The organism is Frigoribacterium sp. ACAM 257 (assembly GCF_007954365.1).
In the GTDB taxonomy this organism is placed as follows: domain Bacteria; phylum Actinomycetota; class Actinomycetes; order Actinomycetales; family Microbacteriaceae; genus Frigoribacterium.
In genome coordinates, this window is record NZ_VOLO01000006.1 from 56,268 (window position 1) to 113,798 (window position 57,531).

Annotated in this window: 49 protein-coding genes and 1 pseudogene; 29 read left to right on the forward strand and 21 right to left on the reverse strand. The window is 71.1% G+C overall.

Annotation, left to right across the window (positions count from 1 at the left end; genetic code table 11):
- The first annotated feature begins 267 nt into the window (after positions 1-267).
- Entirely contained in the window at positions 268-846 is a 579-nt protein-coding gene (locus tag ES689_RS14200; RefSeq protein ID WP_146906011.1) for a hypothetical protein, read from the forward strand.
- 44 nt (positions 847-890) lie between these two features.
- Here the strand turns inward: ES689_RS14200 and ES689_RS14205 are convergent.
- Positions 891-2,010 (reverse strand): annotated as a pseudogene (locus ES689_RS14205) (IS30 family transposase).
- 131 nt (positions 2,011-2,141) lie between these two features.
- Positions 2,142-3,140 (reverse strand): hypothetical protein, encoded by a 999-nt coding sequence (locus ES689_RS14210; RefSeq protein ID WP_191330505.1) that lies wholly within the window; start codon positions 3,138-3,140, stop codon positions 2,142-2,144.
- A 674-nt stretch (positions 3,141-3,814) separates the two neighbouring features.
- On the opposite strand from ES689_RS14210, the gene ES689_RS14215 reads away from it, so the two are divergent.
- From ES689_RS14215 to ES689_RS14225, 3 genes are all read left to right on the forward strand, one after another.
- Positions 3,815-4,342, forward strand: coding sequence for a hypothetical protein (locus ES689_RS14215; protein ID WP_146906015.1), 528 nt, complete (start codon positions 3,815-3,817; stop codon positions 4,340-4,342).
- A gap of 90 nt (positions 4,343-4,432) precedes the next feature.
- On the forward strand, positions 4,433-4,645 hold the full coding sequence (locus ES689_RS14220; protein WP_146906017.1) for a hypothetical protein: 213 nt from the start codon (positions 4,433-4,435) through the stop codon (positions 4,643-4,645).
- A 293-nt stretch (positions 4,646-4,938) separates the two neighbouring features.
- Positions 4,939-5,175: a hypothetical protein gene (locus tag ES689_RS14225; protein ID WP_146906019.1), complete on the forward strand. Its 237-nt coding sequence runs from the start codon at positions 4,939-4,941 to the stop codon at positions 5,173-5,175.
- Positions 5,176-5,200: 25 nt separating this feature from the next.
- Here ES689_RS14225 and ES689_RS14230 read toward each other — a convergent pair whose 3' ends face one another.
- From ES689_RS14230 to ES689_RS14245, 4 genes are all read right to left on the reverse strand, one after another.
- The gene (locus ES689_RS14230) at positions 5,201-5,668 is read right to left on the reverse strand and encodes a hypothetical protein (protein ID WP_146906021.1); all 468 of its coding nucleotides are present in this window, start codon (positions 5,666-5,668) and stop codon (positions 5,201-5,203) included.
- Positions 5,665-6,822 (reverse strand): hypothetical protein, encoded by a 1,158-nt coding sequence (locus ES689_RS14235; RefSeq protein WP_146906023.1) that lies wholly within the window; start codon positions 6,820-6,822, stop codon positions 5,665-5,667. Before ES689_RS14235 ends, ES689_RS14230 begins: the two co-directional genes overlap by 4 nt.
- Before the next feature lie 101 nt (positions 6,823-6,923).
- Complete coding sequence (locus ES689_RS14240; protein ID WP_146906025.1) at positions 6,924-7,496, reverse strand: recombinase family protein; 573 nt, start codon at positions 7,494-7,496, stop codon at positions 6,924-6,926.
- A 154-nt stretch (positions 7,497-7,650) separates the two neighbouring features.
- On the reverse strand, positions 7,651-8,808 hold the full coding sequence (locus tag ES689_RS14245) for an ROK family transcriptional regulator (RefSeq protein ID WP_146906027.1): 1,158 nt from the start codon (positions 8,806-8,808) through the stop codon (positions 7,651-7,653).
- A gap of 98 nt (positions 8,809-8,906) precedes the next feature.
- On the opposite strand from ES689_RS14245, the gene ES689_RS14250 reads away from it, so the two are divergent.
- From ES689_RS14250 to ES689_RS14270, 5 genes are all read left to right on the forward strand, one after another.
- A complete protein-coding gene (locus ES689_RS14250) occupies positions 8,907-11,132 on the forward strand; it encodes an alpha-galactosidase (protein WP_146906029.1) in 2,226 nt (741 codons plus the stop codon).
- 262 nt (positions 11,133-11,394) lie between these two features.
- The gene (locus ES689_RS14255) at positions 11,395-12,786 is read left to right on the forward strand and encodes an ABC transporter substrate-binding protein (protein WP_146906031.1); all 1,392 of its coding nucleotides are present in this window, start codon (positions 11,395-11,397) and stop codon (positions 12,784-12,786) included.
- Positions 12,786-13,739, forward strand: a complete 954-nt coding sequence (locus tag ES689_RS14260) for a carbohydrate ABC transporter permease (RefSeq protein WP_146906033.1) — start codon at positions 12,786-12,788, stop codon at positions 13,737-13,739. Before ES689_RS14255 ends, ES689_RS14260 begins: the two co-directional genes overlap by 1 nt.
- Complete coding sequence (locus ES689_RS14265; RefSeq protein WP_146906035.1) at positions 13,739-14,677, forward strand: carbohydrate ABC transporter permease; 939 nt, start codon at positions 13,739-13,741, stop codon at positions 14,675-14,677. Before ES689_RS14260 ends, ES689_RS14265 begins: the two co-directional genes overlap by 1 nt.
- Before the next feature lie 32 nt (positions 14,678-14,709).
- Positions 14,710-16,404 carry an alpha-glucosidase gene (locus ES689_RS14270; RefSeq protein WP_146906037.1) on the forward strand — a complete coding sequence of 565 codons (1,695 nt, stop codon included), beginning with the start codon at positions 14,710-14,712 and terminating at the stop codon, positions 16,402-16,404.
- Between the two features lie 286 nt (positions 16,405-16,690).
- Here ES689_RS14270 and ES689_RS14275 read toward each other — a convergent pair whose 3' ends face one another.
- The 3 genes from ES689_RS14275 to ES689_RS14285 form a co-directional block, all read right to left on the reverse strand.
- Positions 16,691-17,674 (reverse strand): magnesium and cobalt transport protein CorA, encoded by a 984-nt coding sequence (locus tag ES689_RS14275; protein ID WP_146906039.1) that lies wholly within the window; start codon positions 17,672-17,674, stop codon positions 16,691-16,693.
- 214 nt (positions 17,675-17,888) lie between these two features.
- The gene (locus ES689_RS14280) at positions 17,889-19,565 is read right to left on the reverse strand and encodes a signal peptidase I (protein ID WP_146906041.1); all 1,677 of its coding nucleotides are present in this window, start codon (positions 19,563-19,565) and stop codon (positions 17,889-17,891) included.
- A 314-nt stretch (positions 19,566-19,879) separates the two neighbouring features.
- Entirely contained in the window at positions 19,880-20,497 is a 618-nt protein-coding gene (locus ES689_RS14285; protein ID WP_146906043.1) for a hypothetical protein, read from the reverse strand.
- Positions 20,498-20,838: 341 nt separating this feature from the next.
- Here ES689_RS14285 and ES689_RS14290 point away from each other — a divergent pair, with 341 nt between their 5' ends.
- On the forward strand, positions 20,839-21,363 hold the full coding sequence (locus ES689_RS14290; protein WP_146906045.1) for a MarR family winged helix-turn-helix transcriptional regulator: 525 nt from the start codon (positions 20,839-20,841) through the stop codon (positions 21,361-21,363).
- Positions 21,364-21,422: 59 nt separating this feature from the next.
- The gene (locus ES689_RS14295) at positions 21,423-21,929 is read left to right on the forward strand and encodes a DinB family protein (RefSeq protein ID WP_146906047.1); all 507 of its coding nucleotides are present in this window, start codon (positions 21,423-21,425) and stop codon (positions 21,927-21,929) included.
- Positions 21,930-22,074: 145 nt separating this feature from the next.
- Here ES689_RS14295 and ES689_RS14300 read toward each other — a convergent pair whose 3' ends face one another.
- From ES689_RS14300 to ES689_RS14320, 5 genes are all read right to left on the reverse strand, one after another.
- Entirely contained in the window at positions 22,075-22,800 is a 726-nt protein-coding gene (locus ES689_RS14300; RefSeq protein ID WP_146906049.1) for a hypothetical protein, read from the reverse strand.
- Complete coding sequence (locus tag ES689_RS14305; protein WP_146906051.1) at positions 22,797-23,786, reverse strand: hypothetical protein; 990 nt, start codon at positions 23,784-23,786, stop codon at positions 22,797-22,799. Before ES689_RS14305 ends, ES689_RS14300 begins: the two co-directional genes overlap by 4 nt.
- Before the next feature lie 269 nt (positions 23,787-24,055).
- Positions 24,056-26,233 (reverse strand): DEAD/DEAH box helicase, encoded by a 2,178-nt coding sequence (locus ES689_RS14310; RefSeq protein WP_146906053.1) that lies wholly within the window; start codon positions 26,231-26,233, stop codon positions 24,056-24,058.
- A gap of 354 nt (positions 26,234-26,587) precedes the next feature.
- A complete protein-coding gene (locus ES689_RS14315; RefSeq protein WP_146906055.1) occupies positions 26,588-29,791 on the reverse strand; it encodes an efflux RND transporter permease subunit in 3,204 nt (1,067 codons plus the stop codon).
- Positions 29,792-29,964: 173 nt separating this feature from the next.
- Positions 29,965-31,500, reverse strand: a complete 1,536-nt coding sequence (locus ES689_RS14320; protein WP_146906057.1) for a PLP-dependent aminotransferase family protein — start codon at positions 31,498-31,500, stop codon at positions 29,965-29,967.
- Positions 31,501-31,611: 111 nt separating this feature from the next.
- Between ES689_RS14320 and ES689_RS14325 the strand changes: the two genes are divergently transcribed.
- The 5 genes from ES689_RS14325 to ES689_RS14345 all read left to right on the forward strand — a co-directional run bounded on the left by ES689_RS14325 (position 31,612) and on the right by ES689_RS14345 (position 36,786).
- Complete coding sequence (locus ES689_RS14325) at positions 31,612-32,304, forward strand: YitT family protein (RefSeq protein ID WP_146906059.1); 693 nt, start codon at positions 31,612-31,614, stop codon at positions 32,302-32,304.
- Between the two features lie 100 nt (positions 32,305-32,404).
- Complete coding sequence (locus ES689_RS14330) at positions 32,405-34,690, forward strand: APC family permease (RefSeq protein WP_223269629.1); 2,286 nt, start codon at positions 32,405-32,407, stop codon at positions 34,688-34,690.
- A gap of 243 nt (positions 34,691-34,933) precedes the next feature.
- Entirely contained in the window at positions 34,934-36,082 is a 1,149-nt protein-coding gene (locus ES689_RS14335; RefSeq protein ID WP_146906063.1) for an LCP family protein, read from the forward strand.
- A gap of 117 nt (positions 36,083-36,199) precedes the next feature.
- Complete coding sequence (locus ES689_RS14340) at positions 36,200-36,421, forward strand: DUF3073 domain-containing protein (RefSeq protein WP_146906065.1); 222 nt, start codon at positions 36,200-36,202, stop codon at positions 36,419-36,421.
- Positions 36,422-36,429: 8 nt separating this feature from the next.
- Positions 36,430-36,786, forward strand: a complete 357-nt coding sequence (locus ES689_RS14345) for a VOC family protein (RefSeq protein WP_146906067.1) — start codon at positions 36,430-36,432, stop codon at positions 36,784-36,786.
- Between the two features lie 156 nt (positions 36,787-36,942).
- On the opposite strand, the gene ES689_RS14350 is transcribed toward ES689_RS14345, so the two are convergent.
- A complete protein-coding gene (locus tag ES689_RS14350) occupies positions 36,943-37,128 on the reverse strand; it encodes a hypothetical protein (RefSeq protein WP_146906070.1) in 186 nt (61 codons plus the stop codon).
- 326 nt (positions 37,129-37,454) lie between these two features.
- Entirely contained in the window at positions 37,455-38,579 is a 1,125-nt protein-coding gene (gene purM, locus ES689_RS14355; protein ID WP_146906072.1) for a phosphoribosylformylglycinamidine cyclo-ligase, read from the reverse strand.
- 71 nt (positions 38,580-38,650) lie between these two features.
- Here purM and purF point away from each other — a divergent pair, with 71 nt between their 5' ends.
- The 3 genes from purF to ES689_RS14370 all read left to right on the forward strand — a co-directional run bounded on the left by purF (position 38,651) and on the right by ES689_RS14370 (position 42,647).
- Positions 38,651-40,111: an amidophosphoribosyltransferase gene (gene purF / locus ES689_RS14360; RefSeq protein WP_146906074.1), complete on the forward strand. Its 1,461-nt coding sequence runs from the start codon at positions 38,651-38,653 to the stop codon at positions 40,109-40,111.
- Between the two features lie 80 nt (positions 40,112-40,191).
- Positions 40,192-41,091, forward strand: a complete 900-nt coding sequence (locus tag ES689_RS14365) for an ABC transporter ATP-binding protein (RefSeq protein WP_146906076.1) — start codon at positions 40,192-40,194, stop codon at positions 41,089-41,091.
- On the forward strand, positions 41,073-42,647 hold the full coding sequence (locus ES689_RS14370; protein WP_223269627.1) for a transporter: 1,575 nt from the start codon (positions 41,073-41,075) through the stop codon (positions 42,645-42,647). Before ES689_RS14365 ends, ES689_RS14370 begins: the two co-directional genes overlap by 19 nt.
- A gap of 116 nt (positions 42,648-42,763) precedes the next feature.
- Here the strand turns inward: ES689_RS14370 and ES689_RS14375 are convergent, their stop codons facing one another.
- Together ES689_RS14375 and ES689_RS14380 are read right to left on the reverse strand one after the other, a co-directional pair.
- Positions 42,764-43,210 carry a hypothetical protein gene (locus tag ES689_RS14375; protein ID WP_146906078.1) on the reverse strand — a complete coding sequence of 149 codons (447 nt, stop codon included), beginning with the start codon at positions 43,208-43,210 and terminating at the stop codon, positions 42,764-42,766.
- Positions 43,211-43,511: 301 nt separating this feature from the next.
- The gene (locus tag ES689_RS14380; protein WP_146906080.1) at positions 43,512-43,892 is read right to left on the reverse strand and encodes a sterol carrier family protein; all 381 of its coding nucleotides are present in this window, start codon (positions 43,890-43,892) and stop codon (positions 43,512-43,514) included.
- Between the two features lie 71 nt (positions 43,893-43,963).
- Between ES689_RS14380 and purD the strand changes: the two genes are divergently transcribed.
- The 4 genes from purD (at position 43,964) to ES689_RS14400 (ending at position 48,102) form a co-directional block, all read left to right on the forward strand.
- Positions 43,964-45,232, forward strand: a complete 1,269-nt coding sequence (purD, locus tag ES689_RS14385) for a phosphoribosylamine--glycine ligase (protein WP_146906082.1) — start codon at positions 43,964-43,966, stop codon at positions 45,230-45,232.
- Positions 45,229-46,176, forward strand: a complete 948-nt coding sequence (locus tag ES689_RS14390; protein ID WP_146906084.1) for a phosphoribosylaminoimidazolesuccinocarboxamide synthase — start codon at positions 45,229-45,231, stop codon at positions 46,174-46,176. Before purD ends, ES689_RS14390 begins: the two co-directional genes overlap by 4 nt.
- Before the next feature lie 302 nt (positions 46,177-46,478).
- Positions 46,479-47,324, forward strand: a complete 846-nt coding sequence (locus ES689_RS14395; protein WP_146906117.1) for a VOC family protein — start codon at positions 46,479-46,481, stop codon at positions 47,322-47,324.
- Between the two features lie 184 nt (positions 47,325-47,508).
- Entirely contained in the window at positions 47,509-48,102 is a 594-nt protein-coding gene (locus ES689_RS14400) for a GNAT family N-acetyltransferase (protein ID WP_146906086.1), read from the forward strand.
- Positions 48,103-48,312: 210 nt separating this feature from the next.
- Here ES689_RS14400 and ES689_RS14405 read toward each other — a convergent pair whose 3' ends face one another.
- Positions 48,313-49,815, reverse strand: a complete 1,503-nt coding sequence (locus ES689_RS14405; RefSeq protein WP_146906088.1) for a catalase — start codon at positions 49,813-49,815, stop codon at positions 48,313-48,315.
- Positions 49,816-49,918: 103 nt separating this feature from the next.
- Positions 49,919-50,455, reverse strand: a complete 537-nt coding sequence (locus ES689_RS14410; protein WP_146906090.1) for a Fur family transcriptional regulator — start codon at positions 50,453-50,455, stop codon at positions 49,919-49,921.
- A gap of 225 nt (positions 50,456-50,680) precedes the next feature.
- Between ES689_RS14410 and ES689_RS14415 the strand changes: the two genes are divergently transcribed.
- Positions 50,681-52,090, forward strand: a complete 1,410-nt coding sequence (locus ES689_RS14415; protein WP_146906092.1) for a GAF domain-containing protein — start codon at positions 50,681-50,683, stop codon at positions 52,088-52,090.
- A gap of 18 nt (positions 52,091-52,108) precedes the next feature.
- Here the strand turns inward: ES689_RS14415 and ES689_RS14420 are convergent, their stop codons facing one another.
- Positions 52,109-52,885 carry a transcriptional regulator gene (locus tag ES689_RS14420; protein ID WP_191330507.1) on the reverse strand — a complete coding sequence of 259 codons (777 nt, stop codon included), beginning with the start codon at positions 52,883-52,885 and terminating at the stop codon, positions 52,109-52,111.
- A 114-nt stretch (positions 52,886-52,999) separates the two neighbouring features.
- Between ES689_RS14420 and ES689_RS14425 the strand changes: the two genes are divergently transcribed.
- Genes ES689_RS14425 through ES689_RS14445 form a run of 5 tightly spaced genes read left to right on the forward strand, consistent with a single transcriptional unit; the run spans position 53,000 to position 57,396 of the window.
- The gene (locus ES689_RS14425) at positions 53,000-54,001 is read left to right on the forward strand and encodes an ABC transporter substrate-binding protein (RefSeq protein WP_146906096.1); all 1,002 of its coding nucleotides are present in this window, start codon (positions 53,000-53,002) and stop codon (positions 53,999-54,001) included.
- A gap of 2 nt (positions 54,002-54,003) precedes the next feature.
- Entirely contained in the window at positions 54,004-54,981 is a 978-nt protein-coding gene (locus ES689_RS14430) for an amino acid ABC transporter permease (RefSeq protein ID WP_146906098.1), read from the forward strand.
- Positions 54,978-55,793 carry an amino acid ABC transporter ATP-binding protein gene (locus tag ES689_RS14435; RefSeq protein WP_305038357.1) on the forward strand — a complete coding sequence of 272 codons (816 nt, stop codon included), beginning with the start codon at positions 54,978-54,980 and terminating at the stop codon, positions 55,791-55,793. Before ES689_RS14430 ends, ES689_RS14435 begins: the two co-directional genes overlap by 4 nt.
- Positions 55,790-56,950: an aminotransferase class V-fold PLP-dependent enzyme gene (locus ES689_RS14440; protein WP_146906100.1), complete on the forward strand. Its 1,161-nt coding sequence runs from the start codon at positions 55,790-55,792 to the stop codon at positions 56,948-56,950. Before ES689_RS14435 ends, ES689_RS14440 begins: the two co-directional genes overlap by 4 nt.
- Positions 56,947-57,396 (forward strand): Rid family detoxifying hydrolase, encoded by a 450-nt coding sequence (locus ES689_RS14445; RefSeq protein ID WP_146906102.1) that lies wholly within the window; start codon positions 56,947-56,949, stop codon positions 57,394-57,396. Before ES689_RS14440 ends, ES689_RS14445 begins: the two co-directional genes overlap by 4 nt.
- The last annotated feature ends 135 nt before the right edge of the window (positions 57,397-57,531 follow it).

The window sequence follows — 57,531 nt, forward strand, 5'->3', positions numbered from 1 at the left end:
GGGAATTAGAGGCGAAGGGTTTCGCTAGCCCATGGGGCACCGAACGCTCTTCTTAGCTGCGCTGACGACCTTCTGACAAGCTCGCTCCATGGAACCGTCTGGAGCATGCGTCACGCTTGACCGGATCATGCCGGAGGTCGCTCAGCGCAGGGTCGATCGAGCCGGAGACCTTGTCCGCGGAAAGCCAGGCGCGGGCGCACGGTTGGGCGCGCGCGTTTAAGGATGAGCAGTAACACGCCTCGCCTTCACCGACCCGCGGAGTGGGAAGTGGAACCGTCCTGGGATGACGGCTGGCAGATGACCCCCGATGCCACAACGCTTCGCGGCGTGCTGTGGTGCCGGCGTGGGCTGACAGGCGCGCAGTATCGCGCCCTGAATGCCGGCTCAGTCGCGTTCGACCACTGGGCAGCAGCGGTCGAGGCTGTGTGGTGGGCTGTCGCGCTCGACGATGTGCTCCACTCTCTACACGATCAGCGCTATCTCGCAGCGCGCGCAGCTGAAGTGGACGGCGAGACAGTCGTCGGCCTCCGGTGGCTTCGGCACCAACACGCGCATCGCATTGTCGTTACCGGCCACGGAGGGGCAAAACGCAACTTCTTCGGACCGACCGGCTTCGGCCCGCCCTTCTACATCAGCCCAAGCAACAGGTGGATGCAGCGCACGGACATTCCCGCAGACGGGCGCAGGCGGGACCTCGCGGCAGAGGGCGCCTATGACGCGCGTGTCGCCGGCTACCCGCTCGACGCCCCAATCGCCAAGGCCCTCAAGTGGTTCGACGCCGTACTCGTCGCCGGCGGAATCGATCCCCACCAAGAGATCGACCAAGAGGACCCTACGGTTCTCTAGGGCCTCAGGCGTCAGCCCAACCTGTCCGATAGGCGATGGCGGTTTCAGGGGGTCGTTGCAACGGGTGGTTGTTTCGGGTCCGAGAGTAGCTCCTGGAACGCTTCTGCCGGTGTCCGGAAGCCGAGGGTTTTGCGGGGTCTGCCGCCTGAGTTCCGTGGCGACTTCGAGGAGTCTTTCCGGGCTGTGAACAGTGAGGTCGGTGGACTTCGGGAAGTACTGCCGGAGAAGCCCATTGGTGTTCTCGTTCGAGCCGCGCTGCCAGGGCTTGTGGGGGTCGCAGAAGTAGATAGCGAGGTCAGTGGCGAGGGTGATGTCTTTGTGCCGGGCAAGCTCCGTGCCCTGGTCCCAGGTCAACGACCGGCGCAGGTGTTCGGGCAGGGTCTTGATCGTGGGGATCATGGCGTCGCGGACGGCGTCGGCGCTGTGCCCGTCGGGCAGGTGCAGCAGCATCACGTAACGGGTGGTCCGCTCAACCAACGTTCCGATGGCGCTGCGGGCGTTCGTGCCGACGATGAGGTCTCCTTCCCAGTGCCCGGGAACGGCGCGGTCTTCCACCTCGGCAAGGCGTTCGCTGATCAGGACCATGTCGCGGATCTTCGACCACGACGCCCGCCTGGGTTCGCCCCGGTGCCGGCGGATCGCCCTGCCGGTGCGGAGGTGTTTATGCAGGTCAGCGCGCAGGTGCCCGGGGCCCTGGACGAACAGGGTTTGGTAGATCGTCTCGTGGGACACGTGGATCTCCGGCCGGTCAGGGAAGGACCTGACCAGGTCATCACGGATCTGCTCCGGGGACCAGTTCCGCACCAGCCGAAGCTCGACCTGCAGGGCAAGCTCGACCCGGTCCAGCTTCCGGGGCTTCGGGCACCGCGCCCGCTCCCGGGATCGCTTCTGGGCGGCGTAGGGGCGGTAATCGCCGCCGCGTGAGCTGTTCCGGGTGAGCTCCCTACTGATCGTCGAGGGCGCCCGACCGAGCTCGGCCGCGATCCGGCGGACGCCTGCGCCGCCGAGGTGGAGGTCAGCGATCTTGAGCCGTTCCTCCTCGCTCAAGTACCGGCCCGACCGGGCGGCGCGCTCGAACGGATTCTTCCCTCGAGCGGCTTTGAACCATCGGTAGCCCTGACGCGGATGCACGCCGACAGCATCGCAAGCAGCCGGCCTGCTCAAGCCCTGTCCGAGTAGCTCCCAGAACCAAGCCTCCCGGACACGTTGTTCCAGCCTCGATCCCATCTGCAGCACTCCGATTCACGGTGGTGTTGCAACGACCAGCTGAACCCAAGGATGGCTCGCCGGACGGACTAACTGCGAGAGAGCTGCTTGTCCAGCGCCTGACGCAAAGTATCGACGGCGGGCCGGTCAAAACCATCTGCTTTGAGGCCGAGACGGTGGAGTCGGAGATCGCCTTCCTCGGCTCGGCCATCACTGTGTCGCCCCACCTCCTCCACCTGCAGAAGGCCAAACCACTCCAGAGTCTTACGGGCGGAAGAGTAGCCATCTCGATGCATGCCGTAGTGCCGCAGGCGGGTTTCGGCAGGCATAGCGAGAAGGCCCCCTTGTGCCCATCCCCCTCGACCGCTAGCCACCATGAGAAGGAGTGCGATCTCCGAGTCCTCGAGGAGGTGCAGCCAACCGTTGGACACGAACCCAGACGGCACCGTGAACGTTCGCTCCGCTTTGCCCGGGACTGTGTACTCCTCTGCTTCTCCCACCGCGCCGACGCCCCCCTCGTTAAGCAGGACAAAGTCCTCGAATCGGTTGCGATCCCCCGGCTTGCCTGGGATGTCCACGAGACCAGCATCACGAAGAGCCTCAAGCGCCGATCGCACACTGCGCGCCCGCTTGTTCCGCGCCGTGATGAAGACACCACCACTGTTGCTATTCACCGCATCCGAGGCAAGGAGGTCTGCCCAGCCAAGCTCGCTCGCGCTGCCGGCGATGTCGATGTCGAGTCGACTAAGGCGCGCTTTGGCGCCTGGCTTCCTGTTCTTCTGCGCAAGGGCGATGAGTGTGATGCCGAACCGCAAGGCTGCACCACGGCTGGTACGTAGGCGTGTCGCCGGTGGTCGCTCTTCTCGGGGCGGAGCTTTGCGGTCGGATGCGTCAATGTTCGCGCCCTTCGCCCGGTAGGAGAACGCCGAGCGGATGACGAGCGCAGAAGGGGTGAGCTTGCCGGGCATGACTTCGTAGACCTGCTGCACTTGCTGCACATAGTCGGGCTGATCGAGTCGATGCCTTCTCGCCTCAAGGCTCAGCCGTTCTTTCGGCGTGGGCGTCCGGCTGAAATCGATTGTCACCACTCGAGCAGTCCTCCCACTTGCAACTTATCATTCTGAACGTTTTATCCAGCCAGTATTCTCTTCACGGAGTTCACTTGGAGATGTGGACGCTCTGGCCGGTTGAGGCGTCATCCCATCATAGTGGATGCTCCAGGCGATCTGTGACCTACTTGAAAAACCGGCCACTCAGAGGGCCTTGGAAGCGAAAGGAGGTGGAAGGCCATGGGAACCAAGAGACACACGAAGAACCGTCGGGTGGGCATGTGGTCAACCATCTCTGACGCTGTTCGAGACGGGTGGGGCGCTACTGCAAGACTCATCGCCATCCTTGCGGTGACATCTAGCTCGAGCGCTGTTGCAGCAGTGCTGACATGGGTGCAGCTCTTGGCGCCCCAGTAGATCGGACACCCGCGTGGGGTTGCTCGGGCGCCATAAGGGTTGGAGTTCCAGGCGCTCGAGTGGGGCTCGTGACTGCCCCTCGCAGGCCTCTCGTCGACGACTTACAACCCTAGGGATACGAGACGTCTTACCGCCCAACCACTCCCCTACGACAATCTCGGGGGCTGGCGCGTGTCGCAGCCTTGTCTCTTATCTGGATGCCCTGACGGGCTTCTTCAGAGCTGGTTGCGAGACAGCCCCCAGGCTGCCCGCACGCTGATCGACTGCCGGAGGGTGCGAGCTGTAAGGATCGTGGCATGGCACTTTCAGACATCTTGTCGGCCCTCGGACTGGCAGGAGGCGTGGTCGGCTTCTTCTTCGCTCTCGGGGCGCGCAAGAAGGCGGACAAGTCAGAGAGTGTGGCCAAGGACGCTCGAGCTGACGCAGCAGCAGCCCTTTCGCGCAGCGCAGATTCTGGGGAGCGCATTGCGGGGGCCGTCGAAAAGATGGCTGCGCTCGCTTCTGAGCCGGACGTCGACCTCGTTCGCGTATTCGAGGATGCCCTGAACGCGAAGGTGGAGTGGGCAATCGAGGAACGTGCAGGGGCGCACTCATACCGGCTGCGAAATGCCGGAAACGTTGGCGCTGAGGACGTGCAGATCAGCGCCATTCCGTCTCAGCATGCAGCCCTCCTCATCGGAGGTAGCCTTGGCAACCTCGACGCTGGCCAGGCCGGCGTGTTTCACACCTCACCGCGACTGTCGCTGTCCCTTGGCACGATCGCGGTGAGCTGGATCGAGGCAGACACTCGACAGCAGATGTCGGCTGAGCTGCCCCTCCCCTGATCCTCTTCGGCACGCTGGGTCCGGAAACGCCCTTGACCATTTCGGTAGGCGACCCCTACCGGGCGCTGCCGCATGCGGCATGATCAGCTCGTGAACGCTTCCCACCTCAAGCTCGGCGATCGAGTCCGCATCATCGCGACCTCCGAAGACGGCACGGTGATCGCTCGCTCTTGGAAGCCAGGCTGGGCCCTGTACCGGGACCAGACGCGCAAGAACATCCGAGTATTCTCGGTCGAGCTCGAATCAGGCGAAGTTCGCTTCTTCTTGGAGCGCGCGCTCGAGTCCCCGGACCACGCGCAGTAACCGATCGTCTAACGGGCACCCGGTCCGCGGGCTTCCCAAAAACCCGGACCGATTCGAAACCCAGTTTAAAAGCGGTCGCGGTTTCTGGCCGGCAGATCCGACCGTCGGGCGGGCCCACCCAGAATCGATCGTCTTTAGTCGCAGACCATTACGACTGCCGGCGGCACCGCAAACGGGTGCTCCGGAATCAGCCGGCGCAGAATCGTCGCCACTGCTTCACCTGACCCTCGGGCTCTCACGATCGGGACCTTACGAGTGGGCACCGTTAGACGGTCAACAGCTAAGTTCAGCTCATGACTTATTCTCACTCCGCGACGGTAAACGAAAGCGGCTTCTCGGTCGTCGTCACAGCCTCGACTGAAGCACCAAAGAACAATCGCTCAGGCGACCACGCGACCTACGAGCTGAAGATCGAACCAGCCGACGGCTTCCTGGCCGAGCCTCTTGTGTGGGAATTCTCCGGTGAAATTGAGCGAGCCACCGTCGTGAAGGCTCTCCGAGAACTCGCTACCAAGCTAGAAGAGTTCTAAGCCGAGCGCCGGTGCCTGCGGGGCTTTAGAAGAGTTGCCCCTCGGTGACAGGCGGCTCCGTCGGAATCTCCCCGCGCTCGAGCGCATGCAAGAGGAGTTGTGCTCGAAGTTCTTTTCGCTGGGCGCGAGTCAGCCCTCGAAAATCGACGAAGCAGTGTCCCGGGGCTCGTATTTCACCTTGCTCTTGCGGGGATGCTGAGTCGTCCACGACATAGCTATGCGAAGCGATGACTTCCCCCACCGTCACACCCCACACGCCCTGCGACGCGCTCGTTGCGTACTCGTTATGCCAGTCTCGAGCCTCCTGGGGACTCACAAGCGTGGATCGCGAGTAAGATGGCATGTTGTTGTCCGACGAGTTCGGGCCGAAGGCGGTGCTCGCGATCTGCCCGTTGTCGATAAACATCCGCGGCGTGATTTGCCGGTAGGCAATTTCCTCCGCATCACTCATGAGCTGCTCACCTTCCCGCAGCTCCACAGCTATGTCAGTCACGACTGTGCCCCCTCGACAAAACGGAACGCGTCGATGGCACTTGTCGCGGCCGCGTGCTTGCCGCCTTGCTCCCCGGACCGCAGCGTGAACATCTCAAATGCACCTTCTGCGTCCACTTCGACGCTCAGGACACCGTCCGCTGATACCCATTCCACGAGGATTCCTCCGTCTTCGGTAGGAAAGACCCCGGGTCTGGCTATACCTGCGCTCTCGACCTGACGCAGGAGCGCCTGAGCCCCATCAAGGGCGACCGAAGAGATTTGCGCTGCGTCACTCCCGTCCCAACCAGGACGCAGGCCTGCGAACTCAGCGAGTCGCTGACCCCAAGGGGCCTCATCGAACTGCACACGCTCGATGGACGTAGCTGGCCAGAAGCGCCACAGCTCACCGTTCCGTGTCTGTAGGTCACCTTGAATGCGAGTCAGCGGCCCCTTTGCGGCCTCGTGGACGACGGCACGGAAATCCTCGAGCAGTAGGTCCGACTTGTAGAAGCCGTGAAGGCGCGAGCCATCGTCAAGAACGAGATCGAATCGCTTCCTGGCGGCGTCGATCGCCGTGACGTGCCCCACGACACTTTCTTGAGCTTTGTGGAGCCCTGACGACTCACCAGGCTCTTCGTCGGCTATGAGGAAATCTTCGATCCGTGAAAGGCGCTCGATTGCCTGGCCTCGCGTCTCCTGCGTGATGACCACCGGCGTCGAATCGGGCTTACCCGGATAGAACTCAATGCTTTGTTCCGCTTCAAGACTGGATCCGAGGAGCGACAAGGCATTCCTGAAGATTTCATCGCCATCACGATCTAGGGCTGACAAGCTCGGTAGCGGTGAACCCGAGTAAGCGGCAACAAGGAATGAGTCGGCTGCCTCTTGGGCCTCGTCCTGGTATGCCACATAGGCCTGCTGCTGCTCGTAAGCAAGGAAGACGTCTGCGCTTCCCTCCTCGATGCGCTCAATAGTCAGCGCGAGACTCTCCGCGAAGTCGGCAGGCAAGTCCTCGTCGGGGTGCTCCTGGCGCCACTCAGCTGCAGCCGCTATCTGAATAATCTCCTGGTACTTCTGCAGTTCCACAAGAGATGCAATGGGGAGCCTGCCGCCTTCGAAGCGAGCCCCTCGTAAGCGCACACGCTTCAACTCAGATGCGCCGTCGTCCCCCATAGCTGACATGCTATTCCGCTTCATCTTGTAGCCACGCCCCCCTTTTAAGCCGGGGCTCCGCACACCCAATGACGTTTAGGCAGCTCTGGGTCGTAGCTCCGCTATTCCTGGGCAACTGAGCGCTGGACTGTTCGATAGACCGTGGACCGCGCGACGCCGAAAAGTTCGGCGATCTCGCTCGTGGTGTGGGCTCCGGTGCGGTGCAGCTGCATGAGGTGCTTCTCCTGCGAGGCGGTGAGCTTGGGCTTTCGGCCGCGGAGTTTCCCGGCGGCCTTGGCGATCGCCATGCCCTCACGGGTGCGGGCACGGATGAGGTCGGCCTCGAACTCGGCCACCATGCCGAGGACGTTGAACAGGAGCCGGCCGACGGGGTCGGTGGGGTCGTAGACCGCTCCCCCAAGGTTGAGCGCAACGCCCTTCTTCGTCAGCTCATCCGCGATGTCAGTTGCGTCCCGCAAAGATCGGGCAAGACGATCGAGCTTCGTGACGACGAGGACGTCGCCGGCACGGCACGCAGCCAGCGCCTCCCGGAGGCCCGGCCGGGCTCGAGTCGTGCCCGAGAGCCCGTGGTCAACATGGACGTGTTGATCGTCAACACCGAGCGCTGCGAGACCGTCACGTTGTGCTGCGAGATCTTGCCCAGATGTCGAGACGCGGGCGTATCCGATGAGCATCCGATGACTGTAGCGTTCAAACCCCCGTCACCGGGCATTTTTACGGGACAGGCATACGCGAATCCGCAGGCCAGGCGCTACTTGACCTCAGCCGATCTGAAAGAGCCCGAGAAGGTGTCCCGATGAACGACCGCGTACCGCGACGCGCGTCATCTCATACCCCCAGGGCGCCGATCCGAGCCTGTACAGCGACCGCCGCTGCACCACGCGCCCACGCGCCGAAGTCGGCGTCCCCGGTGAGGACCCGCACCTCCGACGCGTCGGGGTCACGGTCCGCAGCGATGCCGGCACGCATCTCTGACTCTGCGACCGGGACGTCGACCAGGCCGATGCCCTCGCCCGAGAGCACCACGGTCCCGACCATCGTCAGGTTCGCGACCGCCGCGATCATGCGCCCGAGCGACCGGCCGGCCGTGCCGACGACCTGCACCGCGACCGCGTTGCCCGAGGCGGCGAGCGCCAGCAGCTCCTCGTAGCTGACCAACCGACCGAGACCGACGGCCGCCGAGGCGCACATGCTGGTCGTCGACAGCATCGCCGTCGAGCAGCCCCGGTGCCCGTCGGCACAGATCGGGCCGGTGGGGTCGAGGGGGAAGTGCCCTCCGAGCCCGAGACCCGTGTCGGGCGTGATCACCTGCCTCCCGTGGATCACCAGCCCGTAGCCGACACCGGCCCCCGTCGTCACGACCGCGAAGTCGTCGATCCCGCGCCCGAGACCAAACCACCGCTCCGCCTCCGTCAACGCGACCACGTCGTTCTCGACGACGACCGGCAGCCCGAGCCGCCGCGCCAGCATCCCGCCGAGATCCACCTCACGCCACTCGAGGAAAGGCGCGCGCAGCACCACCTGCTGCCCGGTCACCTTGCCGCCGATGCTCACCCCGACACCCCCGAGCTCGGCACCACCCGAGCCGGCGAGCGCCTCCACCACCGCGGCCAGCGCCTCCACCACCTCCTCGGGAGAGTGCCCGGCGAGATCAGCGACGCGCTCGCCAAGCGTCTTGGCCCGCAGATCGGTCAGCACGCCGAGCGCCTGGTCACCGGTCAGCTTGATGCCGACGAAGCGCTGCAGGTCGACCCGCACGTCGAGCGGCTTGGCGGGGCGGCCGACGGCTCCGGCGAGCTCGACGGCTCCCTCGACGAAGAGGCCGCGGTCGAGGAACGGCTTGCTCAGCCGCGTGAGGCTCGCCGGCGACAGGCCCAGCCGGCGCCCGAGCTCAGCCCGCGCGATCGGCCCGTGGATCAGCACCTCGCGCACCAGCTCACGCCCGGACTCGCCCAGCACCGGCTCCGTCGTCGTCGTCGTCGTCATGCGACCGAGCATATCTTCCGAGCCGAACGAAAAGGAGGCGCGAACCGGATCAGGGAACGCACTTGACAGCCCTATTACTTCCGTCGTAGAACTAACCCATGCAGCGTCGCACCGAAGTCCGCACGACCGAGCTCCACCTCCGCCAGGGAGGCACGAGCGTCGTCCTCGACACCTCCGGCCCCGGCCTCCCCAGCATCGTCCACTGGGGCCCCGACCTCGGCGAGCTCAGCGCCGCCGCCCTCGCCGGGGTCGTCCTCGCCTCCCGCGCCCAGCGCACCTCGGGCGCCATCGACGAGCCGGCCCGCCTCACGCTCCTCCCCCTCGAGTCCGACGGCTGGCAGGGCACCCCCGGCCTCCTCGGCAGCCGTGCCGGCGCCTCCTTCTCTCCCGCCTTCACCGCCACCGACCTCGACGTTGCCGAGAACGAACACGGCTCCACCCTCACCATCACGGCTGACGACCCCGCCGCCGAGCTCCGAATCAGCATCACCCTGCGTCTCGACCCCCACGGCCTGCTGCACCAGCGCCTCCGCCTCACCAACACCGCGGCCGGCTCGACCGGCGACGACGCCCGCGAGCTCGACGCCACCGCCGCCGCCGCACTCGACACCGCCGCCACCTACGAGCTCGGCGAGCTCGCGGCGAGCTTCCCCCTGCCGCACACCGCCGGCGAGGTGCTCGACACCACCGGTCGCCACCTCCGCGAGCGCACGCCTCAGCGGCACGACCTCACCGTCGGCCGCTACGACCGCGAGAGCCGCCGCGGCCGTCCCGGAGCCGACGCCACCCTCTTCATCGCCACCGGCACGCCCGGCTTCGGCTTCGAGCGCGGCCTCGTCCACGCCGCGCACCTCGCCTGGAGCGGCAACCACCGCGTCAGCGTCGAGCGCATCGTCACCGGCGCCACCCACACCCGCGTCGCCGAGTTGCTGGCCCCGGGCGAGATCCGGCTCGGACCGGGCGAGAGCTACGAGACGCCGGAGGCGCTCGGCTCGTGGGGAGACGGGCTCACCGAGCTCTCGGCACGGTTCCACCGCCTCCTTCGTGCCCGCCCCAACCACCCGGCGACCCCGCGTCCCGTGACCCTCAACACGTGGGAGGCCGTCTACTTCGACCACGACCTCGGCCGCCTCAGCGCCCTCGCCGACGCCGGTGCGCGCGTCGGCATCGAGCGCTTCGTGCTCGACGACGGCTGGTTCCACGGCCGCCGCGACGACACCACCGCCCTCGGCGACTGGTGGGTCGACGAGACGGTCTGGCCCGACGGACTCGCGCCGATCATCGACCACGTCACCGACCTCGGCATGCAGTTCGGCATCTGGGTCGAGCCCGAGATGGTCAGCCCCGACAGCGAGCTCGCCCGGGCGCACCCCGAGTGGATCCTCGGCCCCGGCGAGGGACGCCTGCCGGCGATCGCCCGCCAGCAGCAGGTGCTCGACCTCTCGAACCCCGACGCGTTCGAGTACATCCTCGGCAAGCTCGACGCGCTGCTCAGCGACCACGACATCGCCTACCTGAAGTGGGACCACAACCGCGACCTGCTGGAGGCGGGCGCCGGCGCCCCGGCACGACCGGCGGTCCACGAGAACGTCGTCGCGCTCTACCGCCTGCTCGACGAGCTGCGCAGCCGTCACCCCGGCGTCGAGATCGAGAGCTGCGCCTCCGGCGGGGCCAGGGTCGACCTGGGGATCCTCGACCACACCGACCGCATCTGGACGAGCGACTGCATCGACCCGATGGAGCGCCTCGTCAACCAGAAGCACACCGGCCTGCTCGTGCCCTACGAGCTGATGGGCGCGCACGTCAGCGGGCCCCGCTCGCACTCGACGGGACGGCGCCACGACCTGTCGTTCCGTGCGGGGGTCGCCCTGCCCGGCCACTTCGGCGTCGAGTGGGACATCAGCTCGCCCGACGTCGACGACGCCACCCTCGACGAGCTCGCCGCCTGGATCGCGGTGCACAAGGCGAACCGGTCGCTCCTCCACACGGGGGCCGTCGTCCACGCCGACCTGCCCGACCCCGGCATGGACCTGCGCGGAGTCGTCGCCGCCGACCACAGCCGTGCGCTCTATACGTTCACCCAGGTCGCGACGAGCGCCAGCTACCCGGCCGGCCCCGTCACGCTGCCCGGCCTCGACGACGACCGCGAGTACCGCGTCGCCCTCGCGGCCCCGACCGCCACCGTCGGAGGCCCCGGCCAGTCGCCGCTCGCCTGGGCCCTCGACGGGGTCGTCCTCACCGGTCGCGCGCTCCGCCTCGGCGGCGTGCAGGCCCCGGTCCTCTTCCCCGAGCAGCTCGTCCTCCTCTCGGCCACCGCCCTCTAGCCCCGCGTCTCTTCCCCCACCCCGTCTCTCGCCCGCCCCGAGTCCGCCGCTCCCTCTCCTCATTCAGGAACATCAAGCCTGATCCCCGCGAGGGGGAGACCGATCGTCCTGATCCGTGCACCACTCAGGACTCCCCGACCCGCGCCTCCTGAATTCCGAGGAGGCGCCCCGCCCGACCCAGCACCAGCACCAGCACCAGCACCAGCACCAGCACCAGCACGACCCACGCGGCCCCGGCCGCCCCAGCGCAAGGAGGCGCACAGTGAGTCCCCGATCCCACTCCCCTGGTCCGACCAACGGCCAGCACCGCAGGCCGCGCAAGCACGACCGCACGCGCCCGCACCGCGGCCGCCTCGCCGCGGCCGCCCTCGGCACGGCCGTCGTCCTCGCCGGCCTCACCGGCTGCGCGCCCGGCAGCGGCCCCGACGCCGACGGCGTCACGACGCTCGACTTCTTCCAGTTCAAGCCGGAGGCGGTGCAGGACTTCGCCGACATCATCACCGACTTCGAGGCCGAGAACCCCGACATCCGCGTGGTGCAGAACGCGGTGCCCGACCCCGACACGGCGATCCGCACCCTGCTCGTCAAGAACAAGGTGCCCGACGTGCTCACGCTCAACGTCAGCGGCAACTTCGCCGAGCTGGCGCGGGCCTGCGTCTTCGCCGACCTCAGCGACGAGCCCTCCGCCGACACGGTCAACCCCGCCGTGCAGGAGATCGTGCAGGACCTCGGCAGCTGCGACCAGAGCAGCGCCGACGGCGGCAGCGGCAGCCCCGAGGTCAACGCCCTCCCCTTCGCCAACAACGCCTCCGGCATCATCTACAACCCCGACATCTTCGCGGCCCAGGGCGTCGAGGTCCCCACCACGTGGACCGAGCTGATCGCCGCCGCCGACACCTTCGAGCAGGCCGGCATCCCGCCGTTCTACTGCACGATGAAGGACGCGTGGACGGCCGGCCCCGCCTTCGTCAACCTCGGCGGCGCGCTGATGCCCGACGGGTTCTTCGACGACCTGCGGGCCGAGGGCTCCGACGTGGAAGGCGGCGCCGTGTCGTTCAGCAAGGACTTCGGCCCCGCCATGGAGAAGGAGGTGCAGCTCTTCTCCTACTGCCAGGACGACTTCGCCAGCCGCGACTACAACGCCGGCAACCTCGCCTTCGCGAACGGCGAGTCGGCGATGTACCTGCAGGGCTCGTACGCGATCCCGGCGATCCGCGCCAACGCGCCCGACGCCTCCATCGGCACCTTCCCCTACCCGGTGACCGAGAACGCCGACGACCGCATCGCGGTCTCGGGCGTCGACGTCGGCCTGTCGATCGGCCGCGATACACCCCACAAGGAGGAGGCGCAGCGCTTCGTCGACTACCTCATGTCGCCCGAGGTGGTGCAGGCCTACTCGGAGTCGCAGTCCACCTTCTCGCCGCTCGTCGACGCCGAGCCCAACACCGACCCTGCCCTCGCGGGGCTCGAGCCGTACTTCACGAGCGGCCGGATCATCGGCTTCATCGACCACCAGGTGCCCGCGTCGATCCCGCTGGTCAACATGCTGCAGACCCTGGTCATCACCGGCGACGTGGACGAGTTCCTCACCGACCTCGACGACGAGTGGAGCAAGGTCGCCGCCCGCACCACCACGCAGAGAGAAGGCAAGTGATGACCGCCACCGCACCGCGGCCGACGACCGACGCCGGCCCTGAGGGGCCCACCCGCGCCTCCTCGCGGAAGCACGCCCCCACGCGCCGCGCCGGCCAGGGCAAGACGCCCCGCGCCTTCTACTGGATGGTCGTGCCGGCCGTCGTGATCTTCTTCGGCCTGCACACGATCCCCGTCGTCACGGGCATGTTCTTCAGCCTCACCAACTACGCGGGCTACGGCACGTGGAGCTTCGTCGGGCTGTCGAACTACCTCAACCTGTTCCGTGACGACCGTGTCATCGCGTCGTACCTGTTCACGTTCGGGTTCGCCATCGTGTCGACGATCGCCGTCAACGTGATCTCGCTCGCCATCGCGCTCGGCCTCAACGCGCGGATCAAGTTCCGCACCGCCTTCCGCGGCGTGTTCTTCATCCCCTACGTGCTGGCGATCCTCATCATCGGCTACGTCTTCAACTACCTGTTCGCGAACTCGTTCCCGACGATCCTGCAGTCGATCGGGCTGCCGGGCGCCAACATCCTGGCCGACCCGCAGTGGGCCTGGGTCGGCATCGTCATCACGACGGTGTGGCAGGCGTGCGCGTTCAACGTGATCCTCTACCTGGCGGGGCTGCAGACCATCCCCGCCGAGCTCTACGAGGCGGCCGGCATCGACGGCGCGTCGTCGTGGCGGCAGTTCCGCTCGATCACGTTCCCGCTGATCGGCGCCTACTTCACCATCAACATGGTGCTGTCGTTCAAGTCGTTCCTGCAGGTGTTCGACCAGATCGTCGCCCTGACGAACGGCGGCCCCGGCACGTCGACCGAATCGATCGCGCTCGTCATCTTCCGCGGCGGGTTCCAGGGCGGCGAGTACGGCTACCAGATGGCCAACGCCGTGCTGTACCTCGTCGTCATCATCCTCGTGTCGTTCATCCAGTTGCGCTTCCTCCAGCGCAGAGAGGCGTCGTTCTGATGAGCTCGACGATCCAGGGCGCCGAAGCCCTCCAGACCACCACCAGCCCCGTCGACCCGGGGGCGTCGTCCCCGGCCGGCACCCCGCCGAAGTCGCGTCGTCGGCGTCGTCTCGACGGCGGCACGGGAGGCACCAACTGGTGGCTCACGGCACTGATCGCCGTCTGCTCGCTGACGGTGCTCCTCCCCCTGTACTTCACGATCGTGACGGCGCTGAAGACGCCCGACCAGCTGGGCGGCACCGGCTTCGAGCTGCCGACCGAGATCCGCTGGCAGAACTTCGTCGACGCGTATCAGCTGACGAACTTCCCGCAGGCGCTGCTCAACACGGCGCTCATCACCGTCGGGGCCGTCGTGCTGACGCTGTTCACCAACTCGCTGGTGGCCTACGCCATCGCGCGCAACATGCACCGCCCGTTCTTCAAGGGCCTGTACTTCTACTTCCTGGCCGCGATCTTCGTGCCGTTCCCGATCATCATGCTGCCGGTGGTGAAGGAGACGGCGCTGCTCGGCCTCGACACCCCCGTCGGGCTCGTGCTGCTCTACACGGTCTACGGGCTGTCGTTCAACATCTTCATCTTCACCGCCTACATCAACTCGATCCCGATCGAGCTCGAGGAGGCGGCGCGCATGGACGGCGCCAGCACCTGGGGCGTCTTCTGGAAGGTCGTCTTTCCGCTGCTGGCGCCGATGAACGCCACGGTCGGCATCCTCACCTGCGTCTGGGCGTGGAACGACTTCCTGCTGCCGCTCGTGATCCTGTCCGACCCGTCGGCGCGCACGCTGCCCCTGGCGCAGTTCATCTTCCAGGGCCAGTTCAACACGAACTACACCGTCGCCTTCGCCTCGTACCTGATGGCCCTGGCGCCGCTGCTGGTCGTCTACATCGTGGCGCAGAAGTGGGTCGTCAGCGGCGTGATGCGGGGGTCGACGAAGTGACCGACGACCGCACGCGAGACCAGACTCGAACCATGACCAGCACGAACGAAGGAGGAGCGGTGCCGCACACCGACGCACCCTGGTGGACGTCCGCCACCGTCTACCAGATCTGGCCCCGCAGCTTCGCGGACGGCGACGGCGACGGCGTGGGCGACCTCGCGGGCATCCGCAGCAAGCTGGGGCACCTGCACGACCTCGGCGTCGACGTGATCTGGCTGTCGCCGATCTACCGCTCGCCGCAGGCCGACGCCGGCTACGACATCAGCGACTACGACGACATCGACCCGCTGTTCGGCACGCTCGACGAGTTCGACGAGCTGCTGGCCGAGGTGCACGGCCTCGGCATGAAGCTCGTGATGGACCTGGTCGTCAACCACACGAGCGACGAGCACGCCTGGTTCGCCGAGTCGCGGTCGTCCCTCGACAACCCGAAGCGCGACTGGTACGTCTGGCGTCCGCAGTCGGACGACGGGTCGTTGCCGACCGAGTGGCGGAGCGCCTTCAGCGGCCCCGCCTGGCAGCTCGACGAGGCGACCGGCGAGTGGTACCTGCACATGTTCGCCACCAAGCAGCCCGACCTGAACTGGCAGAACGCGGACATGCGCGCGGCCGTCCACGCGATGATGAACCGCTGGCTCGACCGCGGCGTCGACGGCTTCCGGATGGACGTCATCAACTTCATCGCCAAGACCCCCGAGTCGCTCGCGGCCGGCTCGCCCGCGTTCGTGATGGACCCGGCGATCCACGACCACCTGCAGGAGATGCACCGCGAGGTCTTCGCCCACCGCGGCGACCGCCAGCTCATCACGGTCGGCGAGATGCCCGGCGTGACGGTCGACGACGCGACGCTCTTCACCGACCAGGCGCGCAGCGAGCTCGACATGGTGTTCCAGTTCGAGCACGTCGACCTCGACCGCGGCCCCGACTCGAAGTTCGACAACGTGCCGCTCGCGCTGACCGACCTCAAGCGGTCGCTCGGCCGCTGGCAGGAGGGCCTCGCCGAGCGCGGCTGGAACAGCCTGTACCTCGGCAACCACGACCAGCCCCGCAGCGTCTCGCGCTTCGGCGACGACGGTGCCCACCGGTACGAGTCGGCGACGATGCTGGCCGCCGTGCTGCACCTCCACCGTGGCACCCCGTACGTCTACCAGGGCGACGAGATCGGCATGACGAACGCGGGCTTCACCTCGATCGACCAGTACCGCGACATCGAGTCGCTGAACTGGCACGAGGAGGCGCTGGCCGCCGGGGCCTCGGAGGCCGACGTCCTCGAGGCGCTGCGGTTCCGCAGCCGCGACAACGCCCGCACGCCGGTGCAGTGGTCGGCGGACGCCTCCGCGGGCTTCACGACGGGGACCCCGTGGATCGGCGTGAACCCGAACTCCGCCGAGCTGAACGTCGAGGCCGACCGCGCCTCCGGCGAGCGCAGCGTGTTCGAGTTCTACCGCCGTCTGATCGCGCTGCGGCACGAGCTGCCGGTGGTGCAGCTCGGCGACTTCGCGATGCTGGCACCCGACGACGAGCGGCTCTACGCGTTCACGCGCACGCTCGGCGACGAGCGCCTGCTCGTGCTCGCGAACTGGTCGGGCGAGCCGTACGACCTCGACCCCGGGCTCGACCCGGTGCTGCGGCGCCGGTCGGTGCCCGAGGTGCTCGTCAGCAACGTGCCGCACGGCCCCGGCTCGCTGACGCTCGCGCCCTGGGAGGTGCGCGTCCTGCGCGCCTGACCCGCCCCTCCTCGTCCCCTCCTCATTCAGGAACATGTGGCCTGAGCCGCGCGAGAGGGGGCACGGGGTTCCTGATCCGCGCACGGTTCAGGAACCCCGAGGCCGGCCTCCCTGAATGCCGCCAGTGTTCTGCGGGGTGCGGGTGCGGGGTGATGCTCGTCCGCACCCTTCGAATCCGCGCGCACCCGCTAGCGCGCGCGAGGGTGTGCGCGGGTTCGAGGGGTGCACGCGCATTCACACGGCGCGCGGGTTCACGCGGGGCGAGAGCTGCTCCCGGCCGCGCCGCCTACAGCCAGCGCTTGAGCTTGAACGCGCCCCAGAGCCCGCCGCCGATGCCCACCATCAGGGCGAGGGCGAACGGGTAGCCCCACTCCCAGTGCAGCTCGGGCATCACGTCGAAGTTCATGCCGTAGATCGCGCCGATCAGGGTCGGGGCGAAGAGGATGGCGGCCCAGGCCGAGATGCGCTTGGTGACGTCGTTCTGCACCTGGGCGACGAGCGTCGCGTTGAGCGACAGCGCGTTCTGCAGCACGGCGCGGAACGTGTCGGCGCGGTCGACGACGCGGATGACGTGGTCCTGCACGTCGCGCAGCCGGCGCTCGAGCTCGGTGCCGACCTGGTACTTCTCGCCGCCGCGCAGCAGCCCGTCGAGCATGCCGACGAGCGGGCGGGTGGCCTTCTGGAAGTCCGCGACCTCGCCGAACAGCTCGTAGATGCGGCGCGAGACCCCGGCCTCGCCGGCGAACAGCTGCTGCTCGATCTCGTCGATGTCGTTCTCGAGCCCCTCGACGACCGGCGCGTACGCGTCGACGATCGCGTCGAGCACCGCCCAGAGGATCGCCTGCGGACCGACCCGCAGCAGGTCGGGCTTCGCCCGCAGCCTCGTCACGCTGCGCGCCAGGTAGCGCGAGTCGATGTCGGAGACGTGGTTGATGGCGATGAAGAAGTCCGGCCCGACGAAGAAGTGGATCTCGCCGAACGCGACCCTCTCCTCGGCGTCGAGGTAGACCGCCGGACGCACGACGACGAACAGGGTCGTGCCGTAGCGCTCGAGCTTGGCGCGCTGGTGGCCGTGGCCCGCGTCCTCGACGGCGAGCTCGTGCAGGTCGAAGCGGGCGGCCAAGGAGGCGAGCTCGGCCTCGTCGGGCTCGCTCAGGACCACCCAGGCGGTGCCGTGCGTGTCGGCCAGGGCCGCGTAGGTCTCGTCGAGCGTGTCGGGGCTCGCGGCGACTCGTCCGTCGACGTAGACGTCGTTGATCAGCAGGGGCATCCGCCCAGTGTCGCAGCCCGGCTGGCGCCGGATGGTTCCGCTCGACCTCGAGTGGTCCGAATTGGGCCCTCCCCCAGCGGCGGACGACCAGACCTGACCACTCGACGGGCCGGACGAACCGGGCGGAGGAGAGAAGAGGGCGGAGAAGAGAAGAGGGCGGAGGAGAGAAGAGGGCGGAGTGACGAGAACGGGAGGCCGAGGAGAAGGGAGCGGCTCAGCGGCCGTTCTTGACGTGCTGCGCGATCGTCGCGGCCGAGAGGGCCGTGGTGTACGCCGCCGTGTCGTCCAGGCTGCCGCCGAACCAGTAGTTCGCGGAGCTCGCGGGGATGTTCGGCCAGCCGGCGAGGTTGTCGTACCCGACGCGCCAGTAGCCGGTGGTCGGCTCGCCCAGCGCGTTCTGCACGGGCATGCCGACGACGACGCCGTCGACGTAGAGCGTGAGCACGCCCGCCGCGGTGACGGTGCCGGCGACGTGGTGCCAGGCTCCGTCGCGGTAGGTCTTGGTCGTGCTGACGGTCTTGGTGCCGCCGTTGTAGGTGCCGAAGGTGATGAGGCCGGTGCCCGAGACCCAGAGCTGACGGTCGTACTGCCCCGACTGGCCGCTGGCCGAGTTGCCGAAGCCGATGATCTTGCCGCCGCCGCTGTTCGCGGGCAGGTTGATCCACGACTCGACCGTGAAGGCGGTGGGCGCCGAGACGGCGGGCGCGTTGGTGGTGACCTGGCCGGAGGTGCCGTTCAGCGTCACGTACGGGCTCGAGCCGCAGGCCCCGGCGACGCGGGTGACGCCGGCCGAGAGGGTGCCCGCGCGGCCCGTGGCCGAGCTGTCGAGGGCGGCCGTGCCGGACCCCTCGTTGTAGCCGTACGAGAAGACGGGAGAGTCGGTCACGGCGGGCATCAGGCAGTCGTAGGCGGCGGCCGAGGCGAAAGTGCTCGTCTTGTTGGCGGCCGGCGACGAGAAGGCCGCGCCGGCTCCGCCCGAGACGACGAGCGTGAGGGCGAGGCCGCCGACGAGGCCGGCGACGGCGAGGGTGCTCGCGGCGCCGCGCAGGCGACGGAGGCGGCGCTCGCGCCGGCCGGCGAGGCGGAGACCGCGGCGCGACGCCGGGTCGACGGCGACGGCGACGGACGCGGAGGTGGGGGCGGACAGGGACGACGAGGCGGCGGCGATCGAGGCGAGCACGAGCCCCGAGGAGGCGGCAGTCGCCGAGGCGCCGGAGGTGCCGGTCGCGGAGGAGGTGCCGGTCCGGTCGTCGGGAACGGAGGTGGCGCCTCCTTCGCCTCGGGCCTCGCCCTTCAGCTCGCGGCGCAGCGAGCGGTCGGCCTGCGCGCCGAGCACGAGGAGCATGAGCGCGCTGCCCGTGACCAGCAGGTGGCCCCACTGGTGGCCGGCGGCCCAGACGAAGGGGGTGCCGATGTAGGGCACGCGGAGGTAGCCGACGCCGACGACGGCGCTGCGGTCGATCGGGGTCGAGTCCGCGGTCGGGTTCGCGTCGCCCTTCGTGACGATCTGCGTGCCCTGGCCGTTGTCGTCGTAGCGGTGCAGGCGGAGGTGGTCGGCGTGGTCGGGGTCCTGGAACAGCAGCACCTGGCCGCGGTGGATCGACGACTCCGCGACGGGCCGGGCGACGACGACGTCGCCGGGGTGGATGCGCGGCTCCATCGAGCCGGTCATGACGGTGGTGGGGGTCCAGCCGATCACGGCGGGGACGGCCGCCCAGAGCAGCAGGCCGATCAGCGTGCCGAGCACGGTGCGGGACAGGACGCCGACGACGATCCGGAGCCAGCCGAGGCCGGTGCTGGTCGTGCGGGTGCGGGCGCTCGCCGCGCCGCGGGCGCCGACGGCCGTGAGGGAGGCGGTGGCCGGGTGGCGAGGGGCGTCGTACGTGGTCATGGCTTCCTCTCGTCCGGTCGGCGGTGCGGGTGCGGTTCTGTGCGGGTGCGGTTCGGGTGCGGTTCTGTGCGGGTGCGGTTCGGGTGGCGCTGCGTGCTGGCGGTGCGTGCTGCGTGCTGGCGGTGCGTGCTGCGTCGCAGGGGGCCGCGGGACATCGGGCGACCCACGGACCCCTGCGTCGACGGCCGTGGCCGTCGTGGTGCGCGCCCGGCGGGTGACCGGGCAGGCGGCCCGCCGGCGGGTTCGGGACGCCGGCGGAGCTGACCCGTCGCCGCCCACGGGGGAGGAAGGCGACGACGGGAGTCGAGCGGGCTCTAGCTGTTCTGGGCTTCCCAGGTGAGGCCGAGCGAGGCGGTGCCGGACTGCGTCGTGTTGGGCGCAGCGTTCGAGACCGTGTACGAGACCTGGTAGACGCGGGTCTCGGAGGTCGTGGTCTGGGTGCCGGTGGTGCCCGTGGGGGCCCAGTTGCCGACGCCGTTGCTGAAGTTCGTGTAGCTGGTGCCGAAGCCGGCGAGGGTGCCGTTGTACAGCGACGAGCCGGCGGCGAGGGGGGTGAAGCCCGAGCAGGAGCCGAAGCCGCCGCCGGTGCCCTGCACGACGCTGAGCGTGATGTTCGAGGCCAGGTTGTTCGTCGTGGCGGCGGCGGTGCCGTAGAGCTTGACGGCCGAGGCCAGCGTGCCGGTCGAGGTGACGGCGATGCAGTTGGTGCCGGTCGAGCCGGGCTTGAGGTTGGTGGCCGTGAACAGCGCGGTGTTCGAGTCGTCGTCGGTGAGGGCGACGGAGCCGGCGGTCCAGTTGCTGGTCGGGTTGACCGTGGTCGACGAGAAGGCCGAGTACGAGGCCTGCGAGACGACGATGCCGCTGGCGACGAGGGCGGCGGGGATGGCGATCCAGGCGGCGAGGCGGGCGGCGCGGGGGGTGGGACGGGACATCGTGGGCTCCAGGGGGGTGAGAAGTGGTGGTGAGGCAGTTCGGGTGGGGCGGCAGTTCTTGTGTGAGTTCGTGGGGGCTGAGCATCTCGACCCCCGTGTCTCCCTGTTGTCGAGAGACTCGGTGTCCGTGTGGCTCGGTGCCCAAGTGGTACGACAATCAAGTTATTCGGGTGTCGAGTAGCTTGCAAGTCAAGGGATGACCCCAGTGGTGGGGGGTATCTTTTCTGTCGTGTTGCTCGACGACCGAGCTATAGTGAGACGACTGATCGTCGTGCGGCCTCACCGACCGCAGGGGGTCTCCCCTTCTCTGGCACCTCACGCCCCCTCCTTGGAGCGCACGAATGACCGACATCTCTCCCCAGCCGCCCGCCGGCACCGCCCCTCCCCGCGACGCCGACGGCCTCGTCGACGTGGACGAGGTCCTCTCCGCCTTCTCGACGCTCCTCGGGCAGAACGCCCGCGTCGAACGCCTCGTCGCCACCCACTTCGGCATCGGCACCACCGACCTCAAGTGCCTCGTCTTCATCGCGAACTCCCCCGAGAGCACCCCCAAGCTCGCCGCCGAGGCGCTCGAGCTGTCGACCGGGGCCACCACCAGCCTGATCGACCGGCTCGAGAAGGCCGGGTTCGTGGCCCGGCGCGCGCACCCCACCGACCGCCGCAGCGTCGTGCTCGAGCTCGCCCCCGAGGGCCAGGCCGCCGTCGCCGAGACGGGCGACTTCTACCGCAGCGCCTTCCGCGACGCGATCGACCCCCGCCAGCTCGACTTCCTCGCCTCGGTGATGCGCGCCATCGGCGACTCGCTGACGCGCCGCGCCGTCGACGACGACACGACGGGCGCGCAGGCTTCGAGCCCCTCCCGCTGAGGGGCTGTCCCGCGTCGGGCACCTGGGACTGCTCCGCGCCCCGGTCGTAGGGTGGCGCGATGACTCCCTCCGACGTGCTCATCGAGGCGTTCGACCGCCTCCCCGCCATCGCCTCCGCCGCCGTCGACGGCCTCTCGGTCGACGACCTGGCCTGGCGCCCGGACGCCGAGGCGAACACCATCGCCTGGCTCGTCTGGCACACCGCCCGCGGGCAGGACGTGCAGATCGCCGACCTCGCCGCCTCCGACCAGGTCTGGACCGCCGACGGCTGGGCCGACCGCTTCGCGCTCCCGTTCGACCACGCCGAGATGGGCTACGGCCAGTCGCCTGCAGAGGTGGGCGAGGTGCGTGCCGAGCCGCACCTCCTCGTCGCCTACCTCGAGGCGGTGACGCTGCGCACCCGCGGCTATCTCGAGGGGCTGGACGCCGCCTCCTACACGGACGTCGTCGACGACGCGTGGGACCCGCCCGTCACCGCCGGCTCGCGCCTCGTCAGCATCCTCGGCGACTGCACGCAGCACCTCGGCCAGGCGTCGTACGTGCGCGGGCTGCTCGACCGCCGCTAGCACCCGCGTCCGCGCCCGCGAGCCCGGCCGCACCCCTCGGACCCGCGCACACCCTCGCTCGCGCCGTGGGGTCAGCGCGGCTTCGCGGGGTGTCGACGCAGGGGCCGCGAAGGAGGCGCGGGTCGCCTCCCGCCGGACCGCCCGCCTACCGCAGCGACTCGGGCGCGACCTCCGCGGGCACCGTCCAGCCGTGCCGCGCTGCCAGTTCGTCGAGCACCGCCCGCGCGGCCTCGTACTCGTCCACGAGGACGGGATCGACGACAGCGTGGGCGTGCGGCCAGTCGACGTCGGGCTCGCCCCAGCGCCAGGCGTCGAGGGTCGACGCCGCCGTCCTGGCCGCGCTGAGCGCCCGCGCGAGGGCGACGAGGTCGCCGTGGTCGACGGCCCGCCCGTCCGACCGGGCCCACGACGCGAAGCTCGCGGGCACCTCCACCAGGGACTCGCGGGCGACACGGGTCGCGGCGCGCTGCCGCGCCCGGGTCCGCTCCCGTGCGCGCAGGTCGAGCCAGGCCCAGACGGGGATCCCGCCGGCCGCGGCGCCCACGGCGCCCAGGGCGGCCCACGACGGCCACTCGACGAGCCCGAGCGCACCGATCGCCGTGGCGATGCCGACGGCTCCCCCGCCCGCGGCCGCGGCCCCGGCGAGGGCCGGGTCCGCCGGCCCGACGGCCCGGGGCCAGGTGAGCGCGCTGCGGAGCGTCGCCTCGGCCTCCTGCCGCGACAGGTCGGGGTCGGCGACCAGCCACCGGGTGCCGCCGCCGCGCTCGGGGCCGACGCCGCTGTCGCAGCTGTGGACCGCTGCCGCCTCGCGGTCGAACTCGTCCCCGTGGCCGGGGGTGCCCTCGGGCACGTCGTCCAGGAAGACGGTCACGATCCGTCCTCCCCGGGGCGCGTGCCCGTGGCGGCGGCCGCGGCCGCCGCGAATCCGACCTCGTCCCCGAGGGCGCGCAGCTCTTCCGAGGCCCGATGCCGTGCCGCGCGCAGAGCCAGCACCGCCGGGTGTCGACCGCGGCCGTGGCCGTCACCTGCGCCGGTCTCGCGGTCGCCGCCTGCGCCGGTCTCGCGGTCGTCACCCTCGCTGGCCTCGCCGTCGTCGCCGTCGCTGGCCTCGCGGTCGCCGTCGTCGCTGGCCTCGCCGTCGTCGCCGTCGTCATAGTCGTAGTCGTCGTCGTAGTCGTCGTCGCCCAGCCGTGCGTAGAGGACGTCGCCCAGCCGCCACCGAGCCGCCTCCAGCTCGGCCAGCACCTCGACCGCGGCGACCACTCGCCAGACGTCGGCGGCGGAAGGCGGTGCGTCGACGGCGGACGTCCCGTCGCCGGCAGCCCGGGCAGCGGCACCCGGCGCAGCGGCGCCCTGCGCAGCGTCGCCCTGCGCAGCGTCGCCCTGCGCAGCGTCGCCCTGCGCAGCGTCGCCCGCCGAACGGTCGCCGGCCCAGCCGAGCACGGAGCCCGGGATCGGCACGACGCTCCGGCTCCTGACCGGCTCGGGCCGGGACCGGTCGTCCCGCCAGGGCGGCTCGAGCAGCACGGTTCCCACGATCGCCGTGACGACGAAGCCGATCGCGCCCAGCACCACCGCGACCGCGACCCGTGCGGGCAGCTCGACCAGGTCGAGCCCGCTCATGACGACGACCGTGCCCACGACCGCTCCCCCCAGCACCACGAGCGCGACGGCACCGGGCGTCCACGCCAGCACCCGGCGCACCAGGCTCCGGTTCGTGGGAGCGTTCGCGGCGCGGTGCGCGCCCACCGCCTCCTCGGCCCCGGCAGGCGTCAGCTCCGGGTCGACGACGTGCCAGACGTCACGGTCGCTGATGCGGACCCGGACGATGCCGGGCCTCTCGCGGGTCGGGGCCACGCTGCGAGCCTAGGCCGCAGCCGCCGCTGCAGCCGCGGTGCGGCAGGTCCGCACCCCGCGAACCCGCGCGCACCCTCGCGCGCGCCGAAGGGTCCGCGCGGGTTCCGCGGGTCCGAGCGGGTTCCGCGGGCGCGAGTGCGGTTCGCGCCGCACCGCGCCGGCGCCGCCTCCCTCCGCGAAAGCGACGAACCTCCGTGATGTTCCACGGAGGTTCGTCGCTTTCGGGTCGCGTAGCACCCGCGAAGGTGCTGAAGGAGGTGCGGTGCGGCCTAGACGCCGGCCAGCTGGTCGACGAGGGCGTCGCCCGAGCGGGCGTCGATCATCTCGGCCTCGATCTCGGCCCGGTCGAGCAGTTCCTCCATGCGGCGGCGGCGGGGGCGCGTGATCAGCGTGACGACGGTGCCCTCCTTGCCGGCACGGCCGGTGCGGCCCGAGCGGTGCAGGTACGTCTTGTACTCGTCGGGCATGTCGGCCTGGACGACGAGCTCGATGTCGTCGACGTGGATGCCGCGCGCGGCGACGTCGGTCGCGACGAGCACGTTGACCTTCCCGCTGGTGAGCAGGCCGAGGTTGCGCGTGCGGCGGGCCTGGTTGAGGTCGCCGTGCAGGCTGGTGGCGCGGATGCCCGCGTCCTCGAGCTGGTCGGTCAGCTGCTCGGCGAACGCACGGGTCCGCGCGAAGACGAGCGTCTTGCCGGGGCCCGACGCGAGCTGCTCGATGACGGCCGTCTTGTCCCGCTGCTCGATCACGAGCACGCGGTGGTCGATCGTCGAGCTGGCCTGGTCCTCGCCGGCGACCTCGTGCACGGCGGGCTTCACGAGGAACTCGTCGACGAGCTTCGCCACGCCCTTGTCGAGGGTCGCGCTGAAGAGCAGCTTCTGGGCGCGGTCGCCGTTCGGCTTGACCTGGGCGGTCTCGCGGATGATGCGCTGCACCGGCTCGAGGAACCCGAGGTCGCACATGTGGTCTGCCTCGTCGAGCACCGTGATGACGACCTCGCTGAGGTCGAGTCGGCCCTGGTCGATCAGGTCCTCGATGCGGCCGGGGGTGCCGATCACGATGTCGACGCCGCGGTTCAGCGCGCCGACCTGGCGGGCCTGGGGCACGCCTCCGTAGACCTGGGTGGTGAAGAGGCCGACCGAACGGGCGATGGGCTGCACAGTGCGGTCGATCTGCATCGCGAGCTCGCGCGTCGGGGCGAGGATCAGCGCACGGGGCCGACGGCCCATCTTGCGGTTCTTCGCGCCGTTGTTCTCCATCAGCTTCTCGACGAGCGGGGCGCCGAAGGCGATGGTCTTGCCGGAGCCGGTGCGGCCGCGGCCGAGCACGTCACGACCCGCGAGCACGTCGGGGATCGTGGCGGCCTGGATCGCGAACGGAGCGGCCGCGCCCATCGAGGCCAGCTGGCGCTCGATGTTGTCGCCGAGGCCCAGGTCGCCGAAGCTGACGCCCTCGACGTCCTGCGCCGTGAGCACCTCCGCCTGGAGCTTCTCGAGCTTGACGTCGTCCTCGGGCGAGTAGTGCGTGCCCTGGTCGCGCTTCGGGTAGAAGTCGCTGCTGGGCCCCTGGGAGCCGGTTCCGGGGCGGCGCGAAGCGCTGTCACGGCCGTGCGAGTAGGGAGCGTTGCGCTCGGCGGCGCCGGGGCCGCGGTCGCCGCGGTCGAAGCTGCGAGGGGCGCGATCGTCGCGTCCGCCGCGGCTGTCGCGGTCGTACGAGCCGCCGGAGGCGCGTCCGCCGCGCTCGGGACGGTCACCGTACGAGCGAGTCGGCTGGTCCTCGCGGGGCGGGCGCCCGGCCGGCGTGTAGTTCTTGGGCGCGCGGTCGTCGCGGCGAGCGGGACGCTCGGCGCGGTCGTAGCTGCGCGGGGCGCGGTCGTCGCGAGCAGGTCGGGCGTCGCGGTCGTAGCTGCGAGGGGCGAGGTCGTCGCGGTCGTAGCCGCGAGCCGGACGGTCGTTGCGGTCGTTGCGGTCGTTGCGGTCGTACGAGCGAGGGGCGCGATCGTCGCGTGCGGGGCGCGCGTCGCGGTCGTAGCTGCGTCCGCCGCGGTCGTCGCGGCCGCCGCCGTCACGGGCAGGGCGGGCGTCGCGGTCCCAGCTGCGGGCCGGGCGGCCGTCGCGTCCTGCGCGGGCCGCCTCCTTGCCGCCGTCCCTGCCGAAGCGGGGGGCACCTCCGTCGCGGCCTCGCTCGGCATTGCGGGCGTCGTGGTCGCGAGGGGCGAAGCGGCTGTTCGAGGTCTTCTCGCGAGGCTCCCAGTTGGGGCGGCTGCTGCCGCTGCGGGGGGCATCGCCTCGGCGCTCGGCACGCGCGTCGGAGTTCCAGCGGTTCTTGCGCTCGGGGGCGCCGGCCTCGTCGGGGCGGTGGCCACGGTGCGAGGAGCTCTTGGAGCCCGGCTTGCGGTGCGGGTCGGTGCCTCGCGAGCGTGAAGGAGTCTTGTCGTAGGGGGGCATGGTGTTCTTTCCGGGCTTGTGCGATGACGCGAAGAAATACCCGGGCAGCCATTGACCAGGACCGTTCACATACGTGAATTCATCCCGACGAGATCCGTCGTGAATCCGGCCCACAAGACGTACAAACCCTCATGTGCCCCGCCCGCCGCCTCCGGTGGTTCTCCGGGGCGCGACGCTGCAGGACGTGCGCGCCACAGGCGCGCGGTCTTGAGCCGACCCGCCTACGATACCCGACCCTCCCCCGGAACAGAACCCCCGCCTCCTCGGGCCTCGACGGGAGATCCGCGGCCCAGTCCCGACGCGAAAGCGACGAAGCTCCGCGATGTTCTGCGGAGGTTCGTCACTTACGAGTCGCTACGCCGACGTGTCGGCCGGCGCGACAGCCGCACCGACAGCCGCACCGCCAGCCGCACCGCCCGCCGTGCCGCCAGCCGCGCCGGCGCCCGCGCCCCCCGCACGCCGGTCGGCCCGCCGCTCCCGCCACCCCTCGTACAGCGAGTACAGCACCGGCAGCACGACCAGGGTCAGCACGGTCGACGACACGAGCCCGCCGATCACGACGACGGCGAGCGGCTGCGAGATGAACCCGCCGTGGCCGGTGATGCCGAGCGCCATCGGGGTCAGGGCGAAGATCGTCGCGGTCGCCGTCATCAGGATGGGCCGCAGTCGGCGCGACGCCCCCTCGAGCAGCGCCTCGCGCACCCGCAGCCCGCGCGTGCGGTACTGGTTCACGAGGTCGATCAGCACGATCGCGTTCGTGACGACGATGCCGACGAGCATCAGCACGCCGATCAGCGAGGCGACGCCGAGCGGGATGCCGGAGGCGAGCTGCAGCAGGATCGCGCCGGTCGCCGCGAACGGGATCGACACCAGCAGGAGGAGCGGCTGCAGCAGGCTGCGGAACGTCGCCACCATGACGATGTACACGATCAGGATCGCGATGAGAACCGCGAGGAACAGCTGCGAGAAGGCGTTCGACTGGTCGGCGACGGCTCCGCCGACGACGGCGTCCGCCCCGGCCGGCAGGTCGAGCCCGGCGATCGCGTCGTCGACCTCGGTGCCGGCGCTCGACAGGTCGTCGCTGGACGGGGTCACGGTGACGGTCGCGCTCCTGACCGCGTCTGTCGTGGTGACCGAGGTCGGGCCGTTCGTCTGCTCGACCGTGGCGATCGAGTCGAGGCGCACGGGCCCGGTCGCGCTCGGCAGCTCGAGGGCGCGGAGCTCGTCGAGCGTCGCGGGCGGCGTCGGGTCGACCGTGTAGATGTCGACCGAGCTGTTCTCGATCTCGAGCGAGCCCACGCGGAACGGCTGCACGGCCTGCGAGACGATGCCGCCGACGGCGACCTCGCTCAGGCCGATGTCCGCTGCCGCGTCGCGGTCGACGACCACGCCGATCACCGGCTGGGCGGCCTGCAGGTTCGACCCGGCCTCGGCGGTGCCCGGCAGGTCGCCGACGGCGGTGAGCACGGTCTCGGTCGCGGTCTGCAGGGTGTCGGGGTCGGGCGCGGTGACGTCGACGGTGATGTCGTTGCTCGTGCCGAAGCCGCTCGACGCGGTCAGCTCGATGTCGCCCGCGTCGGCGACGTCGTCGAGACGCGAGCGCACCTCGGCCTGGAGGGCGTCCTGGTCGGCGTCCTCGTTCGTGGTGATCGAGTAGGTGACGGTGCTGTCGCCGGTGCCGCCGAAGAAGCTGGCGATGGAGGTGCCGCTCGAGCCGATCGTGAGCTGCACCGTCTCGATGCCGTCGACGCCGTCGAGCTCCGTCTCGACCTTCGAGGCGGCGTCCGAGAGCACCTGCAGGCTCGACGCGGGCGCCAGGGTCTGCGTGACGGTGAACGTGTTCTGCCCGCTCGCCCCGAGGAAGTTCGTCTTCATCAGCGGGACGGCCGCAGCCGTGCCGCCGAGCACCAGCACCGCGACGAGCAGGGTCACGACGGGGTGGCGGAGCGTGCCCCGCAGCACCGGCACGTAGACGCGGCGCAGCCGGTCGAGCGGTGCCGGGTCGGTCGGGTCGGAGGCGGCGGTCGTCAACCGCTCCTGCGCAGGCTCCCCGGCACCGGCAGCACCCGGCGCGTGCTTGTGCACCTTCGGCGCCCTCAGGAACCAGTACGCCAGCACCGGCACGATTGTCAACGAGACGAACAGCGACGCCACCAGGGCGATGGTCACCGTCAGCGCGAAGGGCCGGAACAGCTCGCCGGTGATGTTGCCGACGAATGCGAGCGGGAGGAACACGACGACGGTCGTGACCGTCGACGCCGTGACGGCGCCCGCGACCTCGCGGACGGCGGTGGTGATCGACGCGACGCGGCCGTCGCCTCCTGCGAGGTGCCTCTTGATGTTCTCGATGACGACGATCGAGTCGTCGACCACGCGCCCGATGGCGATGGTGAGCGCGCCCAGCGTGAGGATGTTGAGCGTGTAGCCCGCCGCCTGGAGCCCGATGAAGGTGATGAGCACGCTCGTCGGGATGCTGATCGCAGTGACGATCGTCGAGCGCACCGACAAGAGGAACACCAGGATCACGATGACGGCGAAGACGAGCCCGAGCAGCCCCTCCTCCGCCAGCGCGTCGATCGACTGCTGGATGAACGGCGCCTGGTCGAAGACGATCGACAGATCGACGTCCGAGCCGAGGTCGGCGGCGAGCGACGGCAGGGCGTCCTGCACGGTGGTCGACACGTCGACGGTGTTGGCGTCGAGGGTCTTGGTGACCGCGATGGTGAGGGCGTCCTGGCCGTCGACGCGGCTGATCGAGGTGACGGGCGCACCGCTGAGGGCCACGTCGGCGACGTCGTCGATCGTGACCGCCGAGCTGCCGCCGAGCAGCGGCAGGGCCGCGACCTCGTCGGTGCTCGTGAGGCGCTGGCCGGCCTGGATCGAGAGGGTCTGGCCGTTCTCGGTGAGCGTGCCGCCGGGGATGAGCGTGCCGTTCGCGTCGAGTGCGTCCTGGAACGCCTGCGTGGTCAGTCCCGCCGCGGCGAGCGCCGTCGTGTCGGGCGTGATGACGACGCGCTGGCCGGCGTCGCCGTAGATCGAGGCCTCGCGCACGCCGTCGAGCTTCTGCAGGTCGGGCACGGTCGTGTTCGTGAGCCGGTCGACGAGCGCCTGGGTGTCGTCGGCCGAGTAGCCGGTGACGGCGATCTGGACGATGGGCAGGTCGTCGAGGCTGCCGGTGACCACCTGGGTGTCGACGCTGTCGGGCAGCGTCAGCCGGTTGATCGCCGACTGGATCTTCTGCTCGGCGGCGCCGAGGTCGGTGCCGTAGGTGAACTCGGCCGAGACGGTGCTCTGCGACGTGCTCGACGTCGCGGTGGTGCCCTCGAGCCCCGGGATGATCTGCACCGCCTGCTCGATCGGGGTCGAGACGTCGTCGTTGACCACCTCGGGCGTCGCGCCGGGGTACGAGCTGACGATGGCGATCTGCGGGAACTGCACGTTGGGCGCGAGCTCCTGCTTGAGCGACGTCAGCGCGATGCCGCCGAAGACGGCGACGACGATGGTGACGAGGGCGATCAGCGCGCGGTTGCGCAAGCTGAAGACGGACAGAAGATGCACGAGGCTCCGGTGGTGAGAGGGAGGGGAGAACGAAGGAGGCGACGGTCACGACGTGCACCGCGCCTCCATTGTCACCAGCCTCTCTGGGAACTCGCGGCGCTTTCTTACACGCTGTGCAGAGGACGCCGAACGTGTCTTGACGTGGAGGAACCGCGCTGCGCCGGCGCGACGGGCTAGACGACCTCGGCCATGAGGGCGCCGCGAGGCGCCTGCACCCCGTCGATCCCGTCCCAGGCGGCGACGAGCGCGGCGAGCGCACGGTCGGTCTCGTCGTCGGGGTACGAGTACGGCACCCGCAGGAACCGCTCGAACGCCCCGTCGACACCGAACATCGGCCCGGCTGCGAGCAGCAGCCCGTGCCGGCGGGCGGCGAGCACCAGCTGCGAGCTGACGGGCGCGCCGAGGCCGACCCACGTGGTCAGGCCGCCTGCGGGCGACGGCACGCTCCACCCGGGGAACGCGCCGCGGAGGCCGGCGACGAGCCGGTCGCGACCGTGCCTCAGCTGCCGGGAGCGCGCCTCCAGCACGCCGTCCATGTCGCCGAGCAGGTCCGCGACGATCAGCTGCTCGAGCACGGGGGTGCCCAGGTCGCCGGCCGAGCGGGCGCGCACGAGGCGCTCGACGAGGGGCAGCTCGGCCCGGATCCAGCCGATCCGCAGCCCGCCCCAGAGCGACTTGCCGACCGAGCCGATCGTCACGGCGGGCCCGTAGGCCGCCATCGGCAGAGGCCGCGCACCGGCACCAGCGCCAGCCCCGACTCCGGCGCCTGCACCAGCACCGGCACCGGCACCAGCCCCGGCCCCGGCCCCGGTGAAGGAGGCGCCCCGCGGCCCCCCGACGACGAGCTCGGCCATCGTCTCGTCCGCGATCACGACCGTGCCCTCGTCGGCGGCGGCCTCGAGCACGCGCACCCGCTGCGCCTCGGGCATCGTCGCCCCGGTCGGGTTGTGGAAGTCGGGCATCAGGTAGGCGACGGGCGGGCTGGTGCGGCGCAGCGTCTGCAGCAGCGCCGACTCGTCCCACCCCTCGTCGACGGTCACGCTGACCGGGGCGAGCCGGGCGCCGGCCGCCCGGAGCGCCTCGAACGCGTGCGGGTAGCCGGGCGTCTCGACGACCGCGCGGTCGCCGCGGCCGACGAGCACCCGGGCCAGCAGGGCGATGGCGTGCTGGGCGCCGAGGGTGACGACGATCTGCTCGGCGCTCGTCTCGAGGCCCCGCGCCCGGTAGCGGGCCGCGATCACCTCGCGCAGCACGGGCCGGCCGACGCTGTCGTAGCCGGGCTCGGACAGGTAGGCGCCGAGGCGTCCCGCGGCCCGCTGCGCGGCCTCCGCGATGCCGTCGACGGCAGGCATGGCCGCCTTCGTGAAGTCGAGCACGTCGTCCTCGTCGGCGGACCGGGTCGCCCTCGCCGCCCTGGCCTGGTCGGGCAGCCGCACGACGCTGCCGCTGCCGCGCAGGCTCGTGACGTGGCCGGCGTCGCGCAGCGCGGCGTACGCGGCGGCGACGGTGGTGCGGCTCACCCCGAGGTGCGCAGCCAGGTCACGTTCGCTCGGCAGACGAGTGCCGACCGAGAGCCGGCCGTCGAGCACGAGCAGGCGGATGCGGTCGGCGAGCGCGGCGTAGCCAGGCGACGAGGAGGCGCGCCACGAGTCGAGCAGCACCCCCAGCGCCCGAGACGACACGGCCGGTCCGCTCGTGACGATGCTCATGCGACGACAGCTCTCCTGTGGCGACGACCCTCAGCGACGGCAGCTCTCATGCAGCCACACTAGGCCGATTGGACTCTTGCTACCAGGCCGCCCGCCCGATTGGATCGGTCCATGCTCCTCACCCGCCGCCTCCTGCAGCTCTTCGTGGGCCTCTTCCTCTACGGCGTCGCCATCGCGCTGATGGTGCGCGCCGGCATCGGGGTCGCCCCGTGGGACGTGCTGACCCAGGGCATCGTGCGGCAGACGGGGCTCGGCTTCGGCCTCGTCGTGTTCCTCACGAGCGTGCTCGTGCTGCTGCTCTGGATCCCCCTGCGCCAGAGACCGCGGTTCGGCACGATCGCCAACGCGCTGCTCGTCGGCCCCTTCGCCGACCTCGGGCTGCACGTGCTGCCGCAGCAGACGGTGTGGTGGGCGCAGGGCCTGACCTTCGCGCTCGGCCTGCTGCTGCTCGCCGCCGCGAGCGGCCTCTACATCGGCGCGGCGTTCGGGCCCGGCCCGCGCGACGGCCTGATGCTCGGCCTGCACCGCCGGTTCGGGGTCCGGGTCGGGGTGGCGCGCACCGCCATCGAGGTCACCGTGCTCGCGATCGGCTGGCTGCTCGGCGGCCAGGTCGGCATCGGCACGGCGCTCGAGGCCGTCCTGATCGGGCCGATGGTGGCGTTCGCGCTGCCACTCTTCGCCCCGCGCGCGACACGTGTCGCCGCAGCCGGCCAGGGCTCGGCCCCGGCTCCCTCGACCGGCTCGACCACCGCCTCCGGCACCCCCACCGGCCCCGTCCCGACGACCCCCTCGACGGCCGCCTGACGAATCGGGAATGCCCCGTCCCCGCCGCGAGTTGACAGGCCCTCGGCGCGGAGTAGAGTCGCCGCTCGTGACTGACGACACCAGGTCGCCGAAGCGGTGGCTGATCGGTGAACCCCTCCCCTCGGAGAAGCTCGAGGGCCAGCTGCTCCCGAAGCACCTCGCCCTGCCGATCTTCGCCAGCGACCCCCTGAGCTCGGTGGCCTACGCGCCGCAGGAGCTGCTGATGATCCTGCTCATCGGCGGGCTCGGGTTCCTCACCCTCGCGCCGTGGGTCGCGGTCGCGGTCGTCGTGCTGCTGCTAGTCGTCGTGGCGTCGTACCGCCAGCTGATCAAGGCGTACCCCTCAGGAGGCGGCGACTACGAGGTCGCCCACCGCAACCTCGGCGAGAAGGCCGGCCTCGTCGTGGCCTCCGCCCTGCTGGTCGACTACGTGATGACCGTCGCCGTGTCGGTCGCGTCGGGCGTGGACAACATCATCTCGGCAGTGCCCGAGCTGGCCCCGGTGCGGGTCGAGCTGGCGATCTTCTTCGTGATCGCCCTGGCCGCGGTCAACCTGCGCGGCGTGCGCGAGTCGAGCAAGGCCTTCGCCGTGCCGACCTACCTCTTCGTCTCGAGCGTGTTCGTGATGGTCGTGATCGCGCTCGTCCGCACCGCGCTCGGCGACCCGCCCGTCGCGGAGAGCGCCGAGTACACGGTGCAGGCCGACCAGCTGACGCAGGCCGCCTTCATCCTGTTGCTGCTTCGTGCCTTCTCGAGCGGCTGCTCGGCCCTGACCGGCGTCGAGGCGATCGCCAACGGCGTGCCCGCGTTCCGTCGGCCCAAGGTGCAGAACGCCCAGAAGACCCTCGTGCTGATGGGCAGCATCGCGATCGTCCTGTTCGCCGGGCTCGTCGCCGTCGCCCTGATCGCGAAGGTGCACTACGCCGAGGACGCCTGCGACCTCCAGGGCTTCGTCGACTGCGAGGGCACCCCGCAGCGCAGCCTGATCGCCCAGATCGCGAGCGCGGTGTTCGGCGGCTCGCTCTTCGGCATCCCCTTCTACCTGATCCAGGCGTGCACGGCGGCGGTGCTGCTGCTGGCGGCCAACACGGCGTTCAACGGGTTCCCGCTGCTCGGCTCGATCCTCGCGCGCGACCAGTACGCCCCCAAGGCGCTCAACACCCGCGGCGACCGGCTGATCTACTCGAACGGCGTCATCGTCCTGGCGCTCGTCGCCTGCGCGATCCTGCTCGTGTACCAGGCCAGCGTCACCGGCCTGATCCAGCTGTACATCATCGGCGTCTTCGTGTCGTTCACGCTCGGGCAGACCGGCATGGTCGTGCACTGGACCCGCATGCTCCGTGAGGGCTGTGTCGACCGCGGGGCCGTCTACCGCGCCCGGGGCATCAACGCCTTCGGGGCCCTGCTCACCGCCTCCGTGCTCATCGTCGTGACCGTGACGAAGTTCACGCACGGCGCGTGGCTCGTGTTCGTGATCATGCCGATCCTGTTCACCCTGATGCTCGGGGTGAACCGGTACTACCGCGACGTGCGGGTCGAGATCGAGCCCGACGCGACGACGCAGTTCGGCTCGCACGGCGACCACGCGATCGTGCTCGTCGGCACGATGCAGAAGCCCGTGCTCAAGGCGCTCGACTACGCCATCGCGGCGCGGCACGAGTCGCTCGAGGCCATCCACGTCGGCATCGACGACGAGGCCACCGCGCTGCTGCAGCGGCAGTGGACCGAGCAGGAGATCGAGGTGCCGCTCCGCATCGTGGCCTCGCCGTACCGCGACATCAGCATGCCGCTGATCAAGTACATCAAGGGGCACCGGGCCGAGCACGGCTCCGAGGTCGTCACGATCTACACGCCCATCTACATCGTCGGCCACTGGTGGGAGGCGGCCCTGCACAACCACAAGAGCCGCCGGATCCGCCAGAAGCTGATGCTGGTGCACGGCGTCACGATCTCGCTCGTGCCCTGGCTGCTCGACTCGTCCGAGATGCTCTACGGGCGTCGGTCGCGGCCGATCCCCGGCCAGGACCGTCGCGGCGAGCCGATCCGCCCTCTGCCTCGTCGTCCGCTCGAGCCCGCCGGGTCGGCAGGCCCGACAGGATCCGTGCCCGGAGGAGGCGCCGGTCCGGCCGGCCGCGCCGGCGCGGCCGTCGAGGGCGGTGCCGTCCACCGCGGCCTCGTGGCCGACGCCGAGCACGGTGCCCCCGGCGCCGACCCCGACCTGCTCGACTCGACCGACGCCTCCTCGGACGCCCACGCCCCTGGCCCCAAGCAGACCCCGCGCGCGCCCGGCAAGGGCCAGAACGTGGGCAACGCCCGACGCGGCGACGCGGCCCGCAAGGCTCGTTCGGCCGCCCGCAACAGCACGGGCCCTCGCCGCAAGAAGTAGGGCGCAGCCGAAGAGCTGCGCGAAATGGGACGTCGTGGGCGGGGGCCCGCGCTCACCTCGTCCCATTTCGCCCAGGTCCTCGTCGGCCCCCGGGGGCGTGCACGAGCCTGGGCATCGGCTCAGCATCCGAGTACACCGTTGTGTGATGTATCAACCGCGAGATATCGTGGACTTGCCCTCGAACACGGGGGCGTACCGTCCCCGACCGGACGAGCACCCGCCGACGGACACTGGAGCACGACCATGGACGACCTCACTGCCCTCGGGCTCGGCCCTGACGACGCGACCGACGCCTCCTCGTCCGATGACCGGCGCGACGAGCGCGACGAGCCCGACGAGCGCGACGCCCGCGACCGACCCCGTGGTCGCCGAGGCCGACGCAGGCCCCGCTCGCGAGCGGCCCGCACCCTGCTCGCGGTCGGCGCCGCCCTCGTCCTCATGCTCGTCGCGGCCGGCGTCGCGGCCGGCGGGTTCGCCCTGCACCTCGCTTCCTCCTGGGACGACTCGACGACGACCCTCGACGACGCGTTCCCCGCCGACGCAGGCCGCCCGGCCCCGGCCGCCGACGGGTCGGTCAACCTGCTGTTGCTCGGCTCCGACTCACGCGGCGACGCGACGACGCTCGACGACGGGTCGCCCTCCGACCAGCGCACGGACACCATGATGCTGCTGCACGTCGACGCCGACCGGCAGCACGCCTCGGTGATGTCCGTGATGCGCGACCTGTGGGTGCCGATCCCCGGCCGCGGCGACGGCAAGGTCAACTCGGCCTTCGCCCACGGCGGCAGCCCGCTCGCCGTGCAGACCGTCGAGGCCCTGCTCGGGGCGCGCGTCGACCACGTGGCGATCATCGACTTCGAGGGGTTCGCAGACATGACCACCGCGCTCGGCGGAGTCGACGTGGTGAGCGAGAAGGCGTTCCGCAGCGCGGCACCGGACCGCGGCGCCCCCTACGACTACGTCCAGGGCGTCAACCACCTCGAGGGCGACGCCGCACTCGCTTTCGTCCGCGAGCGAGCAGCGTTCGCCGACGCCGATTTCCAGCGGGTCGAGAACCAGCAGGCGTTCCTCGAGGGGGTGCTCGGCACCCTCGTCAGCCGCGACACCCTCACTGACCCGACGCGCGTCACGGGGTTCCTGACCGCGACCGCACCGCACGTGACCGTGGACGCGGGGCTCGACGCGGCCTCCCTCGTGTCGCTCGGGGCGAGCCTGCGGAGCGTGCGCCCCGGCGACGTCGACTTCTTCACCGTCCCGACCGCCGGCACGGGCACCTCACACGACGGCCAGTCGATCGTCCTCCCCGACGACGCGGGCATCTCCGATCTCCGCGACGCCCTGCGAGACGACCGGGTGCGAGCGTTCCTCGACGCCCACGAGGGCCGCCCGTGACAGGCCGTCAGAGCTGGGGGCACATGCTAAGATCGATGCAGTTTTGCAACGTCACCTGTCGGTAGTCCCCGGTTCGTCCGACACCGTTTCCGGGCCGAATTCACGAGGGGGTCACGCATGGGGCGCGGCCGTCAAAAAGCCAAGCACACCAAGGTCGCCAGAGAGCTGAAGTACTTCAGCCCTGACACCAACTACGGTGCGCTCGAAAAAGAGCTTGCGACCAAGAGCGATTCCGACGAGTACGTCGACCGGTGGGCCGACGACTTCGAGGACGACTCCGGAGCAGAGACCGACCTCGACGACGATCGAGACGAGCACGACCAGAGCAAGAGCGCGTAGGCACCACCGTGTCGCTCGAGTGGGAACAGGTCGTCGTCGACGCTCTCGATCCCGAGGCGCTCGCAGCCTGGTGGCGCGAGGCCCTGGGCTGGGTCGACATCAGCGGGCCGGACGAAGAGCCCGAGCTGCGGCCGGCGCCTGATCGGCTTCCCGGCCTCCTGTTCGTGCGTGTGCCCGAGCCGAAGTCCGTGAAGGACAGGCTGCACCTCGACTTCCGGCCCGACGACCAGGCGGCCGAGGTCGCGCGGCTCGAGGGCCTCGGTGCCGTGCGTGTCGACGTCGGCCAGGCCGCCGCCTCCTGGGTGGTGCTCGCCGACCCCGAGGGCAACGAGTTCTGCGTGCTCGGGTCCCGCCGCACCTCCTAGGTCCCGCATCCGACTCGCTCGGCGAGTGGGTTCCGGCGTAGCGACACGAAAGCGACGAACCGACGCGGAACATCGCGTGGGTTCGTCGCTTTCGTGCAGCTTTCGCGTCCTCGCGCGCGAACGCACGTCGAGCCGAGGAGGCGCCGGCCCGGTCCGCTAGCCGGCTAGCTGCCCCAGCACGGGCATCAGGCCCATCGCGACGACGAGCACGAGCCCGCCTGCCGTGAGGAACGCGACGCGCTTGCCGCCGGTGACGGGCGAGACGCTCCTCTGCGGCGTGGGAGTGCGGGGCACACGGGCGGCTCGCGCGGAGGGAATGCTGGTGTGGGTGTGAGCAGTCATGCTGGTCGACTCCTTCGTCGTCCGTCCCGACGTCGTCGTCGAGGCGCCTTGCGGCGTGAGCCGATCATACGTCCGATCCGTGCCTGCGGTGGGGCGAGGGGCGAGTCGCGCGCGCCTGAGCACTCGCCCGGGCCGCGGCCGCCCGCGCCTGCCCGCGTCTGCCGGCGTCTGCCCTCGCGACGCACAATTCAGGAACTGGTGCCGCGCCGTTCCTGATCCGTGCACGATGCAGGATTCTGAGCCCTCTCCCTGCGCAGCTCAGGACTCATGTTCCTGAATGAGGAGACGCACACACGGGCCCGCCCGCGCGAGCGGTCGCGCGGGGGCTAGGCGCGGAAGCTGCCGACGAGGCGCACGGCCCCGCCGTCGACGCCCTTGGCGCCCTGCTCGAACCCGGTCAGGTCGCGGGCCGCGGTCGACACCGTGCCGACCTGCCAGGTGGGGATGCCGTCGGCGACGAGAGCCGCCGTGACGGTGTCGGCCGACGAGGCGTCGACGACGGCGATCATGCCGATGCCGAGGTTCCAGGTGCCCTCGCTCGACTCCAGGGTCGAGCCTGCGACGTCGCTCAGCACACGGAACACGGGGTCGGGCGACCAGGTGCCGCGGTCGACCTCGGTCGACGAGCCGAGGGGGAGCACGCGGGCGAGGTTCGCCGCGATGCCGCCGCCTGTGACGTGGCTGAGCGAGTGGACGGCACCGGCGAGCGCCGGGTCGTCGAGCACGCGCAGCAACGGCGACGTGTAGAGGCGGGTCGGCTCGAGCAGCGCCTCGCCGATCGTGCCCGACAGCTCGGCGAGCGTGTCGTCGTAGCCGAGGTCTGCCGACGCCAGGATGTGCCGGACCAGCGAGAAGCCGTTCGAGTGCAGCCCGGACGACGCCATCGCGAGCACCACGTCGCCGTCGCCCACGAGGTGCGCGCCGAGCTGCTGCCCGGCCTCGACCGCGCCGACCGCTGCACCGGCGACGTCGTAGTCGTCGGGGCCGAGCAGGCCGGGGTGCTCAGCGGTCTCGCCGCCGACGAGGGCGGTGCCGGTGGCGCTGCAGGCGCGGGCGATGCCCTCGACGATCGAGGCGATGCGGGCCGGCACGACGCGTCCGCAGGCGATGTAGTCGGTCATCATCAGCGGACGGGCGCCGACCACGACGATGTCGTCGACGACCATGCCCACCAGGTCTTGCCCGATGGTGTCGTGCTTGTCGAGGGCCTGCGCGATGGCGACCTTGGTTCCGACGCCGTCGGTCGAGGTGGCCAGCAGCGGACGCTCGTACGCCTTGAGGAACGACACGTCGAACATGCCCGCGAACCCGCCGAATCCGCCCACCACACCGGGCCCGTGGGTGGCGCTGACCGCCTCCTTCATCAGGGCGACGGCACGGTCGCCCGCAGCCGTGTCGACCCCCGCGGCGGCGTAGGAGGCGCTGGTCGAGGGGGCAGCGGGAGTCGCCATTCGTTCATCCGTTCGGTGTCGCTCTAGACTGACGCAGTAACCCCAACTCTACGGTCTGGAGCCAGATCCGCATGTGCGGCATCGTCGGTCTCGTCGCGCACGAGCCAGCAAATCAACTCGTCTACGACTCCCTCCTCCTGCTGCAGCACCGTGGACAGGACTCCACGGGCATCGCGACCGCCGAGCGCGGCATCTTCCACGTGCACAAGACCAAGGGGCAGGTCCGCGAGGGCTTCCGCACCCGCGACATGCGCGGCCTGCTCGGCTCGATGGGCCTCGGCCACGTGCGCTACGCCACCAAGGGCGCGGCGACCAACGAGCAGGAGGCGCAGCCGTTCTACGTGAACGCGCCCTACGGCATCGTCCTCGTGCACAACGGCAACCTGACGAACACGCGCGAGCTCACCAGCGAGCTGTTCCACGTCGACCGGCGCCACCTCAACACGAACAGCGACACCGAGCTGTTGGTCAACGTCCTCGCCCACGAGCTGCAAGAGCAGGTCAACGGCACCGACCTCGACCCCGAGCAGATCTTCTCCGCCGTGGCCCGGGTGCACGAGCGCGTCGAGGGGTCGTACGCGGCCATCGCGATGATCGCCGGCCACGGGCTCCTCGCGTTCCGCGACCCGTTCGGCATCCGCCCGCTCGTGCTCGGCACGCGCAAGGCCGCCGACGGGCAGCGCGACGAGTGGATCGTCGCGAGCGAGTCCCTCGTGCTCGAGTCGGGCGGCTACGAGATCGTCCGCGACGTGGCCCCCGGCGAGGCCGTCTTCGTCTCGCTCGACGGCGAGATGGTGTCGAAGCAGTGCCACGCGTCGCCTCGGCTCATCCCGTGCTCGTTCGAGTACGTCTACCTCGCGCGCCCCGACTCCGTCATGAACGGCATCTCGGTCTACGACGCGCGCCTCCGCCTCGGCGACCGCCTCGCCGACACGATCGCGCAGCACGCGCCGACCGGCGACATCGACGTGGTCATGCCGATCCCCGACTCGTCGCGCCCCGCCGCCATGCAGGTCGCGCAGAAGCTCGGCATCGAGTACCGCGAGGGCTTCTACAAGAACCGCTACGTCGGCCGCACCTTCATCATGCCGGGGCAGGCAGAGCGCAAGCGCTCGGTGCGCCAGAAGCTCAACGCCATGTCGAGCGAGTTCAAGGGCAAGAACATCCTCATCGTCGACGACTCGATCGTCCGCGGCACCACTTCGCGCGAGATCGTCGAGATGGCGCGCGCCGCCGGGGCGAACGAGGTCACGTTCACCTCCGCCGCGCCTCCGGTGCGCTACCCGCACGTGTACGGCATCAACATGCCCTCGCGGCACGAACTGGTGGCCCACGACCGCAAGATCCCCGAGATCGCCCGCGAGCTGGGCGCCGACCACCTCATCTACCAGGAGGTGGCGGACATGCAGTCGGCCATCGTCGAGGGCAGCGACGTGACCGACCTCGAGATGAGCTGCTTCACGGGCGACTACGTCACGGGCACGGTCAGCCCCGAGTACCTCGCCTGGGTCGAGGCCAACCAGCTCAGCTGACCCGGCTCACCCGCGCGACGGGCAGCGCTTCACCCAGGAGGCGGTGGCCCCTGTCGGCGGCGGTCAATAGGCTCGACGGCATGAGCGACGACAGCTCCCCCACCGACCACCCGGCCGCCGACCCCTCGGCCGCCTCAGCCCCGCAGCAGCTGGCCGCGCACCAGCCGTCCGAGCCCGTGCCCGAGGTGCTCGCGCCCGCCGAGGCCGCCCCCACGGGGCCGGGCGCGGTCCCCGCCCTCCGCATCACGGGCCTGCGCAAGCGCTTCGGCCAGAAGGTCGCCGTCGACGGCGTCGACCTCGAGGTGCCGGCAGGCTCCTTCTACGGCCTGGTCGGGCCGAACGGCGCCGGCAAGACGACGACCCTGTCGATGGCCACCGGCCTGCTGCGACCCGACGCGGGCAGCATCGAGGTGCTGGGGCACGACGTCTGGCGCGACCCGACGCACGCGAAGTCGCTGGTGGGCGTGCTCAGCGACGGGATCGCGCTCTTCGACCGGCTCACCGGCGAGCAGCTCATCACGTATCACGGACTCCTCAACGGCATCGACCGCGAGACCGTCGCCTCCCGAGTGGCCGACCTGCTCGACCTCCTCGACCTCCGCGAGGCCGGCGGCACGCTCGTCGTCGACTACAGCGCGGGCATGACCAAGAAGGCGGCGCTGGCGTGCGCCCTGGTGCACGCGCCGCGCCTCCTCGTGCTCGACGAGCCGTTCGAGTCGGTCGACCCGATCTCGGCGGCCAACATCCGCGACATCCTGCACGGCTACGTGCAGGGCGGCGGCACGGTCATCGTCTCGAGCCACTCGATGGACCTGGTGCAGCGCATGTGCGACCACGTCGCCGTCGTCGCGGCCGGGCGCGTGCTCGCCGCGGGCACCACCGACGACGTGCGCGCCGGGTCCACGCTCGAGGACCGGTTCGTCGAGCTCGTCGGCGGCCGCCAGCACAACGAGGGGCCCTCGTGGTTGCGCACCTCCTGAGCCTGCGCTGGCGGGTGATGGGCAACGGCCTGAAGCGCAGCGTCTGGCAGGTCGTCGCCCTCGTCATCGGCGGGCTCTACGGGGTCGGCATCCTCGTCGCGCTCGTGGCGGGGCTCGTCGCCCTGTCGTTCGCCCCCGAGCGGTGGGCCTGGACGGCCGCGGTGCTCGTGGGGTCGGTCGCGGTGCTGGGCTGGGCGGTCGTGCCGCTGCTGGCCCGCGGGGTCGACCAGACCCTGAGCGTCGAGAAGCTGCGGTCGTTCCCGATCCCGGCCGACCGCCTCCTCGTGGCCCTGCTCGTCTGTGGCGTGCTCGGCATCCCCGGCATCGTCACCACGGTGGCCGCCCTCGCGACCTCGCTGAGCTGGCTGCAGCACCCGCTCTCGGCCGTGGTCGCCCCCGTCAGCGGGCTCGTCGGCGTGCTGACCTGCGTCGCGGCCTCACGGGTGCTCGAGTCGCTGACGAGCGCCCTCGCGTCGCGTCGGCGCTACCGCGAGGTGATGGGCGTCGTGGTGTTCGTGCCGGTCATCCTCGCGGGCCCGATCATCGGGTTCGCAGGGCAGGGCATCGGCTCGGCCGTCGACCAGCTGCCGCGCATCGCCGCGGTCGCCGCGTGGACGCCCCTCGGCGCTGCCTGGGCGGTGCCCGGCGAGCTCGCGCTCGGACGACCGCTGGAGGCGCTGGTCAAGGCCGTGATCGCGCTCGCCACGCTCGCCCTGCTGCTGCTCGCGTGGCGTCGGGCCCTGGCGTCCGCCCTGGTCGCGCCTCCCGTCGAGGAGCGGGCCGCGACGTCGAAGGGCCTCGGGCCGTTCCGCTGGTTCCCCGGCACGCCGACGGGTGCGGTCGCCGCCCGCGCCGCCGTCTACTGGCTGCGCGACCCGCGCTACGGCGGCTCGCTCGTCGTCATCCCGCTGCTGCCCGTGCTCGCCGTCTTCCTGGCGTGGACGGGAGGCAGCACCTGGCTGCTCTACGCGATCGGTCCGGGGATCGCCGCCCTGCTCGCGGTCACCCTGTGCGCCGACGTCTCGTACGACGGCACCGCGTTCGCGGCACACCTGTCGACCGGCGTCTCGGGGCGCGCCGACCGGGCAGGACGCGTGCTCACGCTGTCCCTCTTCGCCGTGCCCGTCGTCGTGCTCGCGACGATCCTGCCGCTCGCCGTGCTGGGAGCCTGGCAGGTGCTGCCTGCCCTGCTCGGCATGGGGCTCGGCGTGATGCTGACGGGCTTCGGCGCGTCGAGCGTGGCGTCGGCGAAGTTCCTCATGCCCGTGCCGGCGGCGGGCGAGAGCCCGTTCAAGTCGCCTCCGGGGGCGTCGGTCACGTCGACGCTCGGCATGTACGCGACATGGCTCGTCTCGTTCGGCCTGGCGGCGCCCGAGCTCGCGCTCGGCATCGCGGCGCTCGTGACGGGCAGCCTGCTGCTCGGGGTGCTCGCCCTCGTCGTCGGGGTCGTACTCGGCTCTGTGCTGCTCGTCGTCGGCGTCGACCGGGGCGGCAAGCTGCTCGACGCCCGCGGGCCCGAGCTGCTCACACGGCTGCGGGCGGCACGCGGGGCGTAGGCCGCGGGGGTCCGGCGTGCGTGGTGCCGGCTGCCAGCGCCACTCCGGCGTCGGCCACGGGCGTCGCTCCGGCGTCGCGTCGCGCCGCGCCGCGCACGCCGACCGAGCCGGCCGCTCTACTCGAGCTCGCCCTCGACCGCAGGAGGCTCGGGTGCGTCCACACGGCGGCGCTCGGCCCGCAGGGTCTTGGCCCGACGGATCGACACCCGGTCGACCACGATCGCGACGACGGCGCCGAAGGCTGCGCCGAACGTCAGCCCCCAGAGCGAGAAGTACCCGTAGGTCGAGGCCGGGCTGGTGCCCGGGTCGAAGGGGAAGAGCGAGGTCAGGAGCAGCGAGGCGAGCACGCCCAGTGCCCCGCCCATCAGCAGGAAGGCGAAGATCTTCGGGGCACGGCGCACGGTGACCTCGTCGTCCGACGCGGTCCCGTCGGCCCCGCCCGCCTCGCCCGTGGCTGCTGCCGCGGCACCGCCGGCCTGCTCGGGCTCGACGACCGGCTGCTCCGGCGCCTCCGGGGAGACGGCCTCGGCGGGCTGCTGCGGTTCGTCGGGTGCGTGGGTCACGCCTCCATTGTCCCAGAGCGAGTGTCGCGACGCCGCCGCATGCCTCGACGTCGGAGCGCTTGCCCCGCCGCGAGTCGTCGCACTGGACCCGACATGCTCGCGATCCCCGTCGAGGGCGGGTCTTCCGGGTCGAGGGCGGGTCCGCCGCGACCCGCCCTCGACCCGGAATGCCCGCCCTCGAGCATGCGCCTGCGGCTGAGAGCGCAGGAGGCGGCGGTGCGGCGGGCGCAGCAGGCCTGCCCCAGCGAGCGGGCAGGCAACGCAGCGCCGCAGCAGCCCGCTCAGGCCCGCAGCAGCCGGGTCAGGCCTGCGACAGCCGCACGGGCACGTAGCCGCGCAGGTCCGCGCGGCTGCCTGACGCCGACACGAGCGCGCCGGCGACGGCCTCGTCCCAGCTCAGCGTGCCGGTCGCGAGCCGGATGAACGTCGACGGATCGGTCTCGACCACGTTGGGCGGCGTGCCGCGCGTGTGGCTCAGCCCTTCACGGAACTGCACGGCGCCGAACGGCGGTACCCGCACCTCCACCGTGGCCCCCGGCTCGCCGTCGGCGAGCACCTGCAGCAGCCAGCGCACCGCGGTGGCGGTGACCGTGCGTGGTGCCGAGCCGCCCTCGGCGAGCGCGACCACCGCCTCCTGCACGGCTGCCGCGCCTGCCCCGTCGTCGATCCTCGCCCTGGCCATGCCGTCACGCTACCCGCGCACCGGCGGCCCCCGCCGACGTCCAGGAGGCGCGGCTCGGTAGGATCCATCGGGTGCGCATACTCGTCCTCGGTTCCGGTGCTCGCGAGCACGCCATCATCACCGCGCTGCTGCGCGAAGACGCAGGGCACGAGATCGTCGCCGCCCCCGGCAACGCCGGCATCGCCGCGCAGGTCGAGGTCGTGCACCTCGACCCGTCGAACGGCTCCGTGGTGGCCGAGTACGCGCTCGAGAACGACGTCGAGCTGGTCGTGATCGGCCCTGAGGCTCCCCTCGTCGCCGGGGTGGCCGACGCGCTGCGGACCCGCGGCGTCCCGGTGTTCGGCCCCGGTCGCAAGGCCGCGGCGCTCGAGGGCAGCAAGACCTTCGCGAAGCGGATCATGGAGGAGGCGGGCGTCCCGACGGGACGCGCCACACGTGTCGGGACCCTCGACGAGGCCGTCTCCGTGCTCGACCAGTTCGGCGCGCCCTACGTGATCAAGGCGGACGGCCTCGCGGCGGGCAAGGGCGTCCTCGTCACCGAGAGCCGTGACGCGGCCGTCGAGCACACCACCTACTGGCTGCAGCACGGGCCGGTGCTCGTCGAGGAGTTCCTCGACGGCCCCGAGGTCTCCCTCTTCTTCCTCAGCGACGGGCACACGGTCGTGCCGCTGTCGCCCGCCCAGGACTACAAGCGCCTCCTCGACGGCGACGCCGGCCCGAACACCGGCGGCATGGGCGCGTACTCCCCGCTGCCGTGGCTGGCCGACCGCTTCGGCAGCGAGAAGGACTTCGTCGACGAGGTGCTCGACACCATCGCGACCCCGACGGTGCGCCAGCTCGAGTCCGAGGGCACCCCGTTCATCGGCCTGCTCTACGCCGGGCTGATCCTCACCGAGCAGGGCGTCCGCGTGATCGAGTTCAACGCCCGCTTCGGCGACCCCGAGACGCAGGTCGTGCTGCCGCGGCTGATCACGCCGCTGAGCGGTCTGCTGCTCGCCGCCGCGACCGGCTCGCTCGGCAACCACGAGTCGCCGCGCTTCGTGCCGACGCCCGCCGTCACCGTCGTGCTCGCGAGCGAGGGCTATCCCGAGGGCGCCGTCAGCGGTCGCGCCCTCACCGGCCTCGACGAGGCGACCGCCGTCGCCGGGGTGCACGTCGCGCACGCCGCGACCGCCCGGTTCGACGACCGCCTGATCGCGACCGGCGGCCGGGTGCTGAGCGTCGTCGCCGAGGGCGCGGACTTCGCCGAGGCCCGGGGGCGCGCCTACGACGCGATGCTCCGCATCCGGCTCGAGGGCGGCCAGTACCGCCGCGACATCGCCGAGCGGGTCGCCCGATGACCGCCGAGGCGCCCGAGCTCGACGGCTGGGTGCACGCCTACTCGGGCAAGGTCCGCGACCTCTACGTGCCTGCTCCCGTGGCAGGCTCGGACGGCGACGGCGCCGTGCTGGACGCCGCGCCCGCCCTGGACGCCGCCGAGCACCTGCTCGTCGTCGCCAGCGACCGCGTCAGCGCCTACGACGTCGTGCTCGAGCCCGGCATCCCCGGCAAGGGCGCGCTGCTCACCCAGCTCAGCACGTGGTGGTTCGACCAGCTCGACGGGGTGCCGAACCACCTCGTCGACCCGACCACCGCCTCCGTGTCGGTGCCTGCCTCCGTGCGCGACCGCGCGATGCTCGTCAAGCCGCTCGACATGTACCCGGTCGAGTGCGTCGTGCGCGGCTACCTGGTCGGGAGCGGCTGGGCCGAGTACCGCGAGACCGGCCGGGTCTGCGGCATCGAGCTGCCGGCGGGCCTGCACGACGGCGACCGCCTGCCCGAGCCGATCTACACCCCGGCCTACAAGGCGCCGCTCGGCGAGCACGACGAGAACATCTCGTTCGAGCGCACCGTCGAGCTCGTCGGCGCCGAGGTCGCGGCGGCACTGCGCGACACGTCGCTCGAGATCTACCGCCGGGCCTCCGGCGTCGCGGAGGCGCGGGGCGTCATCCTCGCCGACACCAAGTTCGAGTTCGGGGCCGACCGCATCACCGGCGAGCTGACCCTCGGAGACGAGGTGCTCACCAGCGACAGCAGCCGCTTCTGGGATGCGGAGGCCGCCGGGGCCGCGGGGGCAAGCTCGGGCACCGGCAGCCGCACGGACAGCTTCGACAAGCAGATCGTTCGGAACTGGCTCACCGACAACTGGGACAAGACCGGCACCCCGCCCGCCCTGCCGCCCGAGATCGTCGAGCGTACGGCGGCGCGCTACCGCGAGCTGATCGAGCGCCTCACCGCCCACTGACCTGCGGCCGGGGGCACGGGGCACGGGGCTCGGGGCTCGGAACGCGGTTCATGCTGACAGAGACTGGGTTGCGCCCGAGGAATGCTCGGGCATCCCGGCGGGTTCCAGTCGGTGACACGTCATCGAACGGCGTGACGCGAGACGCGCGACCACGAGACGAACCGAGGGACCCGATGACCGACAGCAGCAGCAGCGACGAGACCCGCGCCTCCTCGGCTGACCGCGACGCAGCACGCACGAACGCAGCAGACCGTGCCGCACCGGACCGCGCAGCCGCAGACCTGCTCGCCGTCGACACGGCGATGGGCGCGGTCACCCTGCGCGTCGCCGACCTCGACGCGATGACGGCGTACTACCGCGACGCCGTCACGCTCGCGGTGCTGAGCCACGACGCGACCGCGGGCCGCAGCGTCCTCGGCCGCGGGGCGACGCCGATCGTCGTGCTCGAGCACGCGCCCGAGCTGCGGCACGCCGGCCCGCGCGAGGCCGGCCTGTTCCACACGGCGATCCTGTTCGAGACCGAGGCCGACCTCGCCGCCTCCGTCTACAGCGTCGCGAGCCGCCACCCCGGCAGCTTCACCGGCAGCGCCGACCACCTCGTCAGCAAGGCCTTCTACTTCACCGACCCCGAGGGCAACGGCGTCGAGCTCTACTGGGACCGCGACCGCACCGCCTGGTCGTGGACCCACGGCCAGGTCGACATGGCCACCCTCGCCCTCGACCCGAACGCGTTCCTGCAGCAGAACGTCACCGAGGAGGCGCTGGCCGGCACCGCCTCCCGCCCTGCCTCGGTCGGCCACGTGCACCTCAGCGTGGGAGACGTCGACAGCGCCCACCGGTTCTACGTCGAGCAGCTCGGCTTCGAGACGACGACCCGCTTCGGTCCGCAGGCGCTCTTCGTCAGCGCGGGCGGCTACCACCACCACATGGCGATGAACACGTGGCAGAGCGCCGGCGCAGGGAGGCGGCAGCTGGCCCTCGGCCTCGGACTCGTCCGCATCGAGGTGCCGGGCCTCGACGACCTCGGCGCCCTCGGCGAGCGCCTCGCGCACCACGGCGTGGCGACGCGCGACGACGGCCGCGTGCTCGGCTTCGACGACCCGTGGCTGAACCAGATCGAGGTCACGGCGCGCGCCGTGGGCGCCTGACCCGCGCGGTGCGCACCGGTGCGCACCTGAAACTCCGCGCGCCTGCGGCCGCCCGCATGCAGGAACTGCGCGCCCCGTTCTCCTGATCCGTGCACAGTTCAGGACTCGCAGTCCTGAGCAACGCAGACTCAGGACTCACGTTCCTGAATGAGGAGAGACGAGGGGAGGCGATAGCGTCGCAGGCATGTCCGATGCCGCACAGCACGCCCCCGCAGCCGCCGCCTCCCCCGTCTTCCGCACCGTCGCCGAGGGCGACCTCACGCTCGACGACCACGAGGCCCTCGCGGCGATGCTCGCCCGCACGTTCGACAGCTACGACCACTGGTACGCCGGGGCGCGCAGCTGGGCCGGGATGCAGCCGGAGCTCCGCGTCGTCGCCCGTCACGGGGACGTCGTCGTCGCGCACGCGGGGCTCCGCCGCCAGTTCGTGACCGTGGGCGAGACAGACCTGCTCGTCACCGCCGTCGGCATGGTCGCCGTCAGCCCTGCCGCGCAGGGCACCGGACTCGGAGGCGAGCTCCTCCGTCAGGTCGACGCCGCGCTCGAGCGCCTCGGGAGCCGCTTCGGCCTGCTCGAGACCGGCGAGGCAGTGCAGGGCTTCTACCGCCGCGCCGGCTGGCTGCCGCTCCACGCAGTCACTGGCCATTACACCGCCTTCTCGGCCGACGGGGCGGGCGTGCTCGTGAGCCAGGACGAGGGCTGGCTGATCCGCGAGGTCGGCGCGACCGCCGCCGAGTGGCCCGCCGGCGACATCCGCTGGAACGGCCAGATGGTCTGACCGCCCGGCGCCCACCGCTCGCGCCCGCGAGTCCCTCCGCGAAAGCGACTTACCGACACGATGTTCCGGGTCGTCTTGTCGCTTTCACGTCGGCACGCGACGCGCAGAGCGCGACCGCACGCACGCAGGAGGCGCGGTGCCCGACGAACGGGCACCGCGCCTCCTGCGCTGCGGCGCCGACCAGCGATTCTGGTCAGCGGACGCTGGCGACTACGCGGGCACGCCCACGGTCGCCGGGTCCTCGTTCGAGCCGGGCGCCTCGGGCGAGACGCCGGCACGCACGCGCGAGCCGAGGATCGGGTCGACCGAGTTCCAGTACTGGAACACGCGCTCGAGCAGGTCGGGGCGGGTGACCTTCGACACGTGGCCGACGATGTTGGCGACCAGGCGGTCGCGCTGCTCGTCGTCCATCACGTCGCGGACGAGCGCGCCGGCCTGGCCGAAGTCGTCGTCCTCGGGGTGCAGGGTCGCCGCCGAGCGGACGAGCTCTCCGTCGCTCTCCCAGCCGCCGGTGTCGCCCGCGGCCTGCGGCGATCCGGCAGGCCCGCCCACCGAGTTCGGCGCGTAGACCGGCACGGTGGCGTCGCTGAAGCTGTAGCGCGCGGCGCCGTCCTTCGAGTACGAGTGCACCTCGTTCTTGGGAGCGTTGACCGGCAGCTGCTGGTGGTTGACGCCCACGCGGTAGCGGTGCGCGTCGGCGTAGCTGAAGATGCGCGCGAGCAGCATCTTGTCGGGGCTGGTCGCGATGCCGGGCACGAAGTTCGAGGGCGCGAACGCGGCCTGCTCGATCTGCGCGAAGTAGTTCTCCGGGTTGCGGTCGAGCGTCATCGTCCCGACCTCGATCAGCGGGTAGTCGCTGTGCGGCCACACCTTCGTCAGGTCGAACGGGTTGAAGCGGTAGCTCGCGGCGTCGGCGTAGGGCATGACCTGCACGGACATCGTCCAGGTCGGGAACTCCTCGCGCTCGATCGCGGCGGACAGGTCGCGGATGTGGAAGTCCGCGTCCTCGCCGGCGATGCGGTCGGCGTCGGCCTGCGTGAGGATCTCGTTGCCCTGGTCGGACTTGAAGTGGTACTTGACCCACGAGCGCTCGCCCGCGGCGTTGATCCACTGGTAGGTGTGCGAGCCGAAGCCGTCCATCATGCGCCACGACGCGGGCAGGCCGCGGTCGCCCATCAGCCAGGTCACCTGGTGGGCCGACTCGGGCGAGAGGGTCCAGAAGTCCCACTGCATGTCGTGGTCGCGCAGGTGCGAGCCGGGCAGGCGCTTCTGCGAGTGGATGAAGTCGGGGAACTTGATGCCGTCGCGGATGAAGAAGACGGGCGTGTTGTTGCCGACGAGGTCGTAGTTGCCCTCGCTCGTGTAGAACTTCAGCGCGAAGCCGCGGGGGTCGCGCCACGTGTCGGGGCTGCCCTGCTCGCCGGCGACGGTCGAGAAGCGGGCGAGCATCTCGGTCTCGACACCGGGCTGGAACAGCGCGGCACGGGTGTACTGCGAGACGTCGCCGGTGGTGCGGAACGTGCCGAAGGCGCCGCCGCCCTTGGCGTGCACGATGCGCTCCGGCACCTTCTCGCGGTTGAAGTTGGCGAGCTTCTCGACCAGCGCGTGGTCGTGCAGCACGATGGGGCCGTCTGCCCCGACGCTCTGCGAGTGCTCGTCGCTGGCGACGGGTGCGCCGTTGTCGGTGGTCGTGATCGGTGTCGTGTCGGTCATGACTCCTCTTTCCGTTCGGTGTTCAGTCGCGGGTTGCGTGAGACCCGGCACACGGCCGGGAAGAAGGGGAGGGCTACGCCCTGCGCGGGAGGTGCGGCGCAGCTCAGGAGGCGCGCCCCGCGTCGGCGAGGCCGGTCGCGTCGAGCGCCGCAGCGTCGAGCAGCGGCGCGCCCGCCTCGGGCAGACCCGTGACGACCTCGCCGTCGAGCGGCGCGTCCTCCGCCTCGCGACAGGACGGGCAGAGGCCCCAGAAGGTCACCTCGGCGGTCTGCACGGTGAAGCCCGAGTCGTTCGACGGGGTCAGGCACGGCGCGTGGCCGACGACGCAGTCGACGTCGGCGACCCCGCCGCAGACGGAGCAGACCACGTGGTGGTGGTTGTCGCCGGTGCGCAGCTCGTAGAGCGCCGCGGAGCCGGCCGGCTCGATCCGGCGGACGAGGCCGGCGCCGGTGAGGGCCGCCAGGACGCCGTAGACCGCCTGCAGGGAGGTGCCCGGCAGGCCCAGCGCGACTCGCGCGAACACGGCGTCGGCCGGCGCGTGCGGCAGCCCGTCGAGGGCGTCGAGGACGGCGAGGCGCGGCACGGTCACCCGCAGGCCGGCGGCCCGGAGGCGCTCGGTGCTCTCGCTCGTCGTGGTCATGCCCCCATCTAAGCACGCCTTCCTTGAGTGGTTCAAAACAGTCCGGTGGCGGGCGTGTCCGTCGCGAGCGGGTCGTCGCGTCAGCCCGGCGGCGACGAACACGCCCGTCGGCGGTCGTGACGGCCGCCCCGCGCACCCGGCCCGTTCTGGGGGATGTCGCGCGCGGGGCGCCCCGCCTAGCGTTGAGCGCGGGATGGCACCCAGACGACACCCGAGGAGCACCACGTGACCAGGACGGTCGACCACGACAGCACCGGCGCACCCGGCGCCCGCGAGAGCGCGGACGCCGCCGTCGTCAGCGCGCACCAGCACAGCGCGGGCCACGCCCACAGCTACGAGCGCCTCCGTCCCGTGATGAAGCTCTGGTACCTCTGGTGGCTCTCGCGGTCGCGCCACGTCCTGTCCCCTCGCGACGAGCCGACCTCGCGCAGCTCGGCCCGAGACGCCGACACCGTCCTCATCGTCGGCAACGGCCCCGCGCACGGCTGGGGAGTCTCCACCCACGACCAGGCGCTGACCGGCCAGCTCTCGCGCGCCTCCTCGGAGGCCACCGGTCGCCCGTGCTCGGTCGACTACGTCGGCGACGAGATGATGAGCATCGAGTCGACCCGGGCCTGGATCCGCGACACCGACATCGGCCTGTACGACACCGTCGTGGTGTTGATCGGCCTGAACGACGCCGTGCGCCTGACGCCCCTCGACGTCTGGGAGCGCGAGCTGCGCCTCCTCGTCTCGACGATCGCGCGCCGCAGCCACCCGACCGCGCGCACGGTGCTGGTCGGCGTGCCGCCCGTCCGCTCGGCCAAGGCGTTCGACAACCTGCTCGGCTCGGTCGCCGAGCAGCACGGCGAGCGCATGAACGCCCTCACCGAGCTGGTCGCCTCCGAGTCCGGCCTCACGTACTTCCGCCTGCCGGCCGGCCTCCGCCGCCCCGACTCGCCCCACGGCTGCGCCGAGGGATACCGCCGCTGGGCGCAGACCATCGCGCACCGAATCGCGCCGACCCTCGACCGCGTGCACCAGGGCCAGCTCGACGAGCGCCTGCCCCGGCACCTGCCCCAGCGCAGCTTCGAGTGGAGCGGCGGCAGCCGGCTCGTCGAGCAGGCCGCCACCGGCGGCTCCGACACCCTCAAGGACCTGGCGAAGGAGGCGGAGAAGGAGTTCGGCGTCGACGTGGCCGTCGTCAGCATGCTCGACGGCAGCAAGCTCTGGTACGCCATGAACACGGAGCTGCTGCCCGTGTCGATCCCCCGCGAGCTGACCTTCTGCGACGTCACCGTGGCCGCGGACGACGTGGTCGTCGTCGAGGATGCCCGCATGGACGAGCGCTTCGCCGACAACCCCTACCTCGACCTCAACCACGGGTACTTCTACGCGGGGCACCCGATCCACTCGTCGACCGGCGAGACGATCGGCACGTTCTGCCTGCACGACACGCGGCCGCGGAAGGCCTCGTCGGTCTCGCCCGAGAAGCTGCGCGAGTTCGCGCTGCGGGCCGAGGCCGAGCTGCAGAGCTACGAGCCCGCGCCCGCCGCTCCCCAGCCGCTGACGCGACGGGCCCGCCGCGAGGCCGAGGAGCGTGCCGCGGCCGCCGCCGGCAGCACACCCGCGGCCACCGCCGGGTTCCCCGTCTAGCGACCGCCGATCCGGCGCTCAGTCGCCGCGCCGCACCTGCTTCACGTAGCGGTACACCGTGGGTTCTGACACGTGCAGCGCGTCGGCCACCTGCGCCACGGCGCCCTTCAGGAGGAACACGCCCGCACGCTCGAGCTCGCGCACGGCTGCCACCTTCTCGTCGGGCGTCATGCGGTGCGGCTCGACGCCCTGCGCCGCCACGATCCGCGCGACGCCGTCGAGCGCGAGCTCGTCGACGTTCGTGCTCAGCCGCTCCGCGACCGCCGCCGGCGACGCGCCGCCCGCAGCCGCGCCTCCTGCGCCTCCCGCGCCCGCGCCGCCCGCACCCGCGCCTCCTGCGCCGCCCCCGTCCGCGCCCTTGACGAGCCCCGTCGTCGCCGTGATCGCGGCGAGCAGGTCGCGGGCCCTGGTCAGCGGCTCGTCGTCGATGTTGAGGCAGAGCATCCCGACGACGTCGCCGCCCGCGTCGCGGATGAAGAAGGTCGACGAGCGGAACGTGCCGCCCGTGCGCGACTCGGCGAGGTAGTTCGCGAGGTAGTCGCGGTCGTCGTGCTCGTGGTTCTGCAGCACCTTGAGCACGAGGTCGGTGGCGGGGCCGCCGACGCTGCGACCGCTGACGTGGCCGTTGGTGAGGGCGACGATCGAGCGGCTGAGGTCGCTGGTGTCGTGCAGCACGATCTCGGTGCGCGGCCCGAGCAGCTCGGCGAGGAAGTCCATCAGCGGCAGGTACGGCCCGAACTCGGGCCGGAACACGCGGCTGCGATCGACCACGGTGGCGCTGCTGGCTGTCGTCATGGCTCCCAGGTTACCGGTGTGTAAAAGAATCGTCGCATTGTGATAATTTTCTCTCATCGTGCCGAGAGATCGGCTAGCTTCCGATGACCGACGACGCTCACGAAAGGCTCGACCATGACCCGATGGACCACCGCCAGATCGACCACTGCGCGACCCCGCCTCCGCCCTGCCCTCTGGGGCTCCGTCGCGACGGGCGCCGTCCTGGCACTCACGCTGACCGCGTGCGGCGGCCCGAGCGCCCCGCAGCCCGGCGAGGCGACGGGCGACGCCTCGTCGTCGGCGTCCTCGACGATCCCCGACACGAGCGCGCTGCTCGACGCCGTCGAGGTCGACGACTCGCTCGCCTCGCAGCTCCCCTCCGACATCGCCGACGCAGGCACCCTCTCGGTCGGCTCGAACGTGCAGTCGGCGCCGAACAACTTCTACGCGGCCGACGGCTCGACCGTGATCGGCTCCGACCACGACCTGATCACGGCGATCGGTAAGAAGCTCGGTCTCGAGGTCGAGTACCAGAACCAGGACTTCGGCTCGCTGATCACCAGCCTGCAGTCCGGCCGCGTCGACGTCACCATCGCGGCCATGAACGACACGGCCGAGCGCCAGCAGGCCATCGACTTCGTCGACTACCTCACCTCGGGCATCACCCTGATGGTGCAGAAGGGCAACCCGGCCGACATCACCGGCCCCGACACCCTCTGCGGCAAGACCATCGCCGTCGTCACCGGCACGAGCCAGCAGGAGTTCGCCGAGGCGACGAGCACGCAGTGCGAGTCGGACGGCGACGAGCCGCTCGAGATCACCGTCACCGACAGCGACGCCCAGAACCAGACCCAGCTCCGCACCGGCCGCATCGACGCCATCGTCAACGACCTGCCGAGCGCCGTCTACATCTCGAAGACCGCCCAGGACGGCGAGGCGTTCGAGGTCGTGCCCGGCGACGTCATCGACGGCGCCCCCTACGGCATCGGCGTCAACAAGGACGACCCCGAGCTGCGCGACGCCATCGCCGCGGCGCTCGACTCGCTGATCGACGACGGCACCTACGGCGAGGTCCTCGACGCCTGGGGCATCACCTCCGGCAGCGTCACCGAGGCGACCGTCAACGGGGGCAAGTAGCCGTGACGGAGCCCGCATCGCGGGCCGGGGCCGACACGGTCGACCCGGCCCGCGCCTCCCCGGCGGGGCGTGAGCTGCTGCCGCAGGTGCGCCTCAAGCACTGGGGACGCTGGGTCAGCGCGGCGGTCATCGTCGTGGTGCTCGTCGCCCTCGCGTACGGGGCGTCGCAGGGCGACATCGCGTACGGCGACATCCCGTACTACCTGATCTCGCCGATCATCCTGCAGGGCCTCGTCGGCACCCTCGTGCTCGCGGTCGTCGCGCAGGTCAGCGCCGTCGTGATCGGCGTCGTGATCGCCCTGATGCGCATCTCGAAGAACCCCGTGGCGCAGGCCTTCGCGGCCGGCTACACCTGGCTGTTCCGCGGCCTGCCCGTGCTGCTGCAGATCCTGCTCTGGTACAACCTGGCGCTGATCTTCCCGCGGCTCACCGTCGGGGTGCCGTTCACCGACGTGGTGTTCCTCGACGTCAGCACGAACGACGTCATGACGACGTTCGTCGCCGCTTTCCTCGGGCTGGCCCTCAACGAGAGCGCCTACATGGCCGAGATCGTGCGGGCGGGGCTGAAGAGCGTCGACCGCGGCCAGATCGAGGCGGCACAGTCGATCGGGCAGACCCCGATGCAGCGCATGGCCCGCATCGTGCTGCCCCAGGCGATGCGCATCATCATCCCGCCGACCGGCAACGACTTCATCAACATGCTCAAGGGCACGGCGATGGCGTCGGTCATCGGCTACCTCGAGCTCATCAAGGCCGCGAACAACATCTCGTCGTTCAACCTCCAGGTGATGGAGACCCTGATCGCCGCGGCCATCTGGTACATGGTCATCGTCAGCGTCGCGAGCGTCGGCCAGTTCTACCTCGAGCGCAGCTTCGACCGGCAGGACCGCCGCCCTGGCGGTCCGCCGAACGCCCGCGCGCTGCGCCGCAAGGTCGCCGCCGACCTCGGCCGCGCCCCCCTCGTGAGGAGCACCCCGTGACCGCGACGCCCACCCCGACCGCAGGAGGCGCGGCGCCCGCCGACGCCGCCGCCCCCGTCCTCGAGGCCCTCGGCATCGGCAAGTCGTACGGCAGCCACGAGGTGCTGCGCGACGTCTCGATGACGGTGCGCAGCGGCGAGGTCGTCTGCATCATCGGCCCGTCCGGCGCCGGCAAGTCGACGTTCCTCCGCACGCTGAACCGCCTCGAGGAACCGGACACCGGCGAGGTCTGGGTCGGCGGCGAGCCGATGGGCTTCGAGCTGCGCGACGGCGTGCTGCACGAGCTGAGCGAGCGCAAGCTGTCCGCGCAGCGGGCCCGCACGGCGATGGTGTTCCAGCACTTCAACCTGTTCCCGCACCTGACGGTGCTCGGCAACGTGCTCGAGGGACCGGTGCGCGTGCAGCGTCGATCCGCGAAGGAGGCGCGGGCCGAGGCCGTCGCGATCCTCGAGCGGGTGGGCCTCGGCGACAAGGTCGACGCCTACCCCGGCCAGCTCTCGGGCGGGCAGCGGCAGCGGGTCGCGATCGCGCGGGCCGTCGCGATGAAGCCTCTCTTCCTGCTCTTCGACGAGCCGACGTCGGCGCTCGACCCCGAGCTCGTCGGCGAGGTGCTCAAGGTGATGGGAGACCTGGCCCGCGACGGCATGACGATGCTGGTGGTGACGCACGAGATCCAGTTCGCACGCGAGGTGGCCGACCGCGTCGTCTTCATGGCCGACGGCGGCATCGTCGAGCAGGGCCCGGTCGAGCAGGTGCTCGGCGCCCCGCGCGAGGCACGCACGAGGCAGTTCCTGCAGCGGGTGCTGCAGTGACCTCGAACCACCCCGGGACGTCGGGCGCCCTCGCGACGCCCGGCGCCCTCGACACGTACCTGTCGTCGTTCGCGGAGCCTGTCGGGTACCTGAACTTCGGCAGCTACGGGCCGCCCTCGCGCGACGTCGTCGAGACCATCGGGCGCCTCGCCTCCGCGGCGAGCACCGGGGTCCCCTCGGCGGGCCTGCACGCGGAGGACGAGCGCGCCCTCGCCGCGGTCTCGCGCCTCACCGGCGTCGACCGGGCCGGCGTCGCCCTCGCGGGCAGCACCTCCCTCGGGCTGATGCAGGTCGCCTTCGGGCTGCCGCGCGGCGAGGTCGTCGTGAGCGAGGCCGAGTTCCCGTCGAACCTCTACGCCTGGTGGCGATCGGAGGAGGCGGGCCTCACCACGGTGCGCCCGTTGCCGCCGGTGCCGGGGCAGCCGCTGGCTCCCGTGACGCCCGAGCGCGTGGCCGACGCGGTCGGCCCGTACACGGTCGCCGTCGCGGTGAGCGCGGTCGACTTCCGCACCGGCACCGTCGCGGACCTCGCAGGCCTCCGGGAGGCGGCCGGCGACCGCCTCCTCGTGGTCGACGGCATCCAGGGGTTCGGGGTCGTCGACACCGACTGGTCGCTCGCCGACGCCCTCGTCGTCGGCGGCCAGAAGTGGCTGCGGGCGGGCTGGGGCACGGGCTTCGTCGCCCTCTCCCCCCGGGCGCTCGACCGCCTCCGGCCGGTGCTCGGCGGCTGGACCGGCGTCGAGGGGCCGTCGCGCTACGACGGCGTGCCTCACGGCCCCCTGCCCGGGGCGCAGCGCTTCTCGGTGACGAACGGCTCGCCGTTCGCCTCGGGCGCGCTCGCGACGGCCCTCGAGCAGCTCGAGCAGGTCGGCGTCGACGTCGTCGCGTCGCGGGTCGCCGACACGGCGGGCGACCTGGTCGCGCGCCTCGACGCCGCCGGGGTGCCCGTGCTCTCGCCCGTCGAGCGGGAGCGCCGGGCCGGCATCGTCGTCGCCGGCGTGCCTGCGGGCGACGCCGCGGCCGTCGGCGCCCGGCTCGACGCCGCCGGGGTCACGGCGACCGTGCACGGCGACGACCGAGTGCGCCTCAGCGTGCACGCCACCACCACACCGGCCGCTCTCGACGCGGCCCTGACCGTCCTGGGAGGACGCGCATGACCACTCCAGACGACACCCGCACCGGCACCGCCGTCGACACCGGCACCGGCACCTCCGTCCGCGCCGTGCACACCGACGCCGCACCCGCCGCCGTGGGCGCCTACTCGCAGGCCGTCATCGCCGGCGACCTCGTCTTCGTCTCCGGCCAGCTGCCGATCGACCCGGCGACGGGCGAGTTCGCCGGGCCGGGGGTGCGGGAGGAGGCGGCCCAGTCGCTCCGCAACGGCGCCGCAGTGCTCGAGGCGGCCGGCTCGGGCGTCGCCCACGTCGTCAAGACGACGGTGCTGCTGGCCGACATCGCCGACTTCGCGGTCGTGAACGAGGCCTACGCCGAGGTGTTCTCGGCGGGCGGCGGCGTACTGCCGGCCCGTGCGGCGTACCAGGTCGGCGCGCTGCCGAAGGGCGCCCGTGTCGAGATCGAGTTCGTGGGGGCCGTCGTCCGCTGACCGGCGCCCGCGGCGGCCGCGGCCGCTGAGGCCGCTACGGCAGGGGAGAAGGGACGGCGTCGGCGTGGGCCGCCCCCTGCGGTGTCCCTTCTCCCCTACCTCCGTGTCGGCCACCGGGCCCCGACCCGGCCGCGC

Coding starts and splice junctions, on each gene's coding strand:
- purF (WP_146906074.1), top strand. CDS start 38,651: ATGTGCGGCATCGTCGGTCTCGTCGCGCACGAGCCAGCAAATCAACTC.
- ES689_RS14365 (WP_146906076.1), top strand. CDS start 40,192: ATGAGCGACGACAGCTCCCCCACCGACCACCCGGCCGCCGACCCCTCG.
- ES689_RS14265 (WP_146906035.1), top strand. CDS start 13,739: ATGAGCTCGACGATCCAGGGCGCCGAAGCCCTCCAGACCACCACCAGC.
- ES689_RS14310 (WP_146906053.1), bottom strand. CDS start 26,233: ATGCCCCCCTACGACAAGACTCCTTCACGCTCGCGAGGCACCGACCCG.
- ES689_RS14270 (WP_146906037.1), top strand. CDS start 14,710: ATGACCAGCACGAACGAAGGAGGAGCGGTGCCGCACACCGACGCACCC.
- ES689_RS14260 (WP_146906033.1), top strand. CDS start 12,786: ATGACCGCCACCGCACCGCGGCCGACGACCGACGCCGGCCCTGAGGGG.
- ES689_RS14250 (WP_146906029.1), top strand. CDS start 8,907: ATGCAGCGTCGCACCGAAGTCCGCACGACCGAGCTCCACCTCCGCCAG.
- ES689_RS14425 (WP_146906096.1), top strand. CDS start 53,000: ATGACCCGATGGACCACCGCCAGATCGACCACTGCGCGACCCCGCCTC.
- ES689_RS14290 (WP_146906045.1), top strand. CDS start 20,839: ATGACCGACATCTCTCCCCAGCCGCCCGCCGGCACCGCCCCTCCCCGC.
- ES689_RS14335 (WP_146906063.1), top strand. CDS start 34,934: ATGGACGACCTCACTGCCCTCGGGCTCGGCCCTGACGACGCGACCGAC.
- ES689_RS14445 (WP_146906102.1), top strand. CDS start 56,947: ATGACCACTCCAGACGACACCCGCACCGGCACCGCCGTCGACACCGGC.
- ES689_RS14420 (WP_191330507.1), bottom strand. CDS start 52,885: ATGACGACAGCCAGCAGCGCCACCGTGGTCGATCGCAGCCGCGTGTTC.
- ES689_RS14340 (WP_146906065.1), top strand. CDS start 36,200: ATGGGGCGCGGCCGTCAAAAAGCCAAGCACACCAAGGTCGCCAGAGAG.
- ES689_RS14245 (WP_146906027.1), bottom strand. CDS start 8,808: ATGACGACGACGACGACGACGGAGCCGGTGCTGGGCGAGTCCGGGCGT.
- ES689_RS14295 (WP_146906047.1), top strand. CDS start 21,423: ATGACTCCCTCCGACGTGCTCATCGAGGCGTTCGACCGCCTCCCCGCC.
- ES689_RS14285 (WP_146906043.1), bottom strand. CDS start 20,497: ATGTCCCGTCCCACCCCCCGCGCCGCCCGCCTCGCCGCCTGGATCGCC.
- ES689_RS14325 (WP_146906059.1), top strand. CDS start 31,612: ATGCTCCTCACCCGCCGCCTCCTGCAGCTCTTCGTGGGCCTCTTCCTC.
- ES689_RS14350 (WP_146906070.1), bottom strand. CDS start 37,128: ATGACTGCTCACACCCACACCAGCATTCCCTCCGCGCGAGCCGCCCGT.
- ES689_RS14240 (WP_146906025.1), bottom strand. CDS start 7,496: ATGCTCATCGGATACGCCCGCGTCTCGACATCTGGGCAAGATCTCGCA.
- ES689_RS14395 (WP_146906117.1), top strand. CDS start 46,479: ATGGGCGCGGTCACCCTGCGCGTCGCCGACCTCGACGCGATGACGGCG.
- ES689_RS14405 (WP_146906088.1), bottom strand. CDS start 49,815: ATGACCGACACGACACCGATCACGACCACCGACAACGGCGCACCCGTC.
- ES689_RS14320 (WP_146906057.1), bottom strand. CDS start 31,500: ATGAGCATCGTCACGAGCGGACCGGCCGTGTCGTCTCGGGCGCTGGGG.
- ES689_RS14215 (WP_146906015.1), top strand. CDS start 3,815: ATGGCACTTTCAGACATCTTGTCGGCCCTCGGACTGGCAGGAGGCGTG.
- ES689_RS14280 (WP_146906041.1), bottom strand. CDS start 19,565: ATGACCACGTACGACGCCCCTCGCCACCCGGCCACCGCCTCCCTCACG.
- ES689_RS14390 (WP_146906084.1), top strand. CDS start 45,229: ATGACCGCCGAGGCGCCCGAGCTCGACGGCTGGGTGCACGCCTACTCG.
- purM (WP_146906072.1), bottom strand. CDS start 38,579: ATGGCGACTCCCGCTGCCCCCTCGACCAGCGCCTCCTACGCCGCCGCG.
- ES689_RS14235 (WP_146906023.1), bottom strand. CDS start 6,822: ATGGGGGACGACGGCGCATCTGAGTTGAAGCGTGTGCGCTTACGAGGG.
- ES689_RS14380 (WP_146906080.1), bottom strand. CDS start 43,892: ATGGCCAGGGCGAGGATCGACGACGGGGCAGGCGCGGCAGCCGTGCAG.
- ES689_RS14410 (WP_146906090.1), bottom strand. CDS start 50,455: ATGACCACGACGAGCGAGAGCACCGAGCGCCTCCGGGCCGCCGGCCTG.
- ES689_RS14400 (WP_146906086.1), top strand. CDS start 47,509: ATGTCCGATGCCGCACAGCACGCCCCCGCAGCCGCCGCCTCCCCCGTC.
- ES689_RS14275 (WP_146906039.1), bottom strand. CDS start 17,674: ATGCCCCTGCTGATCAACGACGTCTACGTCGACGGACGAGTCGCCGCG.
- ES689_RS14225 (WP_146906019.1), top strand. CDS start 4,939: ATGACTTATTCTCACTCCGCGACGGTAAACGAAAGCGGCTTCTCGGTC.